Raw genomic sequence first — 41,548 nt, forward strand, 5'->3', positions numbered from 1 at the left:
GGGAACATTTTTGGCTAATTGTCACATTTAGCCGCGCACGACGTTTGCGCCTCCGCCTTTTTTACAAAGGCGTTCTAAATCAAACTGTTGTGTGGTTCTCATCCGTGAGTAATGGCCTCGGTGCGTGGGGAATTGTCGACTATTTTCCCCACCATTGTCCCGATTTGTGCCGCCCTATTTCGGCTTGAACGGTGCCATCCCTGCGCGCGCTAATTCGTCCGCCCGCTCGTTTTCAGCGTGGCCAGCATGTCCCTTGACCCACTTCCATGTCACGCTGTGGCGCGCTTGCGCTTCATCCAGCCGCTGCCACAGATCGGCATTGGCCACAGGTTTTTTTGCGGCATTCTTCCACCCGTTACGCTTCCATCCGTGGATCCAGCTGGTGATCCCGTTTTTGACGTAGTTGCTGTCTGTGACTACGGTGATGGTGCTGGCCCGCTCCAGCGCTTCAAGCGCTGCGATGGCGGCCATCAGCTCCATCTTGTTGTTGGTGGTTTGCGCCTCGCCGCCTTTCAACTCACGCTCCTTGACGATCTGAGCGCCGTCCATGGCGCGCAGCAAGGCACCCCAGCCACCGGGGCCAGGATTCCCGGAACAGGCGCCGTCTGTGTAGGCAAACAGCTCAGGCACGATTGCGCGCCTGCAAGACGATGAAAGGCGCCAATTTACCGTCCAGTCCCTTTTCCTCGCCCGTGCGCGAGTATTCGACAGTGAAACCCGTTTGCCCCAGCAGGGCCAACAGCGCACTTTCTGTCATGTAGGAATAGAGCCGTCCGATCCCGTCTCGTTTTTCACCCACGCCGAGTTTGGTGCCGAAATGCAAAAGGCCACCGGGCCTGAGAGCGCGGGCGATAGAAGTGAATTGGTCAGGCCATGCGGTGAGGGGGGTGTGCAACATCGAAAAGTTGCACCAGATGCCGTCATAAGCGTCTGCTTCACGCAAATCAGAATAGGTTGCTTCGCGTGCTGTGACGCCCGTTCGCTTAGCAGCCATCGCAACCATTTCGGGCACTGGGTCCCAGGCTTCGGCCTCCATCCCGGCCGCCGCCATCGCGCCTGCGGCAAAGCCGGGTCCGCAACCAATGTCCAGAGTGCGCGCCCCTTGGGGCAGGGCAGAGATAAAGCGGAGCAGGCTGGGGCTAGCTTCCTCCCCGCTGGTGAGTTTGGCGTATTCGGCGGCTTTAGCCGCGTAGACGGACAAGGTTTCAGCGTCGCTCATATCAGATCACCGTCAATGTTAGGCAGGCCACAACGATGGCCGTCAAAAGGATACGCAGGGCCATCCACCACGGTGGTGTGAGGCCCCAGCGGGAAAAGGCGAAATCCAGCATTAAGACACCGAGAAAGCCAAAGATGAGGTTTGTACCAGCCCCCGTTGGCCCGCCGCCCGTCATGAAGAATGCCCAGAGTGCAGGCAGGACCGACAGGGTGTAGCCGGTCGCGGCCTGCGCACCGCTTGCTTTTGTCGCAAATCCCCAAAGCACGCCAGACATGAAGGACAAGATAACGGACCCATAGAACAACTGAACATAGGGACCAATGAAACGCGGGCCGAGGTATTGCAATCCAAGCGCCGCAAGGTCGTCGACCAGCACGGTCGCGGCACCCCAGACAAAGGGAAACAGACCGAGGAGGCCAAGGATCAGAGGTGCGCGGGGGATCTGTGTCATGCGCCGCAACATGACGCTGAGCTTCTGGGCTGACAAGGGTGAGTGACCTACTTTGTCATACGCCCGCCGGGCAGCAGGGATGTGTCCGCGATGCCAAGGATGCTGAACGCTGTATCGCTGAGCCCCAGACGCTTGCAAACAGCTTCCGACGGGGCGTTCCCCGGTTCGACGCCGGTGAAAAACCGGCTGAATCCGTGCTGTTCAGCCATTTCCTTGATGACACGTGCGCCAAGGATCAGCGACAGTCGTTTTCCGCGCCAATCCGGGTCCGTTGCCAGCATGCCCCACCAGCACTCAACGTTTGCATCCGGGTGTGCGCCGTTCAAAAATCCAACGGCCGCCGCACAGGACACAACACGCCCCTCTGGCGCTACGGCGAGCAAAGTCATGCCCGGCTTTACCTGTCCGGTCAGCGCGTCGAATGACGGGGGTAAGACACCACACCCGAGCGCCATTTCGCCGAAAGAGGCGCACACGTCCGGCTTTGTGTTCTTGCTCAGCCACTCAAGGGAAAGGTCGTCGGGCAGGGGCTGGTCTGCGACAATCCTGTCGGCGCTTTGGAGCGCGCTATCTTCTCCGACCCAGCGTGCATAATGCACGGGTGAAAAGCCTTGTGCCTTTGCCATTTGGAGAAGATCCGGCATGTCAGCATTGGGCACTTTTGCGTAGTTTGTGTTGCCCTGCAAACGCGCCAACGCGGCAAGCTCGTCAAAAGGACCATCGACCGGTGTCACTAGCCCAACTGTGCGTCCGTAGTAAGTATGGCGTGCGCTGTTTACCGTGATCTCGTACATGGATCTGCCCCGTTGCAACAAGGTGCGCTGCGCGTCCGTGCCAAAGTCTTCGCTCATGCCCGTTCCAGTGCAAGTCGACCGGCTAGTGCAGCAAAGATCGCGGCGAAACTACGCGACAGCCAGCGCATCACTGTTTCAGAACCCAGGATCCATTGACGGGCCGCAGCTGCAAAGATCCCATAAAGAACAAAGACGCCAAACGTCATGGCCATGAAGACAAGCCCCAGAAGTGTCATCTCTGCCGTTGCCGTGGATGGGGTGCCGGACAGGAAAGGGGGTAAGAGGGCAAGGAAAAAGATCGACAACTTGGGGTTCAGGATGTTGATCAGGGCCCCGCGTCGCGCGATCCGCCACCCAGCCTCCGCCTTTGTCTCTGACGATATGGCCAGCGTACCGCCTTCGCGCAGGCTGCCCCACGCGAGGTATAGCAGGTAAGCGACGCCAGCAAATTTCACGAGGTTGAACAGCAGTGCGGAGGTATGCAGGATCGCCGCAAGCCCAAGCGTTGCCGCAGCAAGATGCGGTACGATTCCGAACGTACAGCCCAAAGCAGCCCAAAGAGCCGCGCGCCGCTCCTGACCTAACCCGAGGGCGAGGGTGTAGATGACACCCGTGCCGGGCGCGATTACCACAACCAGTGCGGTCAATAGAAACTGGAGTGAGATCATCGGCCAAGATCCTTTCGGGTGCACAATTCGGGGTAGTCCGTCACGAACCCGTGCCGATCTACACTTAACAAGGCCGCGTATCCGCTTTCGGTGTTTTGATAGAGCCAGCCCTTATCTTGTCGGCTGTAGGACTGCTTGACCATACGTACTTCAAGATTGGGCAGGCTGATCATCATCACTAGAAACGTCCCCGCCGACTGTTCGGCCGCCATCAGGCGTTTGATCGGAAAGGTATTGGTCAGCGCGGCCCAACCCAGATCGAGATCGACGCAATCCGCGCTGCCCGGGATCAATTCGGCATCCGCGTTCATCCAGCCCGCCTTGGTTCGGTTCAGGGTTAGTGCCTGAGCATCCGAAGACACTTCGAGAGACCGGCAGAAGAATTCCTCATCGAGTTCTATCAGGTACCGCGTGTCACCGTGTCGACCGGACGCGGTCCAGCCTTTATCATTTGCCTGAATGTGCACGCGGTCGTAACTGCCATCATGCCATTCCCACACGATAGACAGGCGGCTTGTGTCACGCAGGCTCACGCAACACCCTTGGAACCTTGAATTCCACATTCTCGACGGCTGTTTCGACGACCTCAACTGTCATCTCGAAACGCGCCCCAAACGCATCAATGACTTCGTTGATCAGCACTTCGGGGGCAGAGGCGCCTGCGGTGATGCCAACGGACGTGATCCCCTCAAGGCTGCGCCAGTCTATGTCGCCGGCCCGTTGAACCAGTTGGGAATACTGGCACCCGGCGCGTGCGCCGACTTCGACAAGCCGTTTGGAGTTCGAAGAATTGGGCGCGCCCACCACCAGCATGGCATCGCATTTCGGTGCCATGGCCTTGACCGCTTCCTGACGGTTGGTGGTGGCGTAGCAGATGTCTTCCTTGTGGGGGCCCACGATGCCGGGAAACCGGTTTTGCAGGGCAGCGACGATATCTGCAGTGTCATCCACTGACAGAGTGGTCTGTGTGACAAAGGCAAGGCGGGATGGATCGCGGACCACGACTGTCGCTACATCCTCAACCGTCTCGACAAGCAGCACGTCACCATCTGGCAATTGCCCCATGGTGCCCACGGTCTCAGGGTGGCCTGCGTGGCCGATCATGATCATTTGAAGGCCCGCGTCCGCATGACGCTGTGCTTCGATGTGCACTTTGGAGACAAGCGGGCAGGTTGCATCGACATATACCATCTCGCGAGCTAGGGCAGCGGCTGGCACCGATTTCGGAACGCCATGTGCTGAGAAGATCACAGGCCGGTCATCGGGGCAGTCTGATAATTCTTCGACAAAAACCGCCCCTTTGTCGCGCAGACCATCAACAACGAATTTGTTGTGGACAATCTCGTGGCGCACATAGACGGGCGCTCCCCATTTCTCGAGCGCCATCTCGACAATCTTGATTGCGCGGTCGACGCCAGCGCAAAACCCGCGAGGGGCAGCAAGGTATAGGGTCAGCGGGGGATTTGGCATGCAGTGTCTCCGGGCGTATCGTGTACCCAGAGGTAAGGTGTTCGGCGGGCTGGGTCCAGCCCGCCGAAATCTTGTAAACAGCAGAAATCAGCCTTCGGCTGCTAACCGTTCAGTTGCTTCCACAGGAACTTCGCGCGGTGGTCGACCGATCACGCCTTTCAACTCATCGAGTTCGATGAAGTTGTCAGCCTGACGGCGCAAGTCGTCCGAAATCATCGGCGGTTGGCTACGGATGGTCGAAACCACCGAAACGCGTACGCCTTGACGTTGCAGGCTTTCCACCAGTGGACGGAAGTCACCGTCGCCAGAGAACAGCACGATGTGATCGACGCGTGGCGCCAATTCCATCGCATCAACCGCCAGCTCAATGTCCATGTTGCCTTTGACCTTACGGCGGCCCATGGAGTCTGTGTACTCTTTGGCTGGCTTCGTCACCATGGTGAAACCATTGTAGTTCAGCCAGTCCACCAGAGGGCGGATCGGTGAATACTCATCGTTTTCCAGCAACGCAGTGTAATAAAACGCCCGTAGCAATTTGCCGCGACGCATGAATTCCTGCCGAAGTAATTTGTAGTCTATATCGAACGCAAGCGCTTTGGCTGCAGCATACAGATTCGACCCATCGATGAACAGCGCGAGCCGTTCGTCCTTATAAAACATATAACGTCCTTCCGAAAATTCGGGTCACCGCTTACGATTTCCGTGAGTGTTGTGAGTGAGAGAGTAAATTCTCGTGCAAGCGGTTCGACAAAAATAGGTGATTTTGAACATGTCGCAAGACACTAGTCGGGGTAAAACGGGCGGAAAGTTGCTGCAAAACCGGTCACTTTCGCTTGTTGCCCTGGGGTCAAACGTCCAATCTGACGCAAGGTCACCCGCTGAAACGCTCAAATTGGCTGTTTCTGAGCTGGAAACAATGGGTGCAGTGATTCGCGCGAAAAGTCGCATTTTTGCGACACCGGCGGTGCCAATCGGCAACGGACCAGATTTTGCAAATGCCGCTGTCGCCATTGAAACACGGTGGTCTGCGCGGGAGACTATTGCCAATCTGCATGACATCGAAGCGCGCCTTGGTCGGCGCCGTGCCGAACGGTGGGGGGCGCGGATCATTGATCTGGATTTGCTGGCCATGGATGAGATGATCTCACCGGACGTCGCGACACTGCGCCACTGGATGGATCTTCCCTTTGATCAGCAGCAGCAAACGGCGCCGGGGCAGCTGATCCTGCCGCATCCGCGTATGCATCAACGTGGCTTTGTTTTGGTGCCTTTGGCGGAGATTGCGCCAGAGTGGCGGCACCCTATCTTGCGCCAGACCGTTGCGCAGATGCTTGAGGACCTGCCAGAGGCGGAGCGCGCATCGATAAAACCAGTGCAATAGCGGCTTGTCATTTCGCTGAATCGCCCCTAGATACACCTCTTCTGTCATTAATTGCTGATCTGGAGCACCTGTATGGCCCGCGTGACCGTTGAAGACTGCGTTGATAAAGTTCCCAACCGTTTCGAGCTGGTAATGCTGGCCGCCCATCGTGCGCGCGAGGTTTCTGCCGGTGCGCCCATCACCGTGGACCGCGATAACGACAAGAACCCGGTCGTGTCCTTGCGTGAAATCGCAGACGAAACCCAAAGTGCTGATGAGCTGCGTGAGCGCCTGATCGAGTCCAACCAGACTCAGATCGAGGTCGACGAGGCTGAAGAAGACGCCATGGCGCTTCTCATGGGCACCGAGGCCGACAAACCTGACGAAGACAGCATGTCCGAAGAGATGTTGTTGCGTCAGTTGATGGCAGCTCAAGGCCAAGGTTAACCCTTTGACACAGGTCGGACCGGATGATCTCTGCTGACGATCTGATCGCACTGGTCCGAAACTACAATCCAAAGACAAACGAGGCCCTGATCCGTGCCGCCTACAAGTTTGGCGGAGAGATGCACGAAGGGCAGATGCGCCATTCGGGTGAACCATATTTCACCCATCCTGTTGCTGTGGCTGCTATCCTGACGGAACAGCAACTGGATGATGCCACGATCATCACGGCGCTCTTGCACGACACGATCGAGGATACCAAGGCCAGCTATTCTATAGTTTCGGACATGTTTGGCGAAGAAATCGCCAAGCTCGTCGACGGGGTCACCAAGCTGACCAACCTGCAACTCAGCAGTGTCGAGACCAAGCAGGCCGAGAATTTTCGCAAGTTGTTCATGGCAATGTCCAAGGACATGCGCGTCATCCTCGTCAAACTGGCGGACCGTTTGCACAACATGCGCACAATCCGCTCGATGCGCGCTGAAAAGCAGGTGCAAAAGGCGCGCGAGACAATGGACATCTTTGCTCCGCTTGCAGGGCGCATGGGGATGCAGTGGATGCGTGAGGAGCTGGAGGATCTTGCGTTTAAGGTCCTCAACCCCGAGGCGCGGTCTTCGATCATCCGCCGGTTCATCACCATGCAGCGTGAAACTGGGGACGTAATCCAACGCATTACTGGCGATATGCGCCACGAATTGGAAAAGGCCCAGATCAGCGCTGAGGTGTTTGGCCGTGCCAAGAAACCCTATTCGATCTGGCGCAAGATGCAGGAAAAGGACCAGTCGTTCTCTCGCCTGTCAGACATCTATGGCTTCCGCGTGATCACAGGAACAGAAGAAGACTGTTACCGGACACTAGGTGCGATCCACCAACGCTGGCGCGCCGTGCCGGGCCGGTTCAAGGACTATATCAGCCAGCCAAAAACCAACGGCTACAGGTCGATTCACGCGACTGTGTCGGGGCGCGATGGAAAACGTGTCGAAGTGCAGATCAGAACCCATCAGATGCACGACGTTGCCGAAACAGGGGTGGCGGCGCATTGGTCCTATCGTGACGGTGTGCGCGGCCAGAACCCGTTTGCCGTGGATCCGGCCAAGTGGATTGCACAGCTGACAGAACAGTTTGACGGCGAGGATGACCACGAGGATTTCCTCGAGGCGGTCAAACTGGAAATGTACTCAGATCAGGTGTTTTGCTTTACCCCCAAAGGCGAGGTCGTGAAGCTGCCCCGTGGTGCGACACCCATAGACTTCGCCTATGCGATCCACACACGCATCGGCAATGCTTGCGTCGGGGCAAAGATCGACAACATGCGCGTGCCCTTGTGGACCCGGATCAAGAACGGCCAATCCGTCGACATCATCACAGCCGAGGGGCAGACCCCGCAGACGACGTGGTTGGACATCGCAACCACAGGCAAAGCCAAAGCGGCCATCAGGCGGTCCCTGCGTGAAGCGGACCGCGATCGGTTTATCACTCTGGGGCGGGAACTGGCCCGCTCGGCTTTTGCCCATGTGCGCAAAAAGGCGACGGACAAGGCACTGGAAGCAGCAGCAAAGCAGTTGCGCCTTGGCAGTTCGGACGAGGTGTTGGCACGACTCGGTTCTGCTGAGCTGACTGGCCGCGAGGTTGTTCAGGCGATCTATCCGGACTTGCAACCAAAACCGGGCAACGTCGTGGATGCGCGCCGGGCGGTCATCGGTCTATTACCGGGCCAGAAATTCCAGCGCGCCACGTGTTGCCAACCCCTGCCGGGCGAGCGAATTGTGGGCATCACTTTTCGTGGCGAAGGGGTGGTTGTGCACGCCATCGACTGCGTGCGGCTGGTCGAATATGACAACCAGCCTGACCGCTGGCTGGACCTGCATTGGCACGAAGGCAGCCATGCCGCCGTCTACGGCGCTACGTTGGATGTCACTATCGGCAACGACGCGGGGGTACTGGGACGAATTTGCACATTGATTGGCGAAAGCCATGCCAATATCTCGGACCTTGAATTTATGGATCGCAAACCTGACTTTTATCGTTTGCTGATCTATGTGGAACTGCGAGACGCCGAGCATCTGCACACATTGGTGGGAGCGCTTGCGGCAGAAAGTGATGTTGCGGCCATTGAGCGGTATCGTCAGTCTGCGCCGAATGCGGTGCAGGCGACGACAGCGCCTCGGACCGCTTGAGGAAGGCGAGACATTGGTGTTCAAGCGCCGCGACCCCAAGACATTCTTTCGCGCGCTCCAGGAGTTTATCTGGCCGCGCGGTGGATGGTCGCGTGCTTTTCAATATGTAAACCACCGGGTGCGCCGGCTGCCGGACACTCCGGAAAAGATAGCGCGCGGGATTTGGGCCGGCGTGTTTACCACATTTACCCCGTTTTATGGCCTGCATTTCTTTGTCGCGATGTTCTTCGCAACGATCATGCGCGGCAACATTATCGCCAGTCTGATGGCGACGTTCTTTGGCAACCCGTTGACGTATGTACCTATTGGCATCGTGTCTCTGCAGACCGGGCACTGGCTCCTTGGGTCTGAAATGAAGGAAGGCACCGAACGTTCGTTCGGAGGCAAGTTTGTCGATGCAGGCGGTGATCTGTGGCAAAACCTCAAACACGTTATTTTGGGTGAACCGCGCGACTGGACAGCATTGGCCCGCTTTTATGACGAGATATTCTTTCCCTACCTTGTTGGTGGAATAATCCCGGGGGTCATAGTTGCGACCGTTTGTTATTACCTGTCTGTCCCGGTGATCCGCGCCTATCAAAAGCGGCGCAAAGGGGCGATCAAAGCCAAGTTTGAAGCTCTCAAAGCCAAGGCAGCAGCAAAATCGATCGATCGCAAGAAGAAGGCCGACTAGAGGCACGCTTGTTTGTGCGAAATTATTCGTCGTCTCTGCATTTTCAGTTTCACACGAACGTTCTAAGTTGCCAGTGAGTGATCAGAGAGGAACCTGCGATGACCGATTATTCTGGTAAGCTGCGCCTTGGCGTGAACATCGACCACGTGGCCACTGTGCGCAATGCACGTGGTGGCGACACCCCTGATCCACTGCGTGCCGCGCGCATTGCCGAAACCGCAGGTGCCGACGGAATTACAGCACATTTACGAGAAGATCGCCGCCATATCTCGGATGCGGATATCGGGGGACTCATGGACGTGTTGAGCGTGCCCCTGAATTTTGAAATGGCCGCCACAGAAGAAATGCAAGCCATCGCCTTGCGTCACAAACCCCACGCCGTTTGCATCGTCCCGGAAAAGCGGGAAGAGCGTACGACCGAAGGTGGCCTGGAGGTCGCCCGTGATGAAAACCGCCTTGCCCATTATATCGCACCTTTGCGCGATGCAGGGTGCCGCGTGTCGATCTTTATTGCTGCGGACAAACGCCAGATAGAAGCAGCACACAGGATTGGCGCGCAAGTAATCGAATTGCACTCAGGCGCCTATTGCGATGCTCATCACGAAGGTCGCTTTGACGAACGTGACCGCGAGTTGGAGGCAATGCGTGAGATGAGCACCTTTGCACATGATCTCGGTCTTGAGGTCCATGTGGGCCACGGCCTGACATATGAGACGGTCAAGCCGGTTGCGGCTTTCCCCGAGGCCATGGAGTTGAATATTGGCCATTTTCTGATCGGTGAGGCTATTTTTCGCGGGCTGGATCCGGCCATTCGAGAGATGCGCCGTCTGATGGACGAGGCGCGCAGCGCAACCGCCGCATGAGGGCGCTGCTCGCTCTTTGCTTTGTTCCGGCACGCGCGCAAGATGGGTAATCATAGTGGGGCCTGAATTCATCGTTATTTGGATTGCCTGGCTTTTGGCCGGGGGTTCACCCGGGCCGGCAACGATGGGTATCGCAGGAACGGCGATGGCGTCCGGGCGCCGGTCGGGCTTGGCCTTCGCGCTCGGTATCCTTGCAGGCTCGGCCAGTTGGGGAATCGCGGCAGCGCTTGGCCTGACCGCGATTATGCTGACCCATGTTTGGGTTTTCGAAATCATCCGATACGCCGGGGCGGCCTATCTTGCGTGGGTCGCGCTCAAAGCGCTCAAAAGTGCACGGGCTGGTGGGAACGCCGGCGCAGGAACGCCCTTCAAGGGTAGTGCGCGCTCCCTGTTCCTGAAAGGTGCGGCGATCCACATTACCAATCCAAAGGCGATCCTCAGCTGGGGGTCAATTTATGCGATTGCACTGCCCGCTGATGCAGCACCCGTGATGGTGTTTCAGTGCTTTGGACTGCTTTACGCGGGTTCGATCCTGATCTTTATCGGTTATGCCTTTCTGTTTTCCAACGCGCGCATCGTGGCCGCCTATGCAACCATGCGCCGCTGGTTTGATCTGGCCTTTGCCGGGTTCTTTGGTTTTACCAGCATCAAAATACTGACGGCGCGCCTGCAATGATCCTGGGCATCGGAACAGATTTGGCCAACATCGAGCGGATCGAGAAGACACTCGAGCGATTTGGCGACCGGTTTCGCAACCGCGTGTTCACGGACATTGAACAGGCCAAGGCCGAACGGCGCGCCGATACCCCCGGAACTTATGCCAAACGCTGGGCCGCGAAAGAGGCATGCTCGAAAGCGCTGGGCACCGGCCTTCGCATGGGGATCGCGTGGAAAGATATGGCAGTGAGCAACCTGGGTACTGGGCAGCCCGTTATGCAAGTCACCGGTTGGGCGGCAAAGCGATTGGCGGAAATGACGCCCGCGGGGCATGAGGCGATCATTCACGTCACACTTACGGATGACCACCCGTGGGCGCAGGCCTTTGTGCTGATCGAGGCGCGCCCGATTGGTGAAGATCAGACCTAGACAGGCGCCACGGTGCGCGTCCGGCTTGACAGCGCAGGCAGGCACCCGCATGTACCCTTGAAATCAGACCCGAGCAGGAGCGCCAGATGGCAGCCAAGGAAAAAAAAGAAGGCGGTGTCGTCGATACGATCAAGACCATCGTCTATGCGCTGCTGATCGCAGGTGTGTTCCGCACCCTGTTTTTCCAGCCTTTCTGGATTCCGTCCGGGTCGATGAAAGAGACCCTGCTGATCGGGGATTTTTTGTTCGTGAACAAGATGGCTTACGGGTATTCTTATGCTTCCTGCCCCTCGATCCCGTTCATTGGGCTCGACGCAAAATCCATCTGCGGATTTTTGGATCGTGACAACACGCGGGTTTTGGCCGGTGAGCCTGAGCGCGGCGATGTGGTGGTGTTCCGTCATCCCATTTCCGGATCGGACTTTATCAAGCGTGTCATCGGTCTGCCCGGCGACACCATTCAGGTGAAAGACGGCGTCGTGATCCTCAACGGGGAACCGCTACCGCAAGAACCGGCGGGCACTTTCTCTGAAGTGTTCGAACCCCAAGGCCCTCAAGGTTTGACGCCACGCTGCGAAAGCGGTGCGGTTGGGCAGGGGGCGGCCTGTACCAAGTCGCGCTTTGTCGAGACACTCCCTGACGGGTCGTCTCATGTTGTTCTGAACGTCACCGTGCAAGGTTCTGACAACACCTCTGTGTTCCGGGTGCCTGAGGGCGAATACTTCTTTATGGGTGACAACCGCGACAACTCGTCTGACAGCCGCCTGGCCCAATTGGCCGGGGGCGTTGGGTTTGTGCCTTATGAAAACCTGATTGGCCGCGCGGATCGCATTGTGTTTTCGTCCGCAGGCCGCTCGATGCTGTTCTTCTGGACATGGCGCGGGGATCGGTTCTTTAAGGGGATCGAGTGAAGCTGGGCGCGGACCTTCAAGCCTTTGAGGGGCGCATAGGGCACAGCTTTGCCAAGCCTGATCTGCTGATCGAGGCGGTCACCCATGCTTCCATTTCCTCACCGACGCGCGGTGACAATCAGCGCTTGGAGTTTCTTGGGGATCGTGTGCTGGGTCTGGTGATGGCCGAGGCGTTGCTTGAGGCTGATAAGGGCGCGCCGGAAGGCACGTTGGCGCCGCGTTTCAACGCACTTGTGCGCAAAGAAACATGTGCTGATGTCGCCCGCGACATTGCCTTGGGTGATGTACTGAGGTTGGGCCGCTCCGAGATGATGTCCGGTGGGCGGCGCAAGCAGGCATTGTTGGGTGACGCGGTTGAGGCAGTGATCGCGGCGGTCTATCTTGACGCCGGCTTTGATACGGCTCGGGGTTTGATCCTGCGGCTCTGGGGCACGCGGATTACGCGCGTCGAAGAAGATGCCCGCGATGCAAAGACCGCCTTGCAGGAGTGGGCGCAGGCCCGGGGTCTTGCCCCGCCTACTTATGTTGAAACCGCGCGTACTGGTCCGGATCACGCGCCGGTTTTCACCATTGCTGCGCAACTTGACGGCGGACAAACGGCCACGGCCACGGCTGGGTCGAAACGCGATGCACAACAGGCTGCCGCCAAGGCCCTGTTGGCCCAATTGGAGCAAGACACATGAGCACCCGCGCCGGTTTCGTCGCCCTGATCGGAGAGCCCAACGCAGGCAAGTCCACTTTGCTTAACCGTATGGTTGGGGCCAAGGTCAGCATCGTCACCCACAAAGTTCAAACGACCCGTGCCCGTATTCGCGGTGTCGCGATGGAGGGCGAAAGCCAGATCGTATTCGTGGACACGCCCGGACTGTTTCAACCCCGCCGCCGTCTGGACCGCGCGATGGTCGCTGCGGCGTGGGGGGGGGCTGCAGATGCGGACGTCGTGGTGTTGATGATCGAGGCGCATCGGGGCTTGAGCGAAGGCGTCGGCCGCATCCTTGAAGGCTTGGCGGATGTTGGCAAAGGGCGCACGATCGCGCTGGCGATCAACAAGATAGATCGCGTCGAGGCGCCTGTTTTGCTGGGGCTGGCTGAGAAGCTGAACGCGGAATTCGATTTTGCTGAGACTTTCATGATCTCTGCAGAGAAGGGACACGGAGTGGACGTTCTGCGCCAATGGCTCGCAGGGCAAGTGCCTGAAGGACCGTGGCTTTACCCCGAAGACCAGATCGCAGATTTGCCCATGCGCATGATCGCGGCCGAGATTACTCGCGAAAAGCTGACCCTGCGTCTGCATCAGGAACTACCCTATCAACTGACCGTCGAGACGGAAAATTGGGAAGAACGCAAGGACGGTTCGGCCCGTGTGGATCAGATCGTCTATGTCAGTCGGGACGGCCACAAAGGTATCGTGCTGGGCAACAAAGGCGAGACAATCAAGAGCGTCAGCCAGTCCGCGCGGGCTGAATTGACTGAGTTTCTTGGCCGTAAAGTGCACCTGTTTTTGCAAGTCAAAGTACGTGAGAAGTGGCAGGAAGAGGCAGAGCGCTATTCCGAAATGGGGCTAAACTTCAAAGATGGAAATGCCTGAGATTTCCGCCCACCGGCCCTTCGGGGAGGATTTTTTGGAAACAGAGAAGTGGGGCAGGGTGTGGCGCGGCTGACCTCAAGGTTTTGGGTGGACGCCTATTTGGCACGCCTGCGGTTCGCAGACATACCTGCCTTTGTTGTGACGCATGGGGATGACACTGGCGGTGCGGTTTTGGTCAAGCTCAATACGCTCGATGGGAACGCGGTTTTGTACCAGCGGTCGTTTGATCTGATGACCGATACCCGAGTCTGGGCTGAACTGGCCTCTGGTTCGGAACCGGACGTTGATGAAGCTGTCGCGCGCCAGCGTGGCTTTGACCCAGATCTTTGGGTGATTGAGGTGGAAGACCGTGCTGGTCGCCATCTCCTTGATCAGGAAGGGCTGGCCTGAGATGGAATGGCGCGGCACGGCGATATTGCTGAGCGTGCGCCGCCACGGAGAAACCAGCGCGATTATTGACGTATTCAGTGAGGAAAAGGGACGTCATGCCGGGGTCGTCCGCGGTGGTGCCAGTCGCAAGGTTGCGCCAATCCTTCAACCTGGCGCGCAGTTGGATGTCGCCTGGCGGGCTCGGCTCGAAGATCACATCGGATCCTTTGTGGTCGAGCCGGTACGCAGCCGCGCTGCTCTTGTGATGGGGGACCGACTGGCGTTGTCGGGGCTGAATGCTGTCACCAGTATTCTGTGTTTTTGTTTGCCTGAACGCGAGGCGCATGGACCACTCTATCGCCGAACCGAGCAACTTTTGGACCTGCTGGGGCAGAACGACGTGTGGCCACTGGCCTATCTGCAGTGGGAAGTAGCCTTGTTGGAAGAAATGGGTTTTGGCCTTGATCTGAGCGCGTGTGCTGTGACCGGTGCAACTGAAGATTTGGCCTATGTCTCGCCCAAAACGGGGCGGGCCGTGTCGCGTACGGGCGCTGGAACGTGGGTTGACCGTTTGTTGGCTTTGCCTGATGTGCTGCGGGGCGTTGGCGATGCGCCAGATATAGAAGTGGCGCAAGCGCTAGAAACGACGGGGTATTTTCTTAACAATCACCTTGCGCCGGATTTGGGCAACAAGCCTTTGCCAGACGCGCGGGCGCGATTTGTGGATGCGTTCACTCGGACGGTTTGAACACCATCTCGCCGCCTTCGTCATTGGCCATTACCATTTGTCCGTCAGCGATGACGACCCGGGTCATTGCGCTGAGGCTGGTAAGAAACGTATTTTCGGCCTCAAGGTTCGGGCATGCCATTTTGGTTGCCGCAATCGGGCCTGTTTCAAACCAAGGATAGGGCAGTGAGTTGGTGAAGGTGAAGCGGTTGCAAGGCGCTTGGCCTGACACTTGCCCGTCCTCGCCGAACTCAAGCGTTGCCCTCTCCGCAAAGGGAGCACCACCGATTTTCACCAAAATCCATGTCGCATCCGCTCCGCCGTAGGCGGCAACGGTTTCGTCCGACTGACAGGCGGGGATCAGACCAAGCAAGGCCACCGCGACAAGGCGCATCACTTGAGCGCCATCACCAGATCAACGAGGGCCGCAAAGGCGACCAGTGCATCGCCATCATCGCTTTTCATTTGTTTCAGACCCACAAGCGCGCCGTAAGCAGCCTTGGCAAAGTCGTCGTTGGTGACACCGATGGTCTTCATCAGGCCAATCAGTTGTTCGAGGCGCGCGTCATCGACTGTAGCAATGGTCTTGGCCACGGATTTGTCGGACTGCGCCCAAGCACGCAGCGCCGGACCTGCTTTGTCACCCTGAACGCTTTGGCCGAACCGAATCATCTTGTCGGTGTCGGATCCGCCCATGCTGGCGTCTTCGGCCAGTTGGGCCATGGCGCGGTCTTTCCATTCGGCCAGCAATGCGGCCTGAAAGGCAGGTACGTCTTTGAAGTGCCAGTAAAACGATCCCTTGGACGTTTTAAGGTGACGCGATAGCGGTTCTGCTCTTAGGGCCATTGGCCCGATGGCAGTCAGTTGCGTCAGACCGGCTTCGATCCATGCGGCGGGGGAGAGAGGAGTTTTAGCCATACTTCCGCGATACGTCCAAGTATGCTGCAGTGCAACACAAAGCCGCGCGGCGTTCTCATTTGGGCGTTTGTCCGCACATTTGAGACGCGCGTTCGCCTATGTTGAGGGCGAAAACTGTTCCAGATGAGAGCGGTTTTCTTGTTTACACGCCGCCTTGACAGTGGGCAGCGTATGTTGGTCTCATGAATGAGTAAAAGTGTTGGCTTATCCGGTTTTGCAGCCTGTCAGGTGGTCAGTTCTGACCAGATCGCCAATCCGACAACCAACAGCATTGACGCGGCCATCGCGAAGTTGATCAGTTTTTGGCGCGCGGGTGCGAGGTCTAGCGCCTTCAGCCGGACGCCAAACCAGACCCAGATCACGTGGATTGGCACCCAGATTGCGTTCACGATCAGCAGTTTCCATATTGCCTCGGCAACCAATGCGTCAGGCATAATAGCAAATCCTGAAAACAACGCGGTGTTCACGGCGTAAGCTTTGGGATTGATCGGTTGCAATAGGATCCCCGCAAGTACGCCGGGTTCCTTTTGTGCAGGTGCAAAGGCAAGCTTTGATCCTGCCAGTGCGATCCGCATGGCCAGATACAGCAGGTATGCGGTGGACAGCGCGAACAACACAGTGCGGACAACTGGGTTGGCCAGTACCAGTGCTGCTAGACCTGATACGACAGCCAGAATGACCAGATTGTTTCCGATGAACAGGCCAAGCACATATCGCAGACCTGACCGCATTCCATAGGCTGCGCCAACACCTGCGGCGGACAGCACTCCGGGACCCGGTGTGATGATCAGAAAAAAGACTGCAGCGGCAAAAGTTAGCATGACCGCACTGTGGAGGTTTTGTCGCGCACGTCAATCAAGCGGTACGTTGGAACCTCAATCGAGTCTCGGTGGCATTTTCCAATATCGGAAAATGGCTGTGCCTAACCCAGTAGCCTGCGGGCGATGACCTGCGCCTGAATTTCAGCAGCACCTTCAAAGATATTCAGAATTCGGGCGTCACACAGCACGCGGGAAATCTTGTACTCCAGCGCAAAGCCGTTACCGCCATGGATTTGCAGCCCGTTGTCCGCGGCAGCCCATGCAACTCGAGCGCCAAGCAACTTGGCCATGCCAGCTTCTACATCACAGCGCCGCCCTTCGTCCTTCTCGAAGGCCGAGAAATAGGTCAGTTGCCGAGCCACCATGATCTCGACTGCCATCATTGCCAGCTTGTTGGCCACACGGGGGAAGTTGACTAAGGATTTGCTAAATTGCTTGCGGTCCTGAGCGTATTGCATCGAGATATCGAGCGCGGATTGCGCAACGCCTATTGCACGGGCCGCTGTCTGGATGCGGGCGGATTCGAACGTCTCCATCAACTGTTTGAAGCCCTTGCCTGTTTCACCGCCCAACAGGTTTTCGCTTTTGACTTTAAACCCGTCAAAGGCAAGTTCGTATTCCTTCATGCCGCGATAGCCCAGAACTTCGATCTCGCCGCCTGTCATGCCTTCGGTGGGAAAGGGGTTTGCATCGTCGCCGGGGGTCTTTTCGGCCAGGAACATAGACAGGCCTTTGTAATCTGTCGTGTCGGGATCGGTGCGCGCCAGCAGAGTCATCACCTGCGTGCGGGTCGCGTGGGTAATCCAGGTCTTGTTGCCAGTGATTGTGTAGTCGCCGTTGTCATCCTTGACCGCGCGCGTGCGCAACGCGCCGAGGTCAGAGCCTGTGTTTGGTTCAGTAAATACCGCCGTTGGCAACGTTTCGGCACTGGCCAAACGCGGCAGCCACTTAGCTTTTTGTTCCTCTGTGCCACCTGCGATGATCAATTCGGCCGCGATTTCGGATCGGGTGCCGAGCGATCCGACACCTATGTAACCGCGTGATAACTCTTCGCTGACCACACACATCGAAGCCTTTGACAGACCAAATCCGCCGTATTCTTCGGGTATGGTCAGTCCAAATACTCCCATTTCGGCAAGTTCTTCGATCACTTCCATCGGGATCAGTTCGTCTTTGAGGTGCCAGTCATGGGCGAAAGGTTCGACCTTTTCGACTGCGTAGCGGCGGAACTGGTCGCGAATCATCTCAAGTTCTTCGTCCAGTCCGGTTGCACCGACAGTGATTTCGGCGCTGCGTTCCTGCATGAGATCGACAAGGCGCAAACGTGCAGCTTGCGTGTTGCCACCTTGGGTCAGGGTCATGACAGCGGGTTCCATCATGGCACGCATATCGTCCTGGGACAGACCCATGTCCTGTGGGCGCAGCATCTCGCCCTGGTTCATTTGCAGGCCGCCATAGATCTGCCAAAGGTATTCACCGAAGGTGATTTGGAGAATCAGCGCCTCCACCTCGCCAAACTTTGACTGTGATTCGAGTGTTGATGCCCAGTTGTGCATCTGGCGCAGCGCCTGCGCGTAGGTGGCAAGCCACGCCAAACCATGGGCGGCTGTTTGGTTTTCTTCGACAAGGTGTGAAGACACACGACCATCGGTGCTTAACTCTTCTCGCAATTTGGTGCGCGCAAGTTCGGTAATTGCCTCAACCGGAGAAATGGCCGCGCCTGTCAGCGCCAGCAGATCGTCCAGCAAAACGGGGGTTGTGGTGCTCATATCCTGTCCATCATGTGCCATGGCGCGGCTCCTCGATCTGGGTTTCTGCCGTCCTAACTATTTTGCAAGTGCAGCGCAACTTAAATTCATTTGGACGCGTCCAATTGTTCTATTATTGCGCAGCCATTTCTTTTGCCGCTGCTAGATAAAACTCTATATGCGGCGGCCGGGTACGTTTTGCCATCGCGATGATGATGATTTTGCGGGCTTTCACCCTCCAATAATCCGAAATCGACACTTGATGGACTGATTCCCCCGTCACTGGTGGCGAATAGAATCCAGGCATTTGGACAGAGAATCGGGCTCGCAATGACTTCGGCACAGTGATTCTGGGGGGATCAATGGATGCAGCAATCGGACTGATTGTGGGTGGCAACTGGTTCGGGTGCCGTTCATCCAAGAATTGTACGATCTGATTTCCGCACTGGTGGGCGTGTTGGCGGCGTTGCAGGTGGTCGTATGGAGTCTGAATTTTGTACAGGAAGTTCTGGGTTTTCAGGGCAGGGGTTGGCGCTCTTGCCGGATTCGTGGGCAGCTTTTCGGTTAAGGGGGGTACCGACGGAATCAGATCTGGTAGTCCTAGGCGCGGGAAAGTCAGAGCAGAGGGTTGCTCAAGGCGTCATACGCGACCTTGGTGTGATTCCTCTTGCTGGAGCCATCGAGATCGGGGGGGAAACACTCCCGCTCAGCGCTGCGCTGATCGCGCCTGCCCTAATGGGGCAATCGCTGAGCGGGAAAGTGTCGGACCGAATTGATCAGGCGGTGTTCAAAAAGCAACACTTTTGGCGCTGCATTTTGTGGGGATGAACCTGATCAGTAAGGTCTCTGACGACTTAGGACGCGCGCCGCGCGACGGTCAGTCCAGACACATCTTCGATGAATGTGACGATGCGTGACTTGATCTTTTCGTCTTCGATTGCAGCCAATGCATTCACGATATCAAGGCTGTTGTCGCGGTCGGTTGCCGCGTCCGGTTCTACGATGCCTTCGAAAAAGTACGATGTTGGCACGTCTAGAATGCGGGAAAGTTCAAACAAGCGGCTGGCAGCAACTCGGTTGGATCCGATTTCATATTTTTGGATCTGCTGAAAAGACAGGTCGAGCCGTTTAGCGACATCAGTCTGCGACATGCGGCGCAGTGTTCTGATTTGCTTCAAGCGTTTTCCAACGTGGACATCTACGGGATGGGACATGAACTGGTTACCTCTGGTTGTTTGCCTACCCGTGATCGGCGAAACAGCAATTCGGATCAATTGACTAGATTTTTACATATACTACACGTCAATGTTGCATTATTGTATGATTTGTATAACCGTAACGTATTACCAATCACCCATGGCTGTTTTTATCATGAATGAAGCCAACGAAAGTCTAGCGACACTTAATCAGCCGCTGCTGTTTGAGATGATCCGGTCGTATACGACTTTGGCGGAAACACTGAATCTTTCGCATGCCGTGGCCGAATTGAACAGTACCCGTCAAACGGTGCGCCGTCATATCGCACATCTTGAGGCGGCCAGGGGTGAGGCGCTATTTACTTTAGAAAACCGCCAATACCATTTGACTGAGGCGGGTCGCAAAGCTCTGCCTGAAGCGCTCGATTTGCTGGCGCGTGGGCAGTCTTGGCTATTGGGGCAGATCAGCCATCGCAACGGATTGGAAAACGTGTTTGCCGAGCTGCCCGAGGGCCGCTCTTTCTGGATGCAACAACGCCCAATGAGCGACATATGGTCGTTGGAGCGTCCGTTGATGAAGGCCGCATTTCGCGCTTGGGCCCTGTCCGATGGCGAACTTGAGTCGGATTTGATGCGCGATGTCCGGCCTTATTTCATGGTCTACCGTGATTCGCCAAACGGTTGGATATGCATCGAAATCGGCGATGAATCCTCTTATGTGACGTGGTCTGGATGGGCGGCAGCTCGCTCAAGTCTGGGTCGTAACATGCATGTTTTGCCCGGTGGTGACGATTTTGCACACCTTATGATCTCTCCTTTTGAGGACGCAGCGTTGCATCAGAATACGCGTCTGGATCACATTTACACGCAGTTACGGCGCGAACCGGATGGGCCCTATTTCCCTATTTTTTATCAGCGACTCTTGCTTCCGGGCCGATTCCCGGATGGGACATTTGCACTTATTTCGGTAGTGGACAGACACCACGATGTCGAAATAATTGGACTGGACGAAGACACCAAACCGCGCATGCTGGATGACGTCGTAATGAAGGCAGCTATAATTTAGCAAAATTCGACTACAAATAGAAAATCTGATTTATAGTTGCCTCTGTAAGATGCCACGGAGACAAGTTATGACTTTCCAATATAAATCAAAGGCCCACTTCCTTTATGCCGCCAGCCACAATGAGCTGCAGAGCATGGGAGTAAAAATCACGTCGGGTTCCGATTTTGAGGAATACCGTGAATTGCTGGCCACTGCGCGCCCTGACCACGCCCTGGGTGAACCGTTCGAACCGACAAAGTATGAACTGAACGAACGCAACGCGATTTGGATGGTTGGGCACAATGAAGCGGGCGAAATTATTCACACTCAGGCGATGAAGACGGTCCCCACACTGCACTTCAGTCTTGCTGAATACCTAAGCCGCAACCTGCGCGAATTTGAGCCTTCGGGAATGGACATCGATTACAACAACACGATCTACCGCCCTGGCCCCGGGTCTGCGCGCATGAAGGGTACAATTGTATATCACGGAGAGTTTTGGGTGGGCTGCTCTCCGAGACGTGGCGCTCTGTTGTCCCCTGCATTGGGCAAGCTCGCGTTTTTGACTGCGCTGGATCACTGGCGCCCCGACTATACGTTCGGCTTCATCGCCAAAAGTTTGGCGTTCAAGGGGTTTTCGTCGCGCTTTGGTTTCATGCACAACGAACCCAATGCTCTAAAGTATGCCATAAACGGCAGCACCGACACCTTCGAGGGCACGATGGGCTACATGTCGAGTGAAGACCTGCACTACGTGCTTGACCTTCCTTACGCCGATCAGGTCGCCGCAGCGGCCTGATCTCCGCCTGTATATTTATCCGATGGCGGCCGCTCTCACGTCATCATCGATGTGGGGCAGGTACTGTTCGAAGTTGTTAGAAAACATGTCGACCAGCTTTGCTGCCTGGCGGTCATAGGCCGCACCATCGTCCCACGTGCGCCGTGGGTCCAACAGGATGTCAGCCACACCGGGTACCGACACTGGCACGTCAAACCCGAAATTCGCGTCCTTTCGAAACTCTCCGGCTGCAAGGGTACCATCGAGTGCAGCTGTAAGCAGAGCACGGGTGGCACGGATCGGCATTCGGCTGCCCGTCCCGTATGCACCACCCGTCCAGCCGGTGTTGACCAACCAGCAAGACGCCCCGTGCTTGGCGATCTTGTCTTGCAACAACTTACCATACTCTTCTGGCCGGCGCGGCATGAACGGCGCGCCAAAGCAGGTTGAGAATGTTGGCTGTGGTTCAGTCACGCCGCGCTCTGTGCCAGCAACCTTGGCGGTGAACCCGGACAGAAAGTGATACATAGCTTGCGCTGGCGACAACCGCGCGATTGGAGGCAGCACGCCGAAGGCATCACATGTCAGCATGATGATGTTCTTTGGATGACCTCCAAGAGCAGAAGCGGATGCATTCGAGATATAGTGGAGCGGATAGGCGCAACGCATGTTCGCCGTGAGGCTGTCATCGTCGAAATCCAGTTCTTTGGTGTCCTTATCAAACACCATGTTTTCAATCACTGTGCCGAATTTCTCGGTTGTGGCGTAGATTTCCGGCTCGGCCTCGGCGCTCAGGTTAATCGTCTTAGCGTAACATCCGCCCTCGAAATTGAAGGTGCCGCGATCGGACCAGCCGTGTTCGTCGTCGCCAATCAGAGTGCGACCCGGATCGGCGGACAGCGTTGTTTTGCCTGTGCCGGACAAGCCGAAGAACACAGCGGTGTCCACGGGATTGCCGTGCGCATGGTTGGCCGAACAGTGCATGGGCATCACGCCACGTTCGGGCAGCAGGTAGTTTAGAAGCGTGAAAACTGACTTCTTATTTTCGCCAGCATACTCTGTCCCGCCGATCAGGATCAGCTTGCGATCAAAGTTCATCGCGATCACCGTTTCAGATTGGCAATCGTGTTTAGCCGGGTCCGCCTGAAAGGACGGACAGTTGATCACCGTGAAGTCAGCGACAAAATCGGCGATGTCTTCGGCATCGGGGCGGCGCAGCAGGTGACGGATGAAAAGACCATGCCACGCCAGCTCAGTGACCATCCGCACATTGATCGCGTAGCTTGGGTCGGCGCCGCCTACGAGGTCCTGAACAAAGTAGTCACGCCCCTGCATATGTGCCTGCATGTCATCATAGAGGGCGTCAAATCCCTCGGGGGACATCGACGCGTTGTTTTCCCACCAGATGTGATCTGCAACGCTGGGCGTGTTGACCACATGTTTATCCTTTGGGGATCGGCCCGTGAATTTGCCCGTTGTGACCAGAAATGTACCACCTTTGCCCAGCGTTCCTTCGCCGCGTGACAGCGCGCTTTCGATCAGCGCCGGTTCGATCAGGTTGTAATAGACATTGCCCAGCCCCGTTATCCCTTGGTCGTCGAGGCGGAAGTTCGGGTTAACCCGTCCAAATGTCATGTGAATGCTCCTGATGTCGCGCTGTGGCGTTGCGTTTCAGAGGGTGGCCAAGGGTCCGGCAGTGCCAGCAGGCCGCTGTCCGAGGGTCTTAACATGCGGATTCCAAAGGTGAACAGTCACCTTGTCGGAGTTAGCGCCATCATGGCCCAAGGTTGCGCAAACAGTGCGGATCAGGTGGGTCGCATAGGTGGAATGTGCGGCAATTTAGCCATTCCTAACCATTTTCTGGTGACAGTATGGGCACTTTTGGCCCCTGATTCGTAGTTATTGATTGATTCGAAAGGCCAAAACCGGAACAATGACAAAAAAATATAATAATGAGCAGCACAAGGATAACGGGCAATGTCAAAAATTGCATTGGTGGACGACGACAGGAACATCCTGACGTCGGTATCGATGACTCTTGAAGCGGAAGGTTTTGAGGTCGAGACTTATAATGATGGGCAGGCCGCACTGGATGCCTTTAACAAGCGTCTGCCAGATATGGCGGTTCTGGATATCAAGATGCCGCGCATGGATGGCATGGATTTGTTACAGCGTCTGCGTCAGAAGACGACGATGCCGGTGATTTTCCTTACCTCCAAGGACGATGAGATTGATGAAGTACTCGGCCTTCGAATGGGTGCGGACGACTACGTCAAGAAACCGTTTTCTCAGCGTCTCCTCGTCGAACGCATTCGCGCACTGTTGCGCCGTCAGGATGCTGTTGCTGGCGACATTGTCGGTGACACCGAAGAAACCAAGGTTATGGAACGTGGTGATTTGCGGATGGACCCGCTGCGCCACGCAGTCGCCTGGAAGGGCAAAGACGTGTCGCTGACTGTCACCGAATTCCTTCTGTTGCAAGCACTTGCTCAGCGTCCTGGATTTGTGAAGTCGCGCGATCAGTTGATGGACGTCGCTTATGACGACCAAGTCTACGTTGACGACCGCACCATCGACAGCCACATCAAGCGCCTGCGCAAGAAGATGCGTAGTGCAGATGATGAGTTTTCCGCGATTGAGACGCTTTACGGCATCGGCTATCGTTACAACGAAGAGTAAAGCCGCCGGAATTGGCATAGGCTGAGGGGACGTTCTTGCGAGACATGAGAACCCCACCATCGCACGACGGGGACGTCGTGCTTGGGGAAGACTGGGTTGCACCGGAAACGGCAGCCTCTTCCGAGTTGCGTGATGACCGCGCGCGACGCAGCATTATTTCGCTGCGTGGCTCGCCGTTGGCGCGCAAGATTATCACCTTCAACCTGATCGCTCTCAACGTTCTTGTTGCGGGCATCCTTTATCTCAACTCGACCCGTGACAGCCTTGCGGTGCAGCGCATTGCAGCGCTTGTGGCGCAGGCTCAACTGGTTGCCGATGTTGTTGAAGCTCAGTTGCCTGCTGGTGCGCCCGTCAACCTCGCGACAGGTGATGGGGTTGATGTGGAAGCGACCCTGGCCGAACTGGATTTACGTCAGGGCCACGAGGTTTTCGTTTTTGACGCCGCCAACACGCTAATTGCACAGAACCAAGGCACACTGAAGTCGCTTCAACCCAAAGCGGAAACCGGTGAAGACATGGCTCTGCTAACTGATGGGCTGAGTTGGTTGTGGAATACGATCTCGGGTCCCTTTGCTTCCGAACCGACGGCGCCGCCGGCGATTGGAGAACAGTTGCGCCCGCTTGTTGCTCGATCTTTGAGCGGGGAAACCCAAGTCAGTGAGGGACTTGACGGCGCCGGTGGTGCTGTTTTCAGCGTTGTCACCCCGATTGAACAGGATGGCACCGCAGTTGGTGTCGTCGCATTGACCAGTGCCTCGGGCGAGATTGACGCAATGGTGCGCAGTGAACGTGAACGTGTGTTGCAGATGTTTGTTATAGCTACGCTGGTTTCGATCGGTCTCAGCCTTGTTCTCGCCTCCACCATCGCAAACCCCCTGTCTGACCTTGCGACTGCGGCTGAACTTGGACGCGACAAGAATGCGCGCAAAGTTAATCCGGGCCGCATTCGTATCCCCGACCTGACGGCCCGTCCTGATGAAATCGGACGCCTATCCGGCGCACTGCGCGGCATGATTGCGGCGCTCTACAACCGCATCGACGGCAATGAACAGTTTGCCGCCGATGTGGCCCACGAGATCAAGAACCCGCTGGCATCTTTACGCTCGGCTGTTGGTACGCTGCGCATGGTAAAGCGGGACGATCAGCGCGAGAAACTGCTTGATGTGATTGATCATGATGTGCGCCGGCTTGATCGCCTAGTCAGCGACATCTCCAACGCGTCGCGTCTGGACAGCGAACTGGTCAAGGAAGAAGAAGAACCATTCAACTTGCTCCAAATGCTTGGAAACTTGAGCGAGTATCTGGGTGAAGACGCGCGCGGCAAGGGGATCGAATTTATCTCTGATCTGCCAGCGACGCCTTTCGAAATACAGGGACTCGAAGCACGTCTGGCGCAGGTGTTTGTTAATCTGATCACCAATGCGATTTCGTTTTGCGAAGACGGCGACGCCATTCGCATTTGGGCCCGCAAGCGCGAAAACCGCGTGTTGGTCGTGGTCGAAGATACAGGGCCGGGTATTCCCGATCAGGCTCTCACCAAAATCTTCAAACGCTTTTATTCGCAACGTCCCGACGAGCACTTCGGAAACAACTCCGGTCTGGGCTTGGCGATCTCCAAACAAATTGTCGAGGCGCATGGCGGTGTGATCTGGGCCGAAAACATTCGCCCGACAGATGCCGACATTACCTCTGAGCCGCTTGGTGCGCGCTTTGTCGTGGGATTGCCGGTCTGATCGGCCATGGCCGAACACTTGCTCATACATGCTACTTCCGTTGCGCTGAACGGGCGCGGCCTGCTGATCATGGGCAGGTCGGGTAGCGGAAAATCCACGCTCGGATTGCAGCTTATGGCATTAGGCTGCACCCTCATCTCGGACGATCAGACGGAGCTTATGCGTCGTGAAGATGTACTTTGGGCATCTGCTCCGGCGACAATCAAAGGCCTGGTAGAAGCGCGTGGCGTCGGACTGTTGCAGGCAGATACGACGGAAGCCGAAATCAGGCTTGCGGTTGATCTGGATCAGCATGAACGCGACCGTCTGCCGCACCGTCATTCCGTCACTCTACTTGGTTTGGAGCGGCCTTGCCTGCACAGTGTGGCCAACGCCGCATGGCCTGCGGCGATCTTGCAGTGCCTCAAGGAAGAACGAGCAGAGCCGCTATGACCACAGCCAACCCAGATGTACGCCGCCTTGTATTGGTGACCGGCCCAGCCGGGTCTGGCCGATCCAGCGCAATTCGCGCTCTTGAAGATCTGGGCTATGAGGCCATCGACAACATGCCCTTGCGCCTGATCCCAGCCCTGCTCGAAAACCCGATCCCGGATAAACCGGTCGCGTTGGGGATAGATCCGCGCAACCGAGACTTCTCGGTGAGTTCGGTAATGGACATCCTTGGTCTGATTTCTGCGGTCCCTGGGCTTGTGCCAGAGCTTGTTTATCTCGACTGCAATACTGACGTTTTGCTGAAACGGTTTTCTGAGACACGACGACGGCATCCCTTGGCAGAAGCGGATCAGGTGGAGGCCGGCATTCAACGCGAAAAGGCGCTGCTTGAGCCTTTGAAATCTGGTGCAGATATTCTGATCGACACGTCTGATCTGAATGTCCATCAGTTGCGTGCCGAAGTCGAGCACTGGTTTTCCAAAGGGGATCACAGCCAGTTGGCCGTTTCAGTGCAGAGTTTCAGCTATAAACGCGGCCTGCCACGTTCAGTCGATATGGTGTTTGATTGTCGATTTCTGAAAAACCCCTTTTGGGAGCCATCCCTGCGTTCCAGCACCGGAAAAGACGCCACCGTACGTGATCACATCTGGACAGACCCGCGCGCAGCCGAATTTGAGTCAAAGCTGTGTGAGATGATGTTTTGGTTGCTGCCGGCCTATTTGGCAGAGGGGAAGTCGCACTTGTCGGTTGCCTTGGGCTGTACGGGTGGGCAACACCGTTCTGTCGCAATGGCCGAAACCTTGGGCGCAACCCTTGCAGAGGCGGGCTGGCAGGTGTCTATTCGCCACCGAGAACTGGATCGCCACAAACGCAAAGAGGTTTGAAGCTTGATCGGCATCGTGATCGTGGCCCATGGAGGCCTTGCGGGCGAATATCTACGTGCCATCGAACATGTCGTTGGGCGCCAACCCGGCATGCGCGCGATAACGATAGAATCTGATCACAACAGAGACGACAAAGAACTGGAGATCTGCAAGGCTGCGGATTCCGTTGATAGTGGGGACGGCGTCGTTGTGGTGACGGATCTCTTTGGAGGATCGCCGTCAAACCTGAGCATGCGGGCTTGTCGCCCGCAAAACCGCCGCATCCTTTACGGCGCGAACTTGCCAATGCTGATCAAACTCGCCAAAAGCCGCCAACTGGAAGTCGCAGATGCTGTGCGTTTGGCCTTGGATGCTGGAAAAAAGTACATCGACAGCCAAAATATAAGTGCAGACACGTAAATTATGACTCAAGCCAAACTGGAAATAGTGAACATCAAGGGCTTGCACGCCCGGGCTTCTGCGAAATTGGTTGAGGTGGTCGAAGCGTTTGATGCCCGCGCGACGGTCTGCAAAGATGGCATGTCTGCATCAGGGGATAGTATTATGGGCCTTTTGATGTTGGCAGCGCCGATTGGAAGTTTTATTGACGTTGAAACCTCAGGTCCGGATGCTGATGCTCTGGCCGAGGCGCTCACCGCCCTTGTGGCGGACAAGTTTGGGGAAGAGGCCTAAGGCCGGTCCGCCGCGGACTGGCAGGTCAAAAGAGGTGGCGGACCCTTGGTCGAAAGCACGCAAAACATGATCGAAGGTGCAGAGCCTGAAAAGGTCAACTTTGCCAAATACGATCGGCGTAGCCTGTCTTACGCCTCTACGTTTGAAGACCCGTGGAAAGCCAGTTTTATCCGCGTGATGGAAGCCTTCACCGGTAAACTGACCGTTCTGCGCCTTATTCGGAAATTCGAGAGGAAGGGCGCTCCTACAGGTCAAGCGTTTTGGCGCGCCGCGTTGGACGTGATGGGGATTGAGTTGACGACCCCGCGCGAGCAATTAGATCGTATTCCTAAAACTGGTCCCGTGATTGTCGTGGCAAATCATCCACACGGTATGGTCGACGGTATGATTTTTGCCGATCTGATCGGTCGCGTACGTCCTGACTACCGAATCCTGACGCGCTCTTTGCTGACTGCGATTGATGAGGTCGCGGGCAGTTACATGATCCCGGTGCCATTCCCCCATGACCATGACGCACAGCGTAAGGGTGTGGAAATGCGCGCCAAGGCCATGGCGCACCTGAAGGAAGGCGGCGTTGTGGCGCTGTTCCCGTCTGGTGGTGTGGCTGCGTCCGAGACTTGGTGGGGCGATGCGGTCGAAGGCGAATGGGCCGTGTTCACCGCCCAGTTGATCCGTCGTTCCGGAGCAACCGTGGTGCCGATGAAATTCGTTGGGCAGAACAGCCGGGCTTATCAGATTGCCAATCAGGTCTCGCCCATGTTGCGTCAAGGCCTGCTGCTGCATGAGATTGTGCATTCCTGCAATAAGCCGCAGGGACCTGTTGTCGGACATCCATTGCCGCAGGAAGACGTGGAAAAGTGGAAAGACGACCCGCGCGGTTTCATGGCTTGGTTGCGCGCCCATACCCTCGCATTGAAAGACTGAGCTCACCACTCGTCTGGGAAGGTTCGCATCTCCCTTGCGGAAAACGCACCTAGCGGGTCGGAACGGGAACTTCTCCCCTGTAATCGTAGAAACCGCGTTGCGTTTTCCGCCCCAACCACCCGGCCTCGACATATTTCGTCAAAAGTGGGCAGGGGCGGTATTTCGTATCTGCCAGCCCGTCGTGCAGGACGTTCATAATCGCCAGACATGTGTCCAACCCGATGAAATCGGCCAGTTCCAGCGGTCCCATCGGATGGTTTGCACCCAGTTTGAGGGACGAGTCGATTGATGAGACGGACCCGACCCCTTCGTAAAGCGTATAAACCGCCTCATTGATCATCGGCATAAGGATGCGGTTCACGATGAACGCAGGGAAATCCTCGGCCGTGGCAGCGGTCTTGCCCAGCTTATCCACCACAGCCTTGCACGCATCAAAGGTTTCGCCGTCGGTGGCGATACCGCGGATCAACTCGACCAGTTTCATCACAGGCACAGGGTTCATAAAGTGAAAACCCATGAATTTCTCAGGCCGGTCCGTGCGGCTTGCCAAACGTGTGATCGAAATAGACGACGTGTTGGACGTTAGAATGGTGTTTGATTTCAGGTGGGGGACGAGGTCTTCGAAAATGGCCTGTTTGACAGTTTCTCGCTCAGTCGCCGCCTCGATCACCAGGTCGCACTGACCCAACTCGGGCAGCGCCTGCACAGGTGATATCCTGGCCATCGCTGTCACTTTTTCGTCCGCGGTGATTTTTTCCCGGCTCACTTGCCGTTCGAGGTTGCGGTCAATCACGGACAGGCCCGCCTGAAGAGCCTCCGCTGACACGTCGTTTAGCATCACCTCATATCCGGCAAGCGACATGACGTGCGCAATGCCATTTCCCATCTGACCGGCGCCTACGATTCCAACGGTTTTTATGTCCATGACTGCACCTCTGTTCGACGCGACACCATAGGGGCAGGCGGTGGTGAGGGGCAAGGCCGGGTCAGTCAGCAAACAAAGGTTAACATGCCTCAATATCGTCATATTCCATTAGGGAATTGGCAAGTCTGGCGTGCGATCCTGTAGGCGGGTAAATATTTAAGAGTGGGTTTCATGAGTTATCAAGCGTTGAGTCCGGGGGGACTCGATTACCTGCCGTGTCGATACGGACATTCAAAGATTCTGTTTCGAGGGCCTCGGCGGTCGCTGAGCGATCCGTTTGTTGCGTTCTTTGGGGGGACGACAACCTATGGCAAGTTCATTCAAACGCCGTTCCCGGATGTGCTGGAGGCCGAGTTGGGGATCACCTGCGTCAACTTTGGCAGCTTGAACGGTGGAGTCGATGTCTTTGCTACAGATCCGTTCCTGCGAGACGTTACGACCAAGGCGGCGGCGACGGTTATTCAGATTACGAGCCCGCGCAACATGTCCAACCGGTTTTACCGGGTGCATCCGCGTCGCAATGACCGCTTTGTGGATGCCTCTGCACTGCTACGCGCGATTTACCGTGAAGTGGATTTTGCAGAATTCAACTTTACCAACCACATGCTCCAGCGCCTTATCACAGTATCTCCGGAGCGGTTCGAAACTGTGCTAGACGAACTCCGCTCGGCGTGGGTTGCCCGCATGAGGTTGGTTCTTAGTCAGATACAGGGGAAGTCTATCCTCCTCTGGGCGAGCGACACGTCCCCAGAAAGCGCTGATTGTAACCTTGATGCGGAACCTGCCTTTGTGAACCGGATGATGCTGGAAGAGGTGGCGTCCATGGCGACGCACTACGTCGAAGTTGTCGCTTCACCAGAGGCCAGGGCGACGGGCATGGATGGCATGGTGTTGTCAGAGATGGATGTGCCGGCGGCCTCGAAAATGCTCGGACCTTCCGTGCACAACGAAATTGCATCGGCACTCAAACCGGCCTTGCAATCTATGTTGTAGGACGCAAAAGGCCCGCAGCATTCATACTGCGGGCCCTTTTTTTGGTGGTTTGGCTGTAATTACAACTTTTCGATCATCTCAGGGACCGCCGAAAACAAGTCGGCGACCAGACCATAGTCCGCCACTTGGAAAATCGGGGCTTCTTCGTCTTTGTTGATTGCGACGATGATCTTGCTGTCTTTCATGCCAGCAAGGTGCTGGATCGCACCGGAAATGCCGACGGCAACGTAAAGATCAGGTGCCACAACCTTGCCGGTTTGACCCACTTGCCAATCGTTTGGCGCATAACCAGAGTCGACCGCCGCACGCGATGCACCGACAGCAGCGCCAAGCTTGTCTGCCAGTTTCTCGATGAGGGCAAAGTCGTCTTCGGAACCCACGCCGCGCCCACCGGACACAACCACACCGGCTGATGTCAGTTCGGGACGATCGCTTGCGGCGACTTTGTCTTCAACCCAGGACGACAAAGCAGGATCAGCAGCAGCGGCGATGTTTTCCACAGAAGCCGACCCACCGGTTTCTGCGGCATCAAAGGTGGATGTGCGGAAAGTGATGACTTTTTTGGCATCACCAGATTGCACGGTCTGGATCGCATTGCCGGCATAGATTGGTCGTTCGAACGTGTTCGCGTCGATCACGGCAGTTGCATCTGAGATGACCATAGCGTCAAGCAGGGCTGCAACGCGGGGCATAACATTCTTGGCGTCAGTCGTGGCCGGGGCGACGACGTGGTCATAATCGCCTGCCAGCGATACGATCAGGTCAGCTACTGGCTCGGCAAGGCGCTTGCCATAAACAGCATCCTCTGCGCACAGCACTTTGGACACGCCCGCAATCGTCGCCGCTTCGGCAGCGGCAGCGGCACAGGTTGCACCCGCCGCCAAAACGACAACGTCACCAAGCGACGTCGCAGCTGTGACTGCTTTGGCCGTGGCGTCCATCGCCAGTTCGCCGTCATTGATCTCTGCAAGTAGTAGGACTGCCATTACACTGCTCCCGCTTCTTTGAGTTTCTCGACGAGCTCGTCGACCGAACCCACTTTGATCCCTGCAGCGCGCGCCTCAGGCTCTGTGGTTTTCACGATTGTGAGGCGTGGGGTTGCATCGACGCCGTAATCGGCAGCTGTCTTTTCATCCAGCGGCTTTTTCTTGGCTTTCATTATGTTGGGCAGAGACGCATAGCGTGGCTCGTTCAGGCGCAGGTCAACGGTAATGACCGTGGGCATGCTCACCTCGATGGTTTGCAAACCGCCATCCACTTCGCGTGTCACTTTCGCCTTGTCGGCGGCAATCTCTACTTCGGAGGCAAAAGTCGCCTGACTCCAACCCATGAGTGCTGCCAGCATCTGGCCGGTCGCGTTCATGTCGTTGTCGATCGCCTGTTTGCCGCACAGCACGAGGCCCGGCTGCTCTTCGTCGATCACACCCTTGAGGATCTTGGCAACTGTCAGAGGCTCGATGTCGGTGTGAACGTCATCCGCTGCGATGACGAGGATCGCACGGTCCGCGCCCATGGCAAGTGCAGTACGCAAGGTTTCCTGCGCTTGCTTGACGCCGACAGAGACCGCAATGATCTCTTCGGCCTGACCGGCTTCTTTCAACCGAATGGCCTGTTCGACGGCAATCTCGTCGAAGGGGTTCATCGACATTTTCACATTGGCGAGATCAACACCCGATCCGTCCGCTTTGACGCGCACTTTCACGTTGTAGTCGATCACGCGTTTGACGGGCACAAGCACCTTCATGAGCGTTCCTCTCTTAAATACGACTCGTCTTTCACCAAGCGAGTTAGTTGGTCTTGGCCCGTTTACCTAAAGCGTCGTTACGGAAACAGGTCAAAATCGTCGCGTCATAGCAAATAGACGCCGCGTTTTGTCCTCACTGCGCGCGAATAGGAAACATGGTATGGTGTGTAAAAGGAGTGGAGACATGGAACAGGTGACAGGTTTTGGTGGCTTTTTCTTTCGGTCCAAGCAGCCGGAGGTGTTGGCACAATGGTATCGTGACATGCTCGGCATCAATCTCGTGCCCACTGCAGCCGACCAATTACCTTGGATGGCTGAGGGTGGGGCGACAGTGTTTGCCCCGTTTGCTGAGGACACCACCTATTTCAGTGCCGACAAGGCATTCATGCTGAATTTCCGAGTCCGCGATCTGGCGGCAATGATGACGCAACTCCAATCAGCCGGGGTTGACGTCCATCTGGTGGAGGAGATGCCGGGGATCGGGAAATTCGCACATCTGGAGGACCCAGAAGGCACACCAATTGAGTTATGGGAGCCGGCAGAAGGTTAAGAGGCGTCGGCCGGCGGCACCACCGCACTCCGCATTTCCCGTTCAAACCCTCTCCCGGAGGGTTTGGCCCACTATGTGCGGTTCGCCCCTGGAACCCACAACACATCATCCTTGCCGCCGTTGTTTGCGATGCGCGCGGCAACAAAGAACCAGTCGCTGAGGCGGTTAAGGTATTTGACGGCCGCCGGGTTCACCGCTTCCATCGTGGCCAGTTCCACGCTCAGCCGCTCAGCCCGTCGTGCGACGGTACGACACACGTGCAGATGCGCTGAAAGGGCCGACCCGCCCGGCAGGATAAAGCTGCGCAATGGTTCAAGGGCGTCGTTCATGGCGTCAATCTCGGACTCGAGCCGGTTAACCTGAGAATCGGCCATCCGCAATGGCGGGTATTCGGCCTCTGCATCTTTTTCCATGTCAGGGCGGCACAGATCGGCGCCAAGGTCGAACAAATCGTTCTGGATGCGGCTCAGGGCTGCATCCACATCACCCGAGGCTTCAAGCCGGGCCACACCAACGAAGCAGTTCAACTCGTCTGAGGTGCCGTAGGCTGTGACCCGCATCGCGTGTTTCGCCACACGGGCACCGTTTCCAAGCGCCGTTTCGCCTGCATCTCCGGTTTTTGTGTAGATTTTGTTCAGTACAACCATGACCTATTGCCCTCCGGATTGACGAAAATACACATAGGCCACGATCAGCAGAACCGCGACGAACTGTGCTGCGATGCGATATTGCATCAGCTTGTTTGAGTTTTTTTGTGCCCATCCGGACCCTTTGGCAAAACCACCAAGGCCCAGCATCAGCACGACCACAACAGCCAAACAGGCAAGCAGGATCAAAATGAGAAAAGGGTCCTGAGACATGTCCGGTCCGTTCTTTGAGTTTTCCAGTTACCGCATCATTTAGCGGCCCATTTGCAAAAAGCGAAGACGTCCTTCTCTCAAACCCGAGAGAGGACCCAATCTAGAGCCCTTGTGGGGAGAATTCGGCGTAGAAACGACATGAAATAAGTGGGCGTGGTCACAAAATAGCGTGGATGTGGGCGCGGAGATTCAATGGCGTGACGTAGTTTTTTGACAACCGCTTCGGGTGGCAGTTCGAACGTGTCTGGGCCATTGTCTTCGTACAAACGCTTGCACAGCCCGCGCCGGTATTGCTCGGCGCGGGGCGACGCTTCCCAATCTATCCAGCGTTCAAAGTGCGGAATGGAGTTAGCGCGAATTTTGCTCGTTACCGGGCCTGGTTCAATCAGAATGACATGGATTGGTGTGTCCCGCATTTCGAGGCGAAGCGTATCTGTCAGCGCTTCGAGGGCGAACTTGGTGCTGTTATAAGCCGCGCGCCAGCGCAGGGTTACCAATCCGAGAACCGAGGAGTTTTGCACGATCCGACCATGCCCTTGGGCGCGCATTACCGGGATCACAGCGCGTGTGAGCTCGTGCCAACCAAAGAAGTTGGCCTCGAAATTCGCGCGCAGGGCATCTGTCGGCAGGTCCTCGACTGCTCCGGGGGTTCCATAAGCTCCGTTGTTGAACAGAGCATCCAATGTCCCGCCAGTCGTTTCGAGAACTTCTGCGAGGCCGGTCGCGATACTTGCGGCGTCTGCATAGTCGATTAGGGGGCTGTCAAACCCCTCGGCTTGTAACCGCGCACAGTCTTCCGGCTTGCGGCAAGAGGCGAATACCCGCCAGCCTACGTCCCGAAGGCCCAAAGCCGACGCATAGCCAATGCCCGAAGAACACCCGGTAATGAGAATTGATTTTTGTGCCATGCGCGCCTCCGCCAAAGCTGAGACGCAGTCAGTGTCAGTTCATCTAAGAAAAATCAACGGGGCGAGTTGTCTTAGCCGTCGCTCAGCAAGAAGTCTGCCATCCAGCCCACAGGACCACCGCCAACGAGGCGTAGTTGTACCCACCCTTGTCCGGGGTCTTGCAGGATTTCGACTTTGTCGCCGCGTACCATCCGCGTGACCACTGAAAAGTCCGTGCCGGGCCCACCGCGTACGTTTACGCTGTCTCCAGTGACGGACCGGATATCAAATTCAGTTGCTGCAGGTGCTTCAGTTGCGGCTGGTTCAGCCGGCGCAGAAATCGCGACGATCTGCTGATCACCTGAGTCTTGGCCGAAAGTGACGGTTGTAATGGCCGATTGGTCCATGATCAGGCTAGGCAGGACAACCGCAGGTTTGGCCTCGCTCAGGGCCACATCAATCTGTTCGACCTCGTCGGTACCGTCTGTCACTCTTGCCCGTTGCGTGCGCAGAGTTGTTGGGCGGAGTACATCGTTGACTGACGTCAGGCTCAACGACACGCGGGTCACGTCTTCAGGGACTGGGCGGGGCGCTTGCGCTATCTGGGTGTTTTCGAGGTTTGTGGTTTCGACAACCGGCGGCGTTTCCACGCGAGATAGTCGCAGTTCCTCGGAATCGAAATCGGCGCCTCCGCTCATCTCGTAAAAGACGAAGCTCAGAAACCCGAAACTGATCAAAATGAAACGCCACATTTCGTGCGTCCCCCCAAGTTTGTACTCATAAGATGTAATGCGTCATTCCGGCAGTAATCGAACGACGCGTTCTGTTTGTAGCAGGCGTAGCGATTCCTATCACGGGTTAAATGACAAAGAGTTTCCCCCTAAGGATGTCTGTTGTGTCAAAGCAACTCGAGCGTCGCGCAAAGGTCTCCGAATTTTCTTAAAAGGCTGGCTGAATGCTTGTCGGGCAATCCACTCCCCGCTACACAGCATATATGTCAGATCAGGCCGACGCCCCCAACATGGACCTATCCGAACCGCTTCGCCGTGCCTTGGGCGAGCGTTATCTGACCTATGCGCTGTCCACAATCATGCACCGTGCACTGCCCGATGCGCGCGACGGGCTGAAGCCCGTTCACCGGCGCATTTTGTACGCTATGCGAGAACTGCGCCTGTCCTCGAACGGCGGATTTCGAAAATCGGCGAAGATTTCCGGCGATGTGATGGGCAACTATCACCCCCATGGGGACGCGGCGATCTATGATGCGATGGCCCGGTTGGCACAGGATTTCAACGTCCGGTACCCGCTGGTTGATGGGCAGGGGAACTTCGGAAATATCGATGGGGATAACCCGGCCGCCTCGCGCTATACTGAAGCGCGCATGACGGCTGTGGCCGAGGCCCTGCTCGATGGGTTGACCGAGAACGCTGTTGATTTCCGGGACAATTACGACGGCACGCTGACGGAACCTGTCGTATTGCCCGCGCAGTTCCCAAATCTGCTCGCCAATGGCTCCAGCGGGATTGCCGTGGGCATGGCGACCAACATTCCTCCTCATAACATTGCTGAGTTGTGTGACGCCTGCCTGCATTTGATCAAAACGCCCGACGCGCGCGATGACACATTGCTCAACTACGTGCCCGGCCCGGATTTCCCAACTGGGGGCATCATTGTCGAACCTGCCGATCAGATCGCGCAGGCCTATCGTACGGGCAAGGGCGGGTTCCGCCTGCGTTGCCGCTATGAGGTTGAGGACCTGGGCCGCGGACAGTGGCAAATTGTCGTCACTGAAATTCCCTATCAGGTCCAGAAATCCAAGCTGATCGAAAAGCTGGCCGAGCTGATCCAGACAAAGAAAATCCCGATCCTTGGTGATGTGCGCGACGAATCTGCCGACGACATCCGCCTGATCCTCGAACCGCGTTCCAAGAACGTGGATCCTGAAGTGCTGATGGGTATGCTTTATCGCAATTCAGACCTTGAGGTGCGGTTTTCGCTGAACCTCAATGTCTTGATCGACGGTGTGACGCCCAAAGTCTGTTCCATGAAGGAGGTGCTGCGCGCCTTCCTTGATTTCCGCCGCGAAGTGCTGATCCGGCGCAGCCAGCACCGGATGGAAAAGATCGACCACCGCCTTGAGGTGCTCGAAGGGTTGATCGTCGCCTTCCTGAACCTCGATCGTGTGATTGACATCATCCGCTATGATGATGATCCCAAGGCCGCACTGATGCGCGAAGACTGGGGCAAAGATCACCCGCGTGCGATGAATGAGGCCGCCTACGTCCCACCCCCGCCCGGTGAAGGCGAACTGAGCGACGTGCAGGCCGAGGCCATTCTGAACATGCGCTTGCGATCTTTGCGTCGGCTGGAAGAGGTCGAGTTGCTCCGCGAGCAGTCCGCACTAATGGAAGAGCGCGCGGGGCTAGAGGACCTGTTGGAAAGCGAAAGCCTGCAGTGGGACGCCATTTCCGACCAGCTCAAGGCCACCAAAAAGCAATTCGGCAAGGACTGGGATGGCGGTGCACGTCGCACCACCTTTGCCGAGGCGGGTACAGTCGAGGACGTGCCCCTTGAAGCCATGATTGATCGTGAACCCATCACCGTTGTCTGCAGTCAGATGGGCTGGATTCGTGCGATGACGGGGCACATCGATCTGACCCGTGAATTGAAGTTCAAGGATGGCGATGGCCCCCGGTTTATTTTCCATGCTGAAACCACCGATCGCTTGGTTGTCGTCGGTTCAAACGGGCGGTTCTACACGTTGTCGGCGTCAAACCTGCCGGGTGGGCGCGGCATGGGTGAACCGCTGCGACTGATGGTCGATCTTCCGAATGAAGCGCAAATTCATTCGATCATGATCCATGTGCCAGAGCGCAAGTTGTTGATCGCCTCGACGGCTGGGGACGGATTTGTCGTGCCCGAGGATGAGGTGATCGCCCAAACTCGCAGCGGCAAACAAGTGCTGAACGTGCGCGGTGACGTGGCTGTTGCAGTGTGCACGCCAATAAGCGGAGACAGCGTTGCCGTTGTGGGCCAAAACCGCAAAGTTCTGGTCTTTGGTCTTGATGAACTGCCTGAAATGGCTCGGGGTAAGGGCGTCCGGTTGCAAAAATATAAAGATGGCGGGCTAAGCGATGCCACGACCTTCAACCGTGAAGAGGGCCTGAGCTGGAGTGATCCAGCAGGCAGAACGCGCACGGAAACCGAATTGAACGAATGGTATGGGAAACGTGCGGGTGCGGGCCGCATGGCTCCGCGCGGATTTCCACGAGACAATAAGTTTAACTGATTTCGCCGCGAAACGGCCACATGCGCGTGGTTGCTGAAAAGAGGCGTATTTTAAGAGAACAGGACCCATGAGTTCACAGATTCAAGGCCGCTACTTTGGTGCGCGCGGAGCTCTGTTCCGACTTTCTATTATGACGTCCTTTTTGACGCTCGTGACGTTGGGCATCTATCGCTTCTGGGCCAAAACACGGATCCGCAAGTACATCTGGTCCGCGACAACGGGCGATGGTGACAGCTTTGAATACACGGGCACCGGCCTTGAAAAATTTCTGGGCTTTCTCGTCGCGATTGTCATTTTGGCGGTCTATCTGGGCGTCGTGCAGATGGCGCTGTTCTACTTTGGTCTGCACCTTTTTGTAGACCCGCAAAGTCAAGGTCAGGAACTGGCTCAGATCGGAGCGATCTTCATTACTTTGCTGGCCGTCTTGCCGCTTATGCTGTTCGCCCAATACCGAGCACGGCGCTACAAAATGGCGCGCTCCCGCTGGCGCGGTATCCGATTTGGGATGGAAAACGGGGCGTGGGGTTATGCGGGACGGGCGCTGGGGTTCTACGTGCTGAATGCGATGTCCCTTGGCCTGTTGAACCCGCTGGCGACGTTCGAACTGGAAAAATACATGGCGGACCGCAGCTGGTATGGTGACGGAAAGTTCGTGCAGACCGGGCGCTGGCAGGACCTGTATGCGGGTATGAAGCATGTGTTTATCGGTCTGGGAATTATCGCCGTCAGCTTTTTCCTGTTGGCGATTATGGCTGCAGCCTCTGGTATCGGCGGAGCGATCATTGGCGGAATTGCGATCTTTGTTGGGATCATCTGGCTGCTCATCGGCCTTGTCTACTATCGGGTCTACGCCTTCAATTATCTGACACGCCACAAGGTGCTGGACGGCGAGGTGACCTTTGATGCGCGCATGGAAACTGGTCAGGTCCTGCGCATATTTATCATTGGGTCAATCATCATTTCTGTTTTGATGGGTGTCGTCTTTGGCGTGATTGGCGGGGTTTCCGTTACCATGAACCAAGCGCTGCTGACCGGGAATATACCCCTGCTGGTCTTCATCGCGGCGCTTTACATGGCGGCCTTTCTTATCGCGGGAGGGCTGAGCCTCGTGATGATCACACAGCCGGTCATCGAACATGCGGTCAACAACGTGTTTGTCTACAACGCCGACCACCTCAACACCATTCAACAACGCGCGGCGGACGCAGGTGCGGATGCGGAAGGGTTCGCAGATGCACTCGATGTCGGTGGTGCCATCTGATGCAGGCGGTGGGGCGGTTCTTTGATGGGGAAAGCGGACAGCGGCTGGATGTTGATCTGGCCGTCGATACTGCTGCAGAAACCCTGCGCCTCACACATCCCGAATTGCCCTTGGGCTCGCAATACTGGCCGCTGGATGCGATCCGGGCGTTGGCTGATCACGCGCGCACCGATCAGGTGGTTTTGACACTGCGTGCGGATGCGGCACTGGACAGTGGGCTGATCCGTACCGCGCGCCTCACGGTCGAAGATGCGGATATGATCAGCATCCTGACCCGCCTTTGCCCGGATTTGAAACGGCGCGATGTGGCGCAAGGGACTGGGCGCAAAGTGGCCACGCGCGTTGGTTTGGCGGCGGCAGCCCTTGGTCTGATGATCTTCGTTATTCTTCCGGCCATGGCCAACACGCTGGCAACTCTGATCCCGATTGAACGCGAGGTTGCGTACGGCAAAACCGTCGTGAACCAGATGGAACGGTTCTTGGGTGGCAAAGAGGTGGGCGGACTTGCATGCAACAACCCGGATGGGCGCGCGGCACTGGACAAGATGACGGCGCGCCTAACCGAGGCGGGCGATCTGCGCTATGACCTCAACATCGGTGTGTTCAATCACAAGATGGTCAACGCCTTTGCGGCTCCCGGTGGGCAGATTGTGATCATGCGCGGGCTGCTTGATCGCGCTAAAACCCCAGATGAAATCGCAGCCGTTCTTGCTCACGAAATCGGTCACGTAGAGGCGCGCGATACCACACGTAGTGCTCTGCGCGCGGCAGGCTCTGCAGGGCTACTTGCCCTCGTGCTTGGTGATTTTGCTGGCGGTTCTGCTGTCGTTGTGGCTGCCGAATACACGCTCAACGCGTCCTACACCCGCGAGGCGGAGGCAGCTGCAGATGTTTTCGCCCTCAATATGATGGAGGCAGCGGGTGCGGATGCAGAAGCGCTGGCCACCTTCTTTGATAGCCTCGATGGGCTTGAACGCACCCTTCCGGACCTGCCCGAGTATTTGTCTAGCCACCCTGAAACGACCGACCGGGCGGAGGCGGCCCGTACGTTCGCCAAGACCCAAGGACGCACCACGCCCATCTTGGATGACAAAGAGTGGGCCGCGCTGCAAAATATCTGCAAACCTGCGGAAAGCTAGACAGCTTTGGTCGTGAGCCAAACGCCGCACTCGGGGCGCAGTGTCAGGATCATTACAGGCTCCGGATTGTGCCCGGGTACAGGACTCACCTTGAAACGGCTGAGCACTGTCGCGAGGATGATGCTCGGCACGTCGTTGCGCGCCATCGACATGCTTTTCCAAAGGCCCAAGACTTCGTTCACAAGCGGAACCCGGACGGGCGGCGAGCAAATTTGGCAGAGGCCGGCATAATGGTCTCCTTGGCGATCAGGTAACATATGTGATGGTGTGGGGCGTGGGCAATTGCACCGACGCCGTAGCTGGGCTATCGACATGCGAGCGGTGAAAACGGGAGAATACAGGCATGGTGCGAGCAGTTCTGGGCGTTTTGATAATGGTGGTTCTAGGGGCATGTAGCCCCTCTGCCGATCTGCAGGATGCTCCTGTGCCATTGGGCGACTTCCGGCTTGAGCACAACATCGTCATTGCCTCCAAAGCCCAGCGCAGCCCGGTAAGTCGCGCCGCCACCGAAGAGGAACTGGCAGAAACCGTGCGCACGGCAATGGCCGAACGCTTTGGGCGCTACAACGGAGCAAGTCGATATCACTTTGGTATTTCTGTGGAAGGCTACGCGCTGGCTCCTCCCGGAGTTCCATTGGTGCTTTCTCCGAAATCCGCGCTGATCATAAACGTGACGGTCTATGACGATGCCGCAGGAAAGAAACTGAACGACACCCCCGAACAAATCACCGTGCTTGAGACCTTCGGCACAGGCGCCCTCGTCGGGACCGGATACACGATGAGCGCGGAAGAGCAATTGGTCGAACTTAGCCGCAACGCGGCCAAGGCGGTTGAACGCTATTTGGTGACGCAGCGAGAAGAACAGGGATGGTTCGAGCCTGATCCTGTCGCGATTTCTGGCGAAACGGTTTTGGTCGAACCCAGCTGACGCCCCACAACAGCGCGCGCGCATTTGGGCCGCTCAACATCACCTGATCTATGGTCATTGGTTCTGGGCGCAGTGAAGCGTATGCCAATTGCTGATTGGGTGCAGCATCCGCTTGATTTTCCGCTGCGTGCGCAATACATCGCCCGCGATACCAAATTGGGCATACTGTCTCACACTGATCAAAGAAGGGCGTCTTGAAAGATGGCAAAGGCAAAGTTTGAACGTACCAAACCGCACGTTAACATTGGCACGATTGGTCACGTTGACCACGGCAAGACGACGCTGACGGCGGCGATCACGAAGTATTTTGGCGATTTTCAGGCCTATGACCAGATCGACGGC

General features: G+C 56.7%; 50 protein-coding genes. 28 read left to right on the forward strand and 22 right to left on the reverse strand.

From position 1 onward, the window contains the following. Positions 1-174: 174 nt before the first annotated feature. The 8 genes from rnhA to ABJD00_RS12755 form a co-directional block, all read right to left on the reverse strand. Positions 175-630, reverse strand: a complete 456-nt coding sequence (rnhA, locus tag ABJD00_RS12720; RefSeq protein WP_413833607.1) for a ribonuclease HI — start codon at positions 628-630, stop codon at positions 175-177. Next, positions 623-1,219, reverse strand: a complete 597-nt coding sequence (locus ABJD00_RS12725; RefSeq protein WP_413833609.1) for a class I SAM-dependent methyltransferase — start codon at positions 1,217-1,219, stop codon at positions 623-625. Before ABJD00_RS12725 ends, rnhA begins: the two co-directional genes overlap by 8 nt. 1 nt (position 1,220) lies before the next feature. Then, positions 1,221-1,670 carry a DUF3429 domain-containing protein gene (locus ABJD00_RS12730; protein WP_413833612.1) on the reverse strand — a complete coding sequence of 150 codons (450 nt, stop codon included), beginning with the start codon at positions 1,668-1,670 and terminating at the stop codon, positions 1,221-1,223. A gap of 47 nt (positions 1,671-1,717) precedes the next feature. Then, entirely contained in the window at positions 1,718-2,521 is an 804-nt protein-coding gene (locus ABJD00_RS12735) for an N-acetyltransferase family protein (protein ID WP_413833614.1), read from the reverse strand. Then, positions 2,518-3,132 (reverse strand): LysE family translocator, encoded by a 615-nt coding sequence (locus ABJD00_RS12740; RefSeq protein WP_413833616.1) that lies wholly within the window; start codon positions 3,130-3,132, stop codon positions 2,518-2,520. Before ABJD00_RS12740 ends, ABJD00_RS12735 begins: the two co-directional genes overlap by 4 nt. After that, positions 3,129-3,665: a putative glycolipid-binding domain-containing protein gene (locus ABJD00_RS12745; protein ID WP_413833618.1), complete on the reverse strand. Its 537-nt coding sequence runs from the start codon at positions 3,663-3,665 to the stop codon at positions 3,129-3,131. The genes ABJD00_RS12740 and ABJD00_RS12745 overlap by 4 nt, the downstream gene beginning before the upstream one ends. Continuing rightward, the gene (gene ispH, locus ABJD00_RS12750) at positions 3,652-4,602 is read right to left on the reverse strand and encodes a 4-hydroxy-3-methylbut-2-enyl diphosphate reductase (RefSeq protein WP_413833620.1); all 951 of its coding nucleotides are present in this window, start codon (positions 4,600-4,602) and stop codon (positions 3,652-3,654) included. Before ispH ends, ABJD00_RS12745 begins: the two co-directional genes overlap by 14 nt. Positions 4,603-4,689: 87 nt before the next feature. Next, positions 4,690-5,262: an NYN domain-containing protein gene (locus tag ABJD00_RS12755; protein WP_413833622.1), complete on the reverse strand. Its 573-nt coding sequence runs from the start codon at positions 5,260-5,262 to the stop codon at positions 4,690-4,692. A gap of 109 nt (positions 5,263-5,371) precedes the next feature. On the opposite strand from ABJD00_RS12755, the gene folK reads away from it, so the two are divergent. From folK to recO, 12 genes are all read left to right on the forward strand, one after another. Further along, complete coding sequence (gene folK, locus ABJD00_RS12760) at positions 5,372-5,983, forward strand: 2-amino-4-hydroxy-6-hydroxymethyldihydropteridine diphosphokinase (RefSeq protein ID WP_413833625.1); 612 nt, start codon at positions 5,372-5,374, stop codon at positions 5,981-5,983. A gap of 72 nt (positions 5,984-6,055) precedes the next feature. Continuing rightward, positions 6,056-6,409 (forward strand): DNA-directed RNA polymerase subunit omega, encoded by a 354-nt coding sequence (gene rpoZ / locus ABJD00_RS12765; protein WP_108836400.1) that lies wholly within the window; start codon positions 6,056-6,058, stop codon positions 6,407-6,409. Positions 6,410-6,432: 23 nt separating this feature from the next. Then, positions 6,433-8,583, forward strand: coding sequence for a RelA/SpoT family protein (locus ABJD00_RS12770; RefSeq protein ID WP_413833629.1), 2,151 nt, complete (start codon positions 6,433-6,435; stop codon positions 8,581-8,583). 13 nt (positions 8,584-8,596) lie between these two features. After that, positions 8,597-9,256, forward strand: a complete 660-nt coding sequence (locus tag ABJD00_RS12775) for a DUF2062 domain-containing protein (RefSeq protein ID WP_413833632.1) — start codon at positions 8,597-8,599, stop codon at positions 9,254-9,256. A 98-nt stretch (positions 9,257-9,354) separates the two neighbouring features. After that, entirely contained in the window at positions 9,355-10,119 is a 765-nt protein-coding gene (locus ABJD00_RS12780; RefSeq protein WP_413833634.1) for a pyridoxine 5'-phosphate synthase, read from the forward strand. 55 nt (positions 10,120-10,174) lie between these two features. After that, a complete protein-coding gene (locus tag ABJD00_RS12785) occupies positions 10,175-10,795 on the forward strand; it encodes a LysE family translocator (protein WP_413833636.1) in 621 nt (206 codons plus the stop codon). After that, positions 10,792-11,205 (forward strand): holo-ACP synthase, encoded by a 414-nt coding sequence (gene acpS, locus ABJD00_RS12790; RefSeq protein WP_413833639.1) that lies wholly within the window; start codon positions 10,792-10,794, stop codon positions 11,203-11,205. Before ABJD00_RS12785 ends, acpS begins: the two co-directional genes overlap by 4 nt. Positions 11,206-11,291: 86 nt before the next feature. Next, entirely contained in the window at positions 11,292-12,116 is an 825-nt protein-coding gene (gene lepB / locus ABJD00_RS12795) for a signal peptidase I (protein ID WP_413833642.1), read from the forward strand. Further along, the gene (gene rnc / locus ABJD00_RS12800) at positions 12,113-12,799 is read left to right on the forward strand and encodes a ribonuclease III (RefSeq protein ID WP_413833645.1); all 687 of its coding nucleotides are present in this window, start codon (positions 12,113-12,115) and stop codon (positions 12,797-12,799) included. The genes lepB and rnc overlap by 4 nt, the downstream gene beginning before the upstream one ends. After that, positions 12,796-13,704 carry a GTPase Era gene (gene era, locus ABJD00_RS12805; protein ID WP_413833647.1) on the forward strand — a complete coding sequence of 303 codons (909 nt, stop codon included), beginning with the start codon at positions 12,796-12,798 and terminating at the stop codon, positions 13,702-13,704. The genes rnc and era overlap by 4 nt, the downstream gene beginning before the upstream one ends. 60 nt (positions 13,705-13,764) lie before the next feature. After that, entirely contained in the window at positions 13,765-14,094 is a 330-nt protein-coding gene (locus tag ABJD00_RS12810) for a DUF1491 family protein (protein WP_413833649.1), read from the forward strand. 1 nt (position 14,095) lies between these two features. Further along, complete coding sequence (gene recO / locus ABJD00_RS12815; RefSeq protein WP_413833711.1) at positions 14,096-14,821, forward strand: DNA repair protein RecO; 726 nt, start codon at positions 14,096-14,098, stop codon at positions 14,819-14,821. On the opposite strand, the gene ABJD00_RS12820 is transcribed toward recO, so the two are convergent. The 5 genes from ABJD00_RS12820 to ABJD00_RS12840 form a co-directional block, all read right to left on the reverse strand. Beyond that, entirely contained in the window at positions 14,805-15,194 is a 390-nt protein-coding gene (locus ABJD00_RS12820) for an META domain-containing protein (protein WP_413833652.1), read from the reverse strand. The two genes, recO and ABJD00_RS12820, sit on opposite strands and share 17 nt — an antisense overlap. Next, positions 15,194-15,718: a TetR/AcrR family transcriptional regulator gene (locus ABJD00_RS12825; protein WP_413833654.1), complete on the reverse strand. Its 525-nt coding sequence runs from the start codon at positions 15,716-15,718 to the stop codon at positions 15,194-15,196. The genes ABJD00_RS12820 and ABJD00_RS12825 overlap by 1 nt, the downstream gene beginning before the upstream one ends. 224 nt (positions 15,719-15,942) lie before the next feature. Continuing rightward, positions 15,943-16,539: a LysE family translocator gene (locus tag ABJD00_RS12830; protein ID WP_413833657.1), complete on the reverse strand. Its 597-nt coding sequence runs from the start codon at positions 16,537-16,539 to the stop codon at positions 15,943-15,945. Positions 16,540-16,640: 101 nt separating this feature from the next. After that, positions 16,641-18,329, reverse strand: a complete 1,689-nt coding sequence (locus ABJD00_RS12835; protein ID WP_413833659.1) for an acyl-CoA dehydrogenase family protein — start codon at positions 18,327-18,329, stop codon at positions 16,641-16,643. Positions 18,330-19,141: 812 nt separating this feature from the next. Further along, positions 19,142-19,501, reverse strand: a complete 360-nt coding sequence (locus ABJD00_RS12840; RefSeq protein WP_348420093.1) for a helix-turn-helix transcriptional regulator — start codon at positions 19,499-19,501, stop codon at positions 19,142-19,144. 157 nt (positions 19,502-19,658) lie between these two features. Here ABJD00_RS12840 and ABJD00_RS12845 point away from each other — a divergent pair, with 157 nt between their 5' ends. Together ABJD00_RS12845 and ABJD00_RS12850 are read left to right on the forward strand one after the other, a co-directional pair. Further along, entirely contained in the window at positions 19,659-20,549 is an 891-nt protein-coding gene (locus tag ABJD00_RS12845) for a helix-turn-helix domain-containing protein (RefSeq protein ID WP_413833663.1), read from the forward strand. A gap of 67 nt (positions 20,550-20,616) precedes the next feature. Continuing rightward, positions 20,617-21,327 carry a hypothetical protein gene (locus ABJD00_RS12850; RefSeq protein WP_348420091.1) on the forward strand — a complete coding sequence of 237 codons (711 nt, stop codon included), beginning with the start codon at positions 20,617-20,619 and terminating at the stop codon, positions 21,325-21,327. 15 nt (positions 21,328-21,342) lie between these two features. Here the strand turns inward: ABJD00_RS12850 and ABJD00_RS12855 are convergent, their stop codons facing one another. Then, a complete protein-coding gene (locus tag ABJD00_RS12855) occupies positions 21,343-22,941 on the reverse strand; it encodes a phosphoenolpyruvate carboxykinase (RefSeq protein WP_348420090.1) in 1,599 nt (532 codons plus the stop codon). A gap of 342 nt (positions 22,942-23,283) precedes the next feature. Here ABJD00_RS12855 and ABJD00_RS12860 point away from each other — a divergent pair, with 342 nt between their 5' ends. The 7 genes from ABJD00_RS12860 to ABJD00_RS12890 all read left to right on the forward strand — a co-directional run bounded on the left by ABJD00_RS12860 (position 23,284) and on the right by ABJD00_RS12890 (position 28,630). Next, entirely contained in the window at positions 23,284-23,985 is a 702-nt protein-coding gene (locus ABJD00_RS12860) for a response regulator transcription factor (RefSeq protein ID WP_108836384.1), read from the forward strand. 44 nt (positions 23,986-24,029) lie between these two features. Next, a complete protein-coding gene (locus ABJD00_RS12865) occupies positions 24,030-25,718 on the forward strand; it encodes a sensor histidine kinase (protein ID WP_348420094.1) in 1,689 nt (562 codons plus the stop codon). 6 nt (positions 25,719-25,724) lie between these two features. After that, entirely contained in the window at positions 25,725-26,150 is a 426-nt protein-coding gene (locus ABJD00_RS12870) for an HPr kinase/phosphorylase (RefSeq protein ID WP_413833668.1), read from the forward strand. Then, the gene (gene rapZ / locus ABJD00_RS12875; RefSeq protein WP_348420088.1) at positions 26,147-27,034 is read left to right on the forward strand and encodes an RNase adapter RapZ; all 888 of its coding nucleotides are present in this window, start codon (positions 26,147-26,149) and stop codon (positions 27,032-27,034) included. The genes ABJD00_RS12870 and rapZ overlap by 4 nt, the downstream gene beginning before the upstream one ends. A gap of 3 nt (positions 27,035-27,037) precedes the next feature. Beyond that, the gene (locus ABJD00_RS12880; protein WP_348420087.1) at positions 27,038-27,433 is read left to right on the forward strand and encodes a PTS fructose transporter subunit IIA; all 396 of its coding nucleotides are present in this window, start codon (positions 27,038-27,040) and stop codon (positions 27,431-27,433) included. A 3-nt stretch (positions 27,434-27,436) separates the two neighbouring features. Beyond that, the gene (locus tag ABJD00_RS12885) at positions 27,437-27,706 is read left to right on the forward strand and encodes an HPr family phosphocarrier protein (RefSeq protein ID WP_348420086.1); all 270 of its coding nucleotides are present in this window, start codon (positions 27,437-27,439) and stop codon (positions 27,704-27,706) included. Positions 27,707-27,772: 66 nt separating this feature from the next. Continuing rightward, positions 27,773-28,630 carry a lysophospholipid acyltransferase family protein gene (locus ABJD00_RS12890; protein WP_348420085.1) on the forward strand — a complete coding sequence of 286 codons (858 nt, stop codon included), beginning with the start codon at positions 27,773-27,775 and terminating at the stop codon, positions 28,628-28,630. Positions 28,631-28,679: 49 nt separating this feature from the next. On the opposite strand, the gene ABJD00_RS12895 is transcribed toward ABJD00_RS12890, so the two are convergent. Further along, positions 28,680-29,555 (reverse strand): 3-hydroxybutyryl-CoA dehydrogenase, encoded by an 876-nt coding sequence (locus ABJD00_RS12895; protein WP_348420084.1) that lies wholly within the window; start codon positions 29,553-29,555, stop codon positions 28,680-28,682. A gap of 171 nt (positions 29,556-29,726) precedes the next feature. On the opposite strand from ABJD00_RS12895, the gene ABJD00_RS12900 reads away from it, so the two are divergent. Further along, on the forward strand, positions 29,727-30,548 hold the full coding sequence (locus ABJD00_RS12900; RefSeq protein WP_348420083.1) for a DUF6473 family protein: 822 nt from the start codon (positions 29,727-29,729) through the stop codon (positions 30,546-30,548). A 59-nt stretch (positions 30,549-30,607) separates the two neighbouring features. On the opposite strand, the gene ABJD00_RS12905 is transcribed toward ABJD00_RS12900, so the two are convergent. Further along, positions 30,608-31,534 (reverse strand): electron transfer flavoprotein subunit alpha/FixB family protein, encoded by a 927-nt coding sequence (locus ABJD00_RS12905; RefSeq protein WP_413833674.1) that lies wholly within the window; start codon positions 31,532-31,534, stop codon positions 30,608-30,610. Continuing rightward, positions 31,534-32,292 carry an electron transfer flavoprotein subunit beta/FixA family protein gene (locus tag ABJD00_RS12910; RefSeq protein WP_413833676.1) on the reverse strand — a complete coding sequence of 253 codons (759 nt, stop codon included), beginning with the start codon at positions 32,290-32,292 and terminating at the stop codon, positions 31,534-31,536. The genes ABJD00_RS12905 and ABJD00_RS12910 overlap by 1 nt, the downstream gene beginning before the upstream one ends. 184 nt (positions 32,293-32,476) lie before the next feature. On the opposite strand from ABJD00_RS12910, the gene ABJD00_RS12915 reads away from it, so the two are divergent. Then, positions 32,477-32,842 carry a VOC family protein gene (locus tag ABJD00_RS12915; protein WP_413833679.1) on the forward strand — a complete coding sequence of 122 codons (366 nt, stop codon included), beginning with the start codon at positions 32,477-32,479 and terminating at the stop codon, positions 32,840-32,842. A gap of 71 nt (positions 32,843-32,913) precedes the next feature. Here the strand turns inward: ABJD00_RS12915 and ABJD00_RS12920 are convergent, their stop codons facing one another. The 4 genes from ABJD00_RS12920 to ABJD00_RS12935 all read right to left on the reverse strand — a co-directional run bounded on the left by ABJD00_RS12920 (position 32,914) and on the right by ABJD00_RS12935 (position 35,341). After that, complete coding sequence (locus tag ABJD00_RS12920; protein ID WP_413833682.1) at positions 32,914-33,489, reverse strand: cob(I)yrinic acid a,c-diamide adenosyltransferase; 576 nt, start codon at positions 33,487-33,489, stop codon at positions 32,914-32,916. Positions 33,490-33,492: 3 nt separating this feature from the next. Then, positions 33,493-33,702, reverse strand: coding sequence for a twin transmembrane helix small protein (locus ABJD00_RS12925; protein WP_413833685.1), 210 nt, complete (start codon positions 33,700-33,702; stop codon positions 33,493-33,495). A 77-nt stretch (positions 33,703-33,779) separates the two neighbouring features. Further along, positions 33,780-34,610, reverse strand: coding sequence for an SDR family NAD(P)-dependent oxidoreductase (locus ABJD00_RS12930; protein WP_413833688.1), 831 nt, complete (start codon positions 34,608-34,610; stop codon positions 33,780-33,782). A gap of 71 nt (positions 34,611-34,681) precedes the next feature. After that, the gene (locus ABJD00_RS12935) at positions 34,682-35,341 is read right to left on the reverse strand and encodes an SH3 domain-containing protein (RefSeq protein ID WP_413833691.1); all 660 of its coding nucleotides are present in this window, start codon (positions 35,339-35,341) and stop codon (positions 34,682-34,684) included. 242 nt (positions 35,342-35,583) lie between these two features. On the opposite strand from ABJD00_RS12935, the gene ABJD00_RS12940 reads away from it, so the two are divergent. The 3 genes from ABJD00_RS12940 (at position 35,584) to ABJD00_RS12950 (ending at position 40,278) form a co-directional block, all read left to right on the forward strand. Continuing rightward, positions 35,584-37,878 carry a DNA topoisomerase IV subunit A gene (locus ABJD00_RS12940; protein WP_413833714.1) on the forward strand — a complete coding sequence of 765 codons (2,295 nt, stop codon included), beginning with the start codon at positions 35,584-35,586 and terminating at the stop codon, positions 37,876-37,878. Positions 37,879-37,945: 67 nt separating this feature from the next. Further along, entirely contained in the window at positions 37,946-39,139 is a 1,194-nt protein-coding gene (locus ABJD00_RS12945; protein WP_413833693.1) for a DUF898 family protein, read from the forward strand. Further along, positions 39,139-40,278: a M48 family metallopeptidase gene (locus ABJD00_RS12950; protein WP_413833696.1), complete on the forward strand. Its 1,140-nt coding sequence runs from the start codon at positions 39,139-39,141 to the stop codon at positions 40,276-40,278. The genes ABJD00_RS12945 and ABJD00_RS12950 overlap by 1 nt, the downstream gene beginning before the upstream one ends. Here ABJD00_RS12950 and ABJD00_RS12955 read toward each other — a convergent pair. Continuing rightward, positions 40,275-40,460: a hypothetical protein gene (locus ABJD00_RS12955; protein WP_413833720.1), complete on the reverse strand. Its 186-nt coding sequence runs from the start codon at positions 40,458-40,460 to the stop codon at positions 40,275-40,277. The genes ABJD00_RS12950 and ABJD00_RS12955 overlap by 4 nt on opposite strands. Before the next feature lie 161 nt (positions 40,461-40,621). Here ABJD00_RS12955 and ABJD00_RS12960 point away from each other — a divergent pair, with 161 nt between their 5' ends. After that, positions 40,622-41,206: a hypothetical protein gene (locus ABJD00_RS12960; RefSeq protein ID WP_413833699.1), complete on the forward strand. Its 585-nt coding sequence runs from the start codon at positions 40,622-40,624 to the stop codon at positions 41,204-41,206. 201 nt (positions 41,207-41,407) lie between these two features. Continuing rightward, a partial coding sequence (locus ABJD00_RS12965; protein ID WP_348404421.1) for a GTP-binding protein occupies positions 41,408-41,548 on the forward strand: 141 nt, incomplete at its 3' end.

The organism is Tateyamaria sp., from assembly GCF_039945315.1.
In the GTDB taxonomy this organism is placed as follows: domain Bacteria; phylum Pseudomonadota; class Alphaproteobacteria; order Rhodobacterales; family Rhodobacteraceae; genus Tateyamaria.

What these genes read in the sequence shown, in the direction of transcription:
- ABJD00_RS12850 (WP_348420091.1), top strand. Translation starts at nt 20,617, where the DNA reads ATGACTTTCCAATATAAATCAAAGGCCCACTTCCTTTATGCCGCCAGC.
- ABJD00_RS12885 (WP_348420086.1), top strand. Translation starts at nt 27,437, where the DNA reads ATGACTCAAGCCAAACTGGAAATAGTGAACATCAAGGGCTTGCACGCC.
- ABJD00_RS12870 (WP_413833668.1), top strand. Translation starts at nt 25,725, where the DNA reads ATGGCCGAACACTTGCTCATACATGCTACTTCCGTTGCGCTGAACGGG.
- rpoZ (WP_108836400.1), top strand. Translation starts at nt 6,056, where the DNA reads ATGGCCCGCGTGACCGTTGAAGACTGCGTTGATAAAGTTCCCAACCGT.
- ABJD00_RS12835 (WP_413833659.1), bottom strand. Translation starts at nt 18,329, where the DNA reads ATGGCACATGATGGACAGGATATGAGCACCACAACCCCCGTTTTGCTG.
- ABJD00_RS12895 (WP_348420084.1), bottom strand. Translation starts at nt 29,555, where the DNA reads ATGGACATAAAAACCGTTGGAATCGTAGGCGCCGGTCAGATGGGAAAT.
- ABJD00_RS12860 (WP_108836384.1), top strand. Translation starts at nt 23,284, where the DNA reads ATGTCAAAAATTGCATTGGTGGACGACGACAGGAACATCCTGACGTCG.
- recO (WP_413833711.1), top strand. Translation starts at nt 14,096, where the DNA reads ATGGAATGGCGCGGCACGGCGATATTGCTGAGCGTGCGCCGCCACGGA.
- ABJD00_RS12830 (WP_413833657.1), bottom strand. Translation starts at nt 16,539, where the DNA reads ATGCTAACTTTTGCCGCTGCAGTCTTTTTTCTGATCATCACACCGGGT.
- ABJD00_RS12945 (WP_413833693.1), top strand. Translation starts at nt 37,946, where the DNA reads ATGAGTTCACAGATTCAAGGCCGCTACTTTGGTGCGCGCGGAGCTCTG.
- ABJD00_RS12845 (WP_413833663.1), top strand. Translation starts at nt 19,659, where the DNA reads ATGAATGAAGCCAACGAAAGTCTAGCGACACTTAATCAGCCGCTGCTG.
- ABJD00_RS12920 (WP_413833682.1), bottom strand. Translation starts at nt 33,489, where the DNA reads ATGGTTGTACTGAACAAAATCTACACAAAAACCGGAGATGCAGGCGAA.
- ABJD00_RS12780 (WP_413833634.1), top strand. Translation starts at nt 9,355, where the DNA reads ATGACCGATTATTCTGGTAAGCTGCGCCTTGGCGTGAACATCGACCAC.
- ispH (WP_413833620.1), bottom strand. Translation starts at nt 4,602, where the DNA reads ATGCCAAATCCCCCGCTGACCCTATACCTTGCTGCCCCTCGCGGGTTT.
- ABJD00_RS12730 (WP_413833612.1), bottom strand. Translation starts at nt 1,670, where the DNA reads ATGACACAGATCCCCCGCGCACCTCTGATCCTTGGCCTCCTCGGTCTG.
- ABJD00_RS12930 (WP_413833688.1), bottom strand. Translation starts at nt 34,610, where the DNA reads ATGGCACAAAAATCAATTCTCATTACCGGGTGTTCTTCGGGCATTGGC.
- ABJD00_RS12820 (WP_413833652.1), bottom strand. Translation starts at nt 15,194, where the DNA reads ATGCGCCTTGTCGCGGTGGCCTTGCTTGGTCTGATCCCCGCCTGTCAG.
- ABJD00_RS12855 (WP_348420090.1), bottom strand. Translation starts at nt 22,941, where the DNA reads ATGACATTTGGACGGGTTAACCCGAACTTCCGCCTCGACGACCAAGGG.
- ABJD00_RS12890 (WP_348420085.1), top strand. Translation starts at nt 27,773, where the DNA reads ATGATCGAAGGTGCAGAGCCTGAAAAGGTCAACTTTGCCAAATACGAT.
- lepB (WP_413833642.1), top strand. Translation starts at nt 11,292, where the DNA reads ATGGCAGCCAAGGAAAAAAAAGAAGGCGGTGTCGTCGATACGATCAAG.
- ABJD00_RS12940 (WP_413833714.1), top strand. Translation starts at nt 35,584, where the DNA reads ATGTCAGATCAGGCCGACGCCCCCAACATGGACCTATCCGAACCGCTT.
- ABJD00_RS12770 (WP_413833629.1), top strand. Translation starts at nt 6,433, where the DNA reads ATGATCTCTGCTGACGATCTGATCGCACTGGTCCGAAACTACAATCCA.
- ABJD00_RS12865 (WP_348420094.1), top strand. Translation starts at nt 24,030, where the DNA reads ATGAGAACCCCACCATCGCACGACGGGGACGTCGTGCTTGGGGAAGAC.
- ABJD00_RS12925 (WP_413833685.1), bottom strand. Translation starts at nt 33,702, where the DNA reads ATGTCTCAGGACCCTTTTCTCATTTTGATCCTGCTTGCCTGTTTGGCT.
- ABJD00_RS12905 (WP_413833674.1), bottom strand. Translation starts at nt 31,534, where the DNA reads ATGGCAGTCCTACTACTTGCAGAGATCAATGACGGCGAACTGGCGATG.
- ABJD00_RS12755 (WP_413833622.1), bottom strand. Translation starts at nt 5,262, where the DNA reads ATGTTTTATAAGGACGAACGGCTCGCGCTGTTCATCGATGGGTCGAAT.
- ABJD00_RS12910 (WP_413833676.1), bottom strand. Translation starts at nt 32,292, where the DNA reads ATGAAGGTGCTTGTGCCCGTCAAACGCGTGATCGACTACAACGTGAAA.
- ABJD00_RS12825 (WP_413833654.1), bottom strand. Translation starts at nt 15,718, where the DNA reads ATGGCTAAAACTCCTCTCTCCCCCGCCGCATGGATCGAAGCCGGTCTG.
- ABJD00_RS12950 (WP_413833696.1), top strand. Translation starts at nt 39,139, where the DNA reads ATGCAGGCGGTGGGGCGGTTCTTTGATGGGGAAAGCGGACAGCGGCTG.
- folK (WP_413833625.1), top strand. Translation starts at nt 5,372, where the DNA reads ATGTCGCAAGACACTAGTCGGGGTAAAACGGGCGGAAAGTTGCTGCAA.
- ABJD00_RS12735 (WP_413833614.1), bottom strand. Translation starts at nt 2,521, where the DNA reads ATGAGCGAAGACTTTGGCACGGACGCGCAGCGCACCTTGTTGCAACGG.
- ABJD00_RS12915 (WP_413833679.1), top strand. Translation starts at nt 32,477, where the DNA reads ATGGAACAGGTGACAGGTTTTGGTGGCTTTTTCTTTCGGTCCAAGCAG.
- ABJD00_RS12725 (WP_413833609.1), bottom strand. Translation starts at nt 1,219, where the DNA reads ATGAGCGACGCTGAAACCTTGTCCGTCTACGCGGCTAAAGCCGCCGAA.
- ABJD00_RS12900 (WP_348420083.1), top strand. Translation starts at nt 29,727, where the DNA reads ATGAGTTATCAAGCGTTGAGTCCGGGGGGACTCGATTACCTGCCGTGT.
- ABJD00_RS12935 (WP_413833691.1), bottom strand. Translation starts at nt 35,341, where the DNA reads ATGTGGCGTTTCATTTTGATCAGTTTCGGGTTTCTGAGCTTCGTCTTT.
- acpS (WP_413833639.1), top strand. Translation starts at nt 10,792, where the DNA reads ATGATCCTGGGCATCGGAACAGATTTGGCCAACATCGAGCGGATCGAG.
- rapZ (WP_348420088.1), top strand. Translation starts at nt 26,147, where the DNA reads ATGACCACAGCCAACCCAGATGTACGCCGCCTTGTATTGGTGACCGGC.
- era (WP_413833647.1), top strand. Translation starts at nt 12,796, where the DNA reads ATGAGCACCCGCGCCGGTTTCGTCGCCCTGATCGGAGAGCCCAACGCA.
- ABJD00_RS12740 (WP_413833616.1), bottom strand. Translation starts at nt 3,132, where the DNA reads ATGATCTCACTCCAGTTTCTATTGACCGCACTGGTTGTGGTAATCGCG.
- ABJD00_RS12840 (WP_348420093.1), bottom strand. Translation starts at nt 19,501, where the DNA reads ATGTCCCATCCCGTAGATGTCCACGTTGGAAAACGCTTGAAGCAAATC.
- ABJD00_RS12960 (WP_413833699.1), top strand. Translation starts at nt 40,622, where the DNA reads ATGGTGCGAGCAGTTCTGGGCGTTTTGATAATGGTGGTTCTAGGGGCA.